This is a genomic window from Ferrovibrio sp. GW821-FHT12D07, assembly GCF_058807275.1.
Window position 1 is genome coordinate 1065919 of record NZ_JBXAQN010000002.1, and the last position, 46582, is coordinate 1112500.

Below are 46582 nucleotides of genomic sequence, written 5' to 3' on the forward strand. Positions count from 1 at the left end.
TGACGACGTTGATCGCGCATCGCGGCCCCGATGATGAAGGCGTCTACATCGATGGCCCCGTCGCTCTCGGGCACCGGCGACTGTCGATCCTCGACCTGTCCTCGGCTGGCCACCAGCCGATGCAGAGCGAGGATGGACGCTATGTCCTCACTTACAACGGTGAAATTTATAACTACCAGGAATTGCGCGCCGAACTGCAGGCCAAAGGCGTGCAGTTCAAGTCACGCTCCGATACGGAAGTCCTACTGAACGGCTTTACGGTCTGGGGTCGCGGCATTCTCGACCGCCTGAATGGCATGTTCGCCTTTGCCGTCTGGGATGCGAAGGAACGGCGACTCTTCCTGGCACGTGACCGCTATGGCATCAAGCCGCTGTATACGGCCCGCCTTGGCAACACCTTCCTGTTCGCCTCCGAGATCAAGGCTTTTCTCCATCATCCGGACTTCAAGCCGGCAATCGATGAGGAAGGTCTGATCGAATATTTCAGTTTCCAGAATTTTTTCACGGAACGGACGCTGTTCCGCAAGGCCGAATGCCTGCCGGCCGGCCACTGGCTGGAAATCGACTGCAAGCGCGGCACCGCCCCCCAGCCGTCGCCCGTGATGTACTGGGACTATCACTTCGAACAGCCCCAGACGCCTGTCGACGAGAATGCCTATCTGGAAGAGCTGGACTCCCTGTTCGTCCAGGCCGTCACCCGGCAGCTGGTCAGCGACGTCGAAGTGGGCAGCTATCTGTCCGGAGGCATGGATTCCGGATCGATTACCGCCGTGGCGGCCCGCAATCTCGGCTCCCTGAAGACCTTCACCATCGGCTTCGACTTGCACTCCGCCTCGGGCCTAGAACTGGCCTATGACGAGCGTGAGCGCGCCGAGCATATGTCATATCTCTCTGGCACCCAGCATTACGAGATGGTCCTGAAGGCCGGCGACATGGAGCGTTGCATGCGCGACCTTGTCTGGCACCTGGAAGAACCCCGCGTCGGCCAGAGCTATCCCAATTTCTATGCCTCGCATCTCGCCAGCAAGTTCTGCAGTGTTGTCCTGTCCGGTGCCGGCGGCGATGAACTGTTCGGCGGGTATCCCTGGCGTTACTACCGCGCCGTCGTCAATGACGACTTCGACCATTACATAGACAAGTATTTCAGCTATTGGCAGCGCCTCTTGCCGAACGGATCGGCACAGAAGGTCTTTGCGCCTCTAGGCAAGGTCTACGACAATGTGAATCCGCGCGACATTTTTGCCGGCGTATTCAAGTCGCATGCCGATCAGTTCACCAGTCCGGAAGATTACGTCAATCACTCCCTGTATCTGGAAGCGAAAACCTTCCTGCATGGCCTGTTGATCGTCGAAGACAAGCTTTCGATGGCGCATTCCCTGGAATCGCGGGTTCCCTTCCTCGACAACGATCTCGTGGATTTCGCCCAGCGTATTCCCGTCAATCTCAAGCTCGGCAATCTGGGAGCCGTCAGCAAGCTCAATGAGAATACGCCCGGTTCGAAACGGAACATCTATTTCGAGAAAACCCGGGACGGCAAGCTGATCCTGCGCAAGGCGATGGCCCGACATCTTCCCGAAACCATCGTCGATGGCGTCAAGCAAGGCTTCTCGGCACCGGATGCCAGCTGGTTCAAGGGCGAATCAATCGACTATGTTCGGGAACGCATCCTGCCCAAGGACGCCCTGATCTATGACTACATGGACCGGGCGACGGTCCAGGCGCTGATCGAAGACCATTTGTCCGGCCGGGAAAACCGCCGCCTGCTGATCTGGTCCCTGCTCAACGTCGAAGAATGGCTCTCGGTCTTCACGCGCGGCGGCTGGCAAGCCATCGCCGCCAAGCCCGCCCTGTGAATTCATCCCTCAATCCTATTGTGTTTCGGCAATGACCCAAAAGATCGCAACCTGGCTAAAAGACATCATCGGCGCCCCGCTGCCTGCAGAGGGCGAGACAGTTACCGCCGGTAAACATCGCCTCACCATGGTGGGCGGTGTATTGCGTTCGGAAGAATATGTGTCCGCTGCGCAGGGACAGACACGCGAGGCTTTCGGCTTCAAATGGGCGAAGCGCGACACCTTTGAAGGTGAAGTGGCGCGCAACATGCGGCGCTGGCTTATCGAGAAGTACGGCGACGTGACGGTTGCACCATGGCTGGCCGATCACGGTCCGAATCCAGTGCTGCTGGATGCTGGCTGCGGCGCCGCCATGTCGGGTATCGCGCTGTTCGAACCGATTCTCGACCGCATCCGCTATCTTGGCGTCGATGTTTCAACCGCCGTCGACGTGGCCCGCACACGCTTCGAGGAACGCGGTCTTTCGGCAGGGTTCATCCAGGCTGACCTGCAGCAGCTGCCGCTGCCGGAGGAGAGCGTCGACCTGATCTTTTCCGAAGGCGTCCTGCATCACACAGACAATACCCGCGCCGCCCTGCAGGCTGTCCTTCGCCACCTCAAGAAGGGCGGGCGCGCCCTCTTCTATGTGTATCGCAAGAAGGGTCCGATCCGTGAATTCACCGACGACCTGATCCGCGACAAGCTCCAGCCCATGACGCCGGAGCAGGGTTGGGAAGCGATGATGCCGCTGTCGAAACTAGGAAAACTGCTCGGCGATCTTGATATCGAGATCGACATTCCCGAGAACATCGACGTTCTTGAAATTCCGGCTGGCAAGATCAACCTGCAACGGCTGTTCTACTGGCACATTTTCAAGGCGTTCCATCGCCCGGAAATGACGCTGGACGAAATGAACCATATAAATTTCGACTGGTATGCACCCAAGAACGCCCACCGCCACACGCCGGAAGAGGTGCGCAGCTGGTGCGCCGAATTCGACCTGACCATCGAACATGAGCGCATCGAGGAAGCGGGCATCACCATCATTGCCCGCAAAAACCGATAGACATTCGCCAGGGAGGATGCAGTGAGCGATGAATCAGACCGGAAGCTCGACCCGGCCGTGCTGGGCGAGGCTCTCGTCGCCCTTCGGCTGCAGAACGAGCAACGCCTGAAGGAAAAGTTCAATCGCAGCCTACCCTTCTCCGATGGTATGTTCGATCGCTGGGAACGCAGTAACCGGCTGGGTTTCGGTGAACGGACCAGCATTTACGACAGCGCCCTGGTGTATGGCGACGTGACGGTCGGCTCAGACACCTGGATCGGCCCCTACACCATCCTTGATGGTTCGGGCGGCAGCCTGCGCATCGGCTCCTGGTGCTCCATCTCAGCCGGCGTTCACATCTACACCCATGACACCGTGCTGTCGGCCCTGTCGGGCGGCAAGCTGCCTCTGCGGCGGAAGTCCGTGACCATCGGCGACAATGTCTATATCGGCGGCCAGTGCCTGATTATCGCCGGGGTTACCATCCATTCCCGCTCCGTGGTGGCCGCCCATTCGCTGGTGACCAAGGATGTGCCGTCGAATGCCATCGTCGGCGGCACGCCGGCGCGACCGATCGGTCGGGTCGAAGGTGAAGGCGAAGACATCCGGCTGGTGTATTTCCGCGACAAGCCCGCCTCCAATCCGTGAACAGTCCCGTCATTGACGTTCTGGGCCCCGACAGCGATGCGGAGCTTGATGCGTTGCTCGGCCGCATCCCGGATGCGCTGATCTATTATTCACCGGCTTACCGGCGGTTTTTGTCCGCGATCCTGGAAAATACTCGCCCGCTGATCCTCGGCGCCCGCGTCGAGGGCAGACTGACAGGCGTCCTGCCGAGCTTCATCCGCAGCGGCACCCATGGCGACGTCCTGAACTCGCTGCCATTCTTCGGTGGCCATGGCGGACCGCTGATCGATCCGTCGCTGCCTGGTGCCGCCGGCGTTGCCGACGGGCTCTGCAAGGCGGTTTCCGAGGAAATCGCCGCGATGAAGCTTGCCAGCATCACCATCGTTGAGAATCCCTTCCAGCCCATGACGGATGCACAATACGGACAGCTTGGCTGCCGGATGGTGGACGACCGTATCGGCCAGATGACGCCACTGCCTGCCGGCAGCCGCGATCCGGCGACCGATCTTTTCAGGATTCTGCACCAGAAGACCCGCAATGCGATTCGCAAGGGACAGCAGCTGGATCTCGCGATCAGCGAACGCACTGACATGCAGGCCCTCCTGTGGCTGCAGTCGGTGCATGAGGAATCAATCCGCTCTCTGGGCGGCGTCGCCAAGCCGCTTTCCGTCTTCACAGCGCTGCGGGATACCTTTGCGCCGGATCGGATGCGGATTTTCATCGCGTCATCCGAAGGCCAGCCCGTCGCCGGCATCCTGCTGCTGATGCATGGTCGCACGGTTGAATATTTCACGCCCGTGGTTACCCCCGACTTCCGGGACCGGCAGGCGCTTTCCGCCCTGATCTTCCATTGCATGACCCAGCTGTCCACGGAGGGCTTCACCCTCTGGAACTGGGGTGGTACCTGGCGGTCACAGGACGGCGTTTACCGCTTCAAGGATCGCTGGGGTGCCCAGAACCGGATTTACCGGTACTTCAACCGCATCACCAACCCCGATATCACCAGCAGCGAACCGGCCCGCATCCTAGCTGAATATCCCTGGTTCTATGTCTACAAATTCGCCTGATACACCCGTGCGCCGGCTGCTGAATTTCTCGATCACCTCGCTCGACGACATGGAGCGCAAGGGGAATATCCGTTACGTCTACCATTACCTCACCTACTTCGACGAATATGTCGGCGTATATGTTCGCGGCAGTCATCCGCGCGCAATCGTCGATGGCGCCATGACCTTCGTTTGCGTGGCCAGGGGCCGGTGGCTGTGGGACATCGTTCTGTCACCGCTGCGCATCTGTCGCGAGGCGCGCAAGCACAAAGCGACGCACTTCCTCACCGCCGACCTAGCCTACGGCTGGTGGCATGCCCTGCTGCTGTGGCCGTTCCTACGCGCCAGGATCGTGGCGATGCCGGTCTGCACGCCGCCGGAGATCATCCGCAATACGGGCCGCACCTATACTGGCCTGCCGGAATGGCTGGAGAAGTTTTTCATCACCCTGACCTTCCTGGTATCTGAACGCATCCTGGTCACCAGCAACAGCCTGCCGGACCAGCGCTGGGTCAGCAGCCTGTGGTGTCGCGACAAAATGGTAGTGGCGCACGCGACGCCAGAAGAGTTGCCGACGCCGGAATTCACCGAGACCCTGGATGCGCTTGGCGCATCGACTGGCGTCTTCCGCGACGACGGTAATGGCCGCCCCCTGCGCCTGATCTATGTCGGCCGTCTGGAGCGTGAGAAACTGGTGGGAGACCTAATCGAGGCGGCGCGCGACCTGGCGGCGGCCGGCATCGATTTCCAACTGGTCCTTGCCGGGGACGGCACCAAGCGGAGCTGGCTGGAGCAGGAAGCGAAATCAGCCGGCCTGGCTGGGCGCATTGTCTTTCTCGGCTTCTGCGATGCACGCAAGGTGGCCCGCGAACTGGCGGCAAGCGATATCTTCGTCTCGACCCTTACCGGCACTGCCCTGAAAGAGGCCGCCTTCGCGCGCCTGGCGATCGCCGCGTATGCCATCGACTATGTTCCAGACATTTTCATTCACGAAGAGCACTGCCTGCTCGCCACCGGCAATAATCCGGCAGATCTCGCGCAACAACTGATCAGGCTTGCAAATGACCGAGATCTGCGCATCCGGCTTGCCGGCAATGTCCATCAGTTTGCGCATCAGCAATGGTCGCCGGCGGCAGTCCGTATCGGACTCGAACAGGGATTTGGAGGGTTATAATGGAAGAGTTCAACCGGATTATCGCGCTCTATACCAAGGAATTTCAGTCGCATGGCGACTCTCCGGCTGCCATCCTATCGCCCAAGGGCCGCCAGCATCTGCGCTTCCGGGCCATCGAACCCTTGCTGAACCGCGATGGCCTGCGCATCCTTGATTATGGCTGCGGCCTTGGGCACCTGCTCGAGCATATCGTCAAACTCGGCCGCAAGGTCAATTATCATGGCGTCGACATTGTGCCGGCCTTCGTCGAGGCAAACCGGAAAAAATACAGAAGCGGCGCCAGCTTCGATCTGATCCAGCCCAGCCAGATACCCGCCGGAGCTTATGACATTGTCTTTTCTTCCGGTGTCTTCAACATCAAGACCGATGCCGACGAGGTCGTTTCGCGTCAATACGCCTTCGACCGCATCAAGGCGTTGTACAATCTGGCTGAAGGTGCACTGGTCTGCGATTTTGCGTCCGGCTTCGTCGATTTCGAGCAGGACGATGCGCAGCATTTCGACTGCGGTGATATTGCACGGCTCTGCGTAAACGAGATGACCCGTCGCTTCGTGCTGCGCCATGATCTCCTGCCCTATGAATTCACGTTGGTCGCATTCCGCAACAGCGAAATTGTGAGACCGGCGAATGTCTATGCGACGGATGCCGGCGAAGCCCTGCCGCGGACGTCATAGCCAATAGAAACCCCGTCAATCCCGACAGATCATCTGATGCTGACTCCCGCCCGCCGCATTGCCCGCATCCTGCTGCGCAACGCTGCCATCCGCAGGGCCGTCGACCAAAGCGGCCTGCGCCAGTGGCACGACCGGCGCAGCATCCTGCGCAACCTGCCCGGACCGGCACTCTCAGCCACCCCGCTCTACGATGCCGGACGGGGACTTTTAACGCTGCGGGGCACATGGACGGAGATCGGCGCGACCCTGGCAGTCATTTCCCCCCTGGGCGGACAGGCCAGTGAAGCGCGCGAATACCGGGAATCGCTGGATCAGGCGACACAGATATCGCTGCAGCGCATGCTGGACGAAGCCGTTGATTATCTTGCCGCTAGCAATCCCGCCATCATCGCCATGCTGCGGGGCGTCGCCAAGGCACTACCCGGCCACTATTTCCGCGACATCGTGCTTGCCAATGTCTGGCCATCCCTCGTTGCCTGGCGCGACTATGCCCGCTCCTGCGCCGCCATCGCTATCAGCAGCGAGAAAGCCCGCGTTCTTGGCCAGAATCTCGATCTCGGCCCTAGCAACAATGTTGTGGTGGCGTATCTTATCCCCGAGGATGGGCCAAGCAGGCTGTGCCACTTCTGTCCGGGCAATCTGTGGTTCGGCATGGGCGTCAATGAATCCGGGCTGACATTTGGAGGTGGCTCGGTGAATGTGGCCGCCGACTTCATACCGTCGCCACGCAGCCTGCCGACCAGTTTCTCCGATTTCGCCATTCTTGGCGCTGCGCACACCGCACAGGAAGCAGCCGGGATGTTCAAGTCCTTCACGCCCTACGGTCCGATCCACGACGGGCTGTCGCTGGTGGCGCTGGATCGCGGGGGCGGCCTCATGCGTATCGAGGCAACGGGGGCATCCGTCACGTCCACTACCGTTGCAGGGCTCATCGCGGCAGCCGCCAATCATTTTACGCTTGCCGACCTGTCCAACCGGAACCGTCGGGGTGGCGAACTGGAAGACAAGCTGCTTGCCAATTCGACGGCCCGCCTTGCCAAGCTCAATGATACCGCCCCAGCTATGACTGGCGCAGAGGATGTAAAACGCTTCCTGCGGCAGAAGGGTGGGCCCGGGGCCTGGAATCGCGACGCCACGCCTCCGGATATCGGCTGGACCACAGCCAGCTACGTTATCGATCTGGTGAACGGCACATACGATTACTGGCTTGGCACACAACCATCCAAAGCCGGATGGCGGCGGATCGACCTATCCGCCATGCATGCGCGACGCCCCATTTAAGCCATTGGCGTCCGTCGCCGGAGACCCCATGTCACTACTGGACCGATTGGACAAGACACTGTCGGAGAGCTTCTCCGAACCATGGGGGCGGCAGTATACCCTGCGCGCCCAGGTGGCTGACGTCACGCTGGACCCGGTCACCGGTGCGCTATCGGGTGTATTGCACATCCATGCAGCGAAGGATGGCATGAAGCCGGCGCTGGTTCTGACCTATCCGCTTGGGCACCTGACGACCCCGCAGGAAGTTGACGCGGCCCTCGCCGAGGCCTTGAGTCAGCTACTGTCCGAGCATTCGACCTGGCTGCGCTAAGCCCGGAATTACTGTAGGATTTGACATGGGCATCCTTTCCAAATTCCAGACCGCCTACCGAATCAGCAAGGGCCGCCCCAAGGGCTGGCAATCCCTGCTGTGGAACACTTCTATGGCACGCATGGGACAGGTCGGCCCGCTGCTGCCGCCGGTGCATGTCGCGATCGAACCCACCAATGCCTGCAATGCGCAATGCCCGGTCTGCGAGACGGGCAACCTGACGATGCCGCGCAGCAAGGGCCTGCTCGACTTCAAGGCCTACAAGACATTGGTCGACCAGATCGCACCCACAACCTCGACCCTGATGTATTATTTCATGGGCGAGCCGTTCCTGAACAAGCACTCCTACGACATGATCCGCTATGCACGCGAGCGCGGCATCTATGTCGAAACCTGCACGAACGGCGACCTGGCCGAGGCGAAGGGCATTATCTATTCCGACATCAACAAGGTGAGCTTCCAGCTCGGTGGAATGGATGAAGCGACCCATCAGCGCTACCGGGTACGCTCCAGTCTGGCCAAGGCCCATGCCAATCTTTACGAGCTGATCGAAGAACGCCGGCGCAACCCCGCTTCCAACGTTGAAATCAACGTCGGCCTGATCGTCATGCGTCACAACGAGCACCAGGTCCCCGCCTTTCTCAAGTGGGCACAGGAAATCGGGGTCGACAAGGCGCATGTGATCGACCCCTGCGCCCGCAACATGCTGGAGGCACATGCCTACCTGCCAGCAGATCGCAAATACTGGTTCTACGACGAGGACGCCTTCGCGAAAGGTGTCCTGAAGCCCAAATCCATCCCGCATAATGAATGCCAATGGATATGGAACTCCATTCAGATCAATTGGGATGGAGAGGCGGTACCCTGTTGCCGCGATCCTAATGGCCTTCACCCCTTGGGAAATGTCTTCGAAAAAGGGTTGGGACGCATATTCAACGGCAAGCCTGCACGTGCCTTTCGCCGCAGTATTCTGCTGAAACAGGGAGAGGTCGATATCTGCAAGCTCTGCTCAGGATACGGCCTTCCCATACTTGACCAGCAGCGCCCAATATCCTTCGAGATCAAGCGCCACTCCTTCAATGCCGACGACTTGAATCTACCAACCCACGTCGGATAGAAAACATGCTGTCAGCATGTATTGTCGCACTGGCGCTCGCAGGCTTCCTCATTATCCGGCTCATCCCCATGTGGCCGACCAGACAACGAGGCTGCGATGCATACTATTTCCTGATGTGCGCAGAATCTTTGCGAACTGAATTCCGGATGCCTCCGCGATTACCGCAACGCTATCTCGCTGAGCCGGAAGAACAATGGTATCCGCCAGCCTTCCCCCTCCTTCTTTCACTTATTCCGGCTCGCTGGCTGCGCAGTGGTCACTGGACCCTGAATCATCTACTTGACGCGGTTGCGGCAGTCCTTCTGTTCCTCGCCGTACAGCACATTGCAGATGACATCACCGCAGCGGTAGCTGTCCTGCTCTATGGATTGCAACCGGCAATTATTCAGGAATTTGTGAGCCTGACCAGCCGTCCATTAGGCATCGTCGTGCATATGGTTGCAATTGCAGCCGGTTATGTCGGCATCCAGCATTCATCCTGGAGCGCCATTGCAATCGCTGTTCTGGCCACAGCACTTCTCGTATACAGCCACAAGATGGCGATTCAGTTGTTCTGGTGGCTCACGCCATTTCTGACCATTGCGACAGGAGACTGGGAATGGGTGACCATCCTGGCTGGCGGATACGCAGTCGCACTCCTCATGTCGCCTCGCCTATTTATCATGATTCAACGCGCCCATTGGGACATTGTCACTTTCTGGCACCGCAACGGAAGACTCCTCGGTGCGCATCCCGTCCGCCAGTCGCCGCTCCTCGGAGATGGGGTGACGGAAATGCACTATTATCGAGCCAGCAGGATGGGAAAACTCAAGTATTTCCTCGGGTACATTGCCCGTATGAATGTCTTTGCAGTTTTCATCCCGGTCGCCCTACTCACCGAGGTCCATCCGCTCGTCACTTTTTACGCTTGGTTAGTGACCGGCATCTATGCGTGGGTAATACTCACCTATGTCATTCAGAATCTACGCTGCTTCGGATTGTCTCAGCAGTATGTGAAGTATTCTCACGCTCCAACCTTGATTGTTGTCGCAGGATGCCTACACGAAGCCTCTCCCTTGATATGGGCGATCTTCGCATTGTGCTGCATTGTTTTGCTTCGTTCTTATATTCTGACTGTCCGTGATCTGTATCGGCATAAGGAAGTCGAGGCACTTGATTCCCTCTTTGCGGCAATCCGGGCCATGCCTAACCCACGCCTCATTATATTTCCCTATCACCTGTATGACGAAACAGTGTATCGGACGGGCGCCCAGGTCGTGTGGGGAACGCATGGCTATGGTTTCCGCCAGGTCGAGCCATTCTTCCCGGTCATGAGGATATCGCTCGACGCGCTTGTCGAGGCCTTCGCAGCCACGCATGTCATCGTCGACACCAGCTTTGTGTCGCCCGCCGAATTGCGGCTTGATGAAAGCCAGGCCACGCAGCAGATTGGCCACTACCTTATTTTCCAGACGGGCCGATGAGCATTCGCCTTCTCATCGTCACGCAGCGACTGCCCTATCTGAATCCGACATGGAGCCGGTTACTCGGCGAGCTGTCCCGTCGCCGCGACGTGGTGATAACCGGGGCCGGTTTTCCGCAGCAGTTCTCCAAATACCGGCAACTTGAGGCGAAGCTGGGACGATTCGACGCAGCGCTTGTGGATCCATGGGTGGTGGGACCGAGCCGTCCCTATCTCGACTCCGCCAAACCGGTGGGCATTCTCGATGCCGGGCTGCCGCTAATCATGAACATGATCGTTCAGGATCTGCACACCCTGACGGCAGAATTCCTCCAGACCTATGTCAGCCATTGCAAGTTCGTCATTTCCACCGTCGCCAGCCCTCAGTTCTGGAAACCATCATTTACCGACGCTTATCAGCGCGAAGTCTGGCTACATCCCAGTCACGTCACAGAGCATCCCGGTGTCATCGATCGGCGCTTTCTCATGATGCCCCATGCCGTGGGGGAGGATGAATTCTGCGCTCCGGGAAACCGCCCCATCGACATCAGCATTCCGGGAACGCCGTATCATTTCCGGATGGAGGCGGCTCACCGCTTGGCCGAGACTGAAGGAGTGCGAAAAAAACTCCGCGCATCCCTGCCCGAGCGCGCCGCCGCCCGGCTTGCGGTTCACAGCCGTGCTGCCCGCAAGCTGGGCGCCATCCCGGTTTCGCAATATCTGTTTCGCCGAGGCCTACAACAGTCCAATATTGCCCTGACCTGCGACGGATCGGTCGGATATGCCTTGCGTAAATTCTTTGAAATACCCGCGGCCGGATGCTTGCTGATGGCTCACTTCTTCAATCATCCGGAAGCGCTCGGATTCAGACATGGAGAAACAGCCATTTCTCTTCATGATTCAGACCTACCGCATGTCGGAGATATCATCCGGCAACTATGCAGCGATAGCGTGGGGATGCGGGCGCTGGCCAAAAGGGGAATGGAAATGGTGCGCGAGAATCACACCATATCACGCCGCGCCGGCCAGATTCTTGATGCGGCAACGGCCGTGGCCGCAGGCACACTTGCCGGCATGCACTGGCATGACGCAAGACCCGTATTCGAACAATCAGAAGTCCGATTGGCACATACCGCTCCTCGAGAATCCACCTCATGAGCATCAAACGCTTCCGCTTTGGGAAAAACTGGTCCCGGTTCATCAGCATCGTCGATGAGTCGCGCATCGAAACAGCCCGCCGCGCTGTCGCCGGGGCACTGGGGCTGGAGCGTCTCGATGGCCTGAAGTTTCTCGATATCGGTTCGGGAAGCGGCCTCTCTTCCCTTGCTGCGCACCGCCTCGGCGCATCGGTCCACTCTTTCGATTACGACGCAGAATCCGTCGCCGCCACGAAGAACCTGCACCAGTCCTTCGGACAGGCCGCCGCCACCTGGACTGTCGAGCAGGGATCCGCCCTCGACAAGGACTACCTGGAAAGCCTCGGGCGATTCGACATCGTGTATTCCTGGGGCGTATTGCACCATACAGGTGATATGTGGACGGCCATTGATCTGGCCTGCGAACGTGTGGCCGATGGGGGCAGGCTTCTGCTTTCAATCTACAACGATCAAGGCATCACTTCAAAACGCTGGCTGAAGATCAAGCGCCTCTATGTGAACGGAGGCCCACTCGGCCAGCTTGCGGCCCTTGGCGTCACCTTCATCCGATGCTGGGGCTGGCAGCTCGTCCGCGATCTTATCAAGCTTCGGGGATTTTCCACTTGGCGCTCTTATTCAGAGCGCGGAATGTCGCCATGGCACGACCTGATCGACTGGGCCGGCGGATATCCGTTCGAGGTCGCAAAACCCGAAGATATTTTTTCCTTCGTTCGCCAGCGTGGCTTCGAGCTGGAAGTCCTGAAAACCTGTGGCGGCGGACTGGGCTGCAACGAGTTCGTTTTCCAGCGAATTCCCTCATGAATCTGCGGAAGCAATCTCGATGAACAGACCTGATGTAAGAGCGTTACTCCATGACCTCTGGCAGCAGTTCGGCTGGCGCTGCCCGCTTCTCATCGCCCTGATCGTCGCCGGCAGCTTCTTTGAAGGACTGGCCATATCCCTTTTGCTACCGCTTCTTCCAGCTCTTGGCATCACCGAAGGAACGGAAGCGCAGACATCCCTGTTCCGCGACGCCTTCGCCCGCATCGGCCTCGAGGCCACTCTCCTCCCCGTCGCCCTGCTGATGGGCAGCCTCGTGGTATTCCAGTATACCATCTTGCTGCTGCAGGCGTGGTTGGCGGCGAAAGTACAAAGCGACTACCTGCTGTCCCTGCGCAAACACCTGTTCGCGCAGTTTATGCGGGCTGGATGGCCATACCTGATGAAGCAGTCAGTCGGCGATCTGATCAATACCGTCACCAGTGAGACCAGCCGGGCGGCATCCGGCGTATACATCCTGGTGCAACTGGCGAGCGCGGTTATTGCCACGTTGATTTTCATGGCCGTGGCCCTGACGCTGTCATGGCGGCTCACCCTCTTCCTACTGGGCTGCGCCCTGCTGGTCGGGCTGGTTCTGCACCCCATCGTCCGGCAGGCCCGCGCCCTGGGCATGGAAGGCAGCCGTCGCAACGCGCAGTCCCTGAGCTGGCTGGGAGAGGTTTTCAACGGCGCCAAACTCATCAAGGCAACGGCTGCGGAAGATTATGTCGCCCACCGTCATGATGACGTAGAACGGTCGCTTGCTGGCGTCCAGCGCGCATTGCTGTTCCAGCCGCACCTGCTGCGCGCCGCTTTCGAGGCCACCGGCATCCTGCTGTTGCTGACGACACTGGCACTGGCATCCACGATCTTTGGCCTGAGTGGCGGCATTGTCATCACTATTGTGGTGCTGTTCCTCAGGCTGTATCCGCGCCTCGGCAATATCCAGCACCTGATACAGCAGCTGTTCATCAACCTGCCGGCCATCAATGCTATCAAGCGCCTGGAAACCAGCCTGCGTGACGTCGCCGAACCGGCAACCGATGGCGACATCGTTGTTGCCGGTGGCGACATACGCATTTCAAACCTGCATATGCGTTACGATGAACGCCCCATTCTTCAGGGAATAGACCTGACGCTGCAACAGGGCGGGCTATACGCATTCGTCGGCCCGTCAGGGGCCGGCAAGACTAGCCTAGTGGACTGCCTGCTCGGTCTCATTTCCCCCACCCAGGGCGAAATCCGCATGGGAATCCGGACAATGGCGGAGATCGGCCCCGTCGCCTGGCGCCGAGCCATCGGCTATGTCGCCCAGGAAACCGTGCTGTTCAACATGTCCATTCGCAACAACATTGCATGGAGCAATACGCGAGCCACCGATACCGAGATCGAGGCGGCGGCGCGCGCAGCAAATGCACACGGCTTCATCACTGCCGCACCAAATGGCTATCAGTCGGCCGCGGGGGATCGCGGCGTGATGCTGTCCGGTGGACAGCGCCAGCGCCTGGGCCTGGCCCGCGCTCTTTTAGGAAAGCATCCGCTTCTGATCCTTGATGAGGCGACCAGCGCACTTGATTCGGAAGCCGAGCGGAAAATCCTGAAAGCCATCCGCTCCCTCCGCGGTGACCGGACCATCATCATGATTGCCCACCGGCTATCCACCGTCCGAGATTGCGATACGATATTCGTGCTGGATGGCGGCCGGATAGTGGAAAGTGGATCCTGGTCAGAACTGATCGCCCGCAAGGGGCATTTCAGCCGCCTGTGGGAACAGCAAAGCACTGCGTCGTGACTGCCGCCGCGCCAGCACCCCAACGCATCCTCTATTTCGTCGGCGGCTTTCAGGTTGGCGGCACCGAGCGCCACCTGTCCCTTGTCCTGCCACGTCTCTCCACCCAGGGCCGGATCATGCAGGTCTGTTGTCTCGGCCCGGATGGCCCGCTCAGCGCCCCGCTGCGCGACGCCGGCATTCCCATCTCCGGGATACCGCTCGATACTGCCCTTCCCATTCCAAAACTGCGTGGCCTGTTCGTCCTGCTGCGCAAGCTCGTCGGAGCCCTGCGGGCGATCCGCCGCTTCAGGCCCGATGTCGTGCACGCCTACCTGCCCGAGCCCTCGATCATCGCCTGGATCGCGCTGCGCCTCTCCGGCACCCAGGCCCAGCTGGTCCTCAGCAAGCGGAGCCAGCTAGTCCGGCCGGCGCATTTCCCGGGTGACCGCCGGCTGGAACTGGCAGCGCTGCGCGCGGCCGACTTTGTGCATGCCCATTCGGCTGCGGTCATGGACGAACTGGTGTCCGCTGGCGTTGATCACAATCGCATCCGCCTGATTCACAATGGCATCGACCTGGAACCATTTGCGGCCGCAACCGCAGAGCGGACGGGGGGACAATCCGATCGCCCGATTGTCTTCGGCGTGGTGGCAAACCTGATCCCCTACAAAGGCCATGAAGACCTGCTGCGCGCCGCCGCCACGCTCAGCGAGACCGGTCGCCCCTGGAGGCTAGTCCTCGCGGGTAAAGGCAGTCAGGAAACGTATCTCCGCAGGCTGGCAACGGAACTGGGCATCGACCAGCAGGTCGTCTTTGCTGGTTCACAATCTGGTGTAGAAAGGTTGCTGGAAACCGTAGATGTGGGCGTGCTAGCTTCCCACCAGGAAGGCTTCTCGAATGCTGTGCTTGAATATATGGCCGCCGGCCTTCCGGTCATCGCGACGGCCGTAGGGGGAAATATGGACGCCGTTCTGGATGGCAAGACAGGCCTTCTTGTCGCGCCGCGCGATCCAGGCCAACTTGGCCATGCATTGAGAACGCTGCTGCTGGATCATGACCGCCGCCGCGAAATGGGCGAAGCCGGTCGCCAGCGCGTCGAAGCATTTTTCAGCCTATCCACTTGCGTCGCCGCCTACGAGACCTTGTACCGCGCAACACCGGGTCCCGACGCCACACGCTGACGGCCGACGCTCCTTACACCAACATCTAACAGATCAGAAGCTGCTATCCGCGATGAGTGCCAAGCCGCCCGCCAGAATTATTGTTGTTGCAGGTAGCCTGAATCGCGGCGGATGCGAAACCCATCTGCTTCAGATATTGCCGCGTCTGGATCGTCGCCGTTTTGAGATCGAAGTATTCACCCTGTCGATGCGCGGGCAGATGGCCCACCAGATGGAACAGGGCGGCATCCGAGTCATTGCCCCCTGGCTTCCTGCCGGTGATGAGCCCCGATCCGCATTGTTCAGACTGTTTCGTCTACTGACAACAGCGATCCAGCTCTGGCTGCATCTTATGCTGCGCCGACCGGCCTTCGTTCATTTCTTTCTGCCCGCCGCCTATCTGGTCGGGAATCCGGTTTCCCTCGTGGCCGGCATCCGCAAAAGACTGATGAGCCGCCGCAGCCTGAATCTCTATCAGAGGAACGGCCGGATCAAAGCTGCCATCGAGCATCTGTTCCATTACACCATGACCGCCATTGCCGGAAATTCGCGCGAGGTGATCAGGGAGCTCGTCGAAGACGAAAAGGTGCCGGCCGACCGCGTGCTCCTTATCTACAATGGCATGGAAGAGCGCCTGCCGGCACGGCAGCGCTCCGAGGTTCGCGCCGAGCTGGGCCTGTCTCACACCGCCGTTGTCATGACGATCGTTGCCAATCTCTTTTCCTATAAGGGCCATGCCGATCTGATCGACGCCTGCGCTAGGCTCGCCGACACCCTGGATTGGCGTCTTCTCGTGGTCGGCAAGGACACCGGCGTTGGCGCCGCGCTCCGGCAGCAGGTGGAAAAGCTTGACCTCGCCGCACGCGTCTCGTTTCTAGGCAGCCGGTCCGATATTCCCGATCTGCTGGCCGCTTCGGATATCGGCATCCTGTCCTCCCATGAAGAAGGCTTCTCCAACTCCATTCTGGAAGGCATGGCAGCGGGACTGCCGATGGTCGTCACGAATGTCGGGGGCAATGCCGAGGCAGTGATCGACGGCGAGACGGGTCTTGTTGTTCCTGCGCGCGCGCCGGAAGCCCTGGCTGCAGCTCTTGCCGCACTCATCGAGGATCCGGACAGGCGCAGCCGGATGGGTGTCGCAGCACTACGCCGCGTCCAGGAAAAGTTCGGCATCTCTGCCTGTGTCGAGGCTTACGAGGCTCTGTATCAGGCCGTCCTGGATGACCGCAGCGTAGACAGTCTGACCGGCCTGCGGGCACGCGACTTCGGCTTCTAAAGCCGCCTCAGGGCAGCCAGCGTCGCTTCCAGGCCTGGAATGTCAGGATATCCCAGAGCAGATACTGCCAGTTCTGCGTCCCGGACAGATGTTCGGCCCACTTAGCCCGGATCGGGGCCGGATCGAATATCCCATCTGCCTGGAGCTGCTTTTCCGACAGCAGATCCTCGGCCCAATCCCGTAGCCCACCACGCAGCCAGTCTCCGAGGGGAATGCCGAAACCCATTTTCGGCCGATCAATGAGCGGTTGCGGCAGATAGCGGGACAGAATCTTCCGCAAAATCCACTTCCCGTTTCCATCCCTAACTTTCATATGCCGCGGTAGCGACCAGGCGAAAGCAACCACGCGATGATCGAGCAGTGGTGTCCGGGCCTCCAATCCCACGGCCATCGAGCAACGATCGACCTTGGTCAGGATGTCATTGGGTAGATATGTCAGCGTGTCGATAAACTGCATCCGCGACACCTCGTCGGACAATGCCGCAGGATATCGCTGATCCCATCCCACGCGATAATCGCCATCGTAGTTTCGCAAAACCTCTCCTGGTGCCGGCCAGTGCGAGACGAACTGGCGATAAAACTCCTCCGATCCGCCGCGCAGCAGCTTGGCTAGCTTGTGCGCCCTTACGCCGGCATTGCGGGGGCGCCAACGAGCCGGAACAGCCTGAGCCACCTGCGACCATCGGTCGGTCGACACTGCCTCCAGCATCCCTGCAAGGCCATGCCCCAGCCCTTCAGGCACATGGCGCAGAAGCGAGGTAATTCGCGAGGCGGCAAAGTATCGGGCATATCCGGCGAAAAGCTCGTCACCGCCATCCCCTGACAACGCAACGGTGACGTAATTGCGGGTCAGCTTGGACACCAGATAAGTCGGTATCTGAGAGGAATCCGAAAACGGCTCGTCAAATATCTCGGGCAGGGTTGGGATGACATCCTGCGCATCCCGCTCCGTTACGTAGAGTTCCATATGACGGGTGCCGAGATGCCGGGCAACGGCAGCGGCATAGGGGGCCTCGTCGAAACCGGACTCATGGAAGCCGATCGAGAAGGTATTGACGGAATCGCGACTGGCTTGCTGCATCAGGGCAACGACCAGCGATGAATCTATGCCGCCCGACAAAAAAGCTCCCAGTGGCACATCCGACACCAGCCTGCGCCCGACAGCATCCAGCAGCAGGGCATTCAACTGATCTATAGCCTCCGCATCACTACCGCGAAAAGGCGCCTCCAAACCATGCTGCGCAATATCGGCCAGGGACCAGAACGGCAATATCTGCGGTTCTTTCCCGCTTTTCCATGTCAGGATGGAAGCTGGCGGAAGCTGCTGGACGCCCTGATAGATCGTCTTCGACCCGGCGATGTAATTATGCCGCACAAAGGTCGCCAGAGCATCCTTGTCGATCCGTGGTTCCCAGCCCGGCAGAGAGCGCAGCGACTTCAGTTCCGAAGCAAACATAAGCCCCGAACCGAAACGGCCCCAATAAACCGGTTTGACGCCGAGACGGTCGCGAACCAGATAAAGAGTGTTCTCCTGTCGGTCCCAGGCAGCGAGCGCAAACATTCCGATCAGCTTGCCAACCGTGCGCTCGACACCCCACAGCGCACATCCTTCGACGATTGCCTCCGTATCGGAATGACCGCGAAAAGCGACCTGGCGCTCGCGCGAGATTTCGGCCTTGATGTCGGCGGTGTTGTAAATCTCTCCGTTGTATACGAGAACAAAGCGACCATCGGCTGAATGCATCGGTTGCTTGCCGGCATCCGATAAATCTATGATCGCCAGCCGGCGCTGACCCAGGGTGATGCCGCGCGAGGCATCGCACCAGTAGCCCTCGCCATCAGGTCCACGGTGGCGCACGGCGTCGGTCATGGCCAGGATGAGCCCCTTTAGCCGATCCTCGGTGGCCACCCCTGTTTCACCGACAAAGCCGGCAATGCCACACATAGTCAGTCCCTTGCTTCTGATGATGCAGCGCGCCCCACCCGCTGCGGCAGGCAAGCCTCGTGGGCAGGGCCCGCTCTTTCGCTAAAAAAACGTGCCGACCTGCTTAAACTATATCGCCTGCCCGCACAACTTTGGGGTAATGAAGTAGGCAAGATGCTTTTCGACAATATCCCGATCAGAACTGCTCCCGCCTTCACCACCGGCTCAGAGGCTTTCCCGGTATGCAGTTCAAGGACGGCCGCGCCGGGCTCTTGGAACAGCCTCCATTCCCCGAGCATTTCCTCGTTCCAGTTGCCTCCCCGGCACAAAGGGGCCTGAGGCATGTGCGGTATTGCCGGCATCGTCAGCACCAAACCAATCCTGCAGCTGCAGCGGATGTTGCAGATTCTTTCAGATACGCAGCAGCATCGCGGACCAGACGACTGGGGCTTCCTGCTTTGGAATGAGGATGCACCGGTACAGGTCGGGCGGGACGCCCACGCTTTCTCGTCAGGCGGGCGGGTAGCCCTAGTACACCGGCGCCTGTCAATTGTTGACCTGACCACCGGCGGCTGGCAGCCAATGCTCGATAACAGCGGCCGGTACGCCCTCGTCTACAATGGAGAGATATACAACTATCAGAGCCTCCGGGCCGAACTGGAAGCTCAAGGGTGCAGATTCAGATCCACGTCGGACAGCGAAGTCCTGCTGCAGCTCCTGATCCGGACAGGGACCGATTGCCTCACTCGGCTTGTCGGAATGTTCGCGTTTGCATTCCTTGATCTGAAGACCCGGAATCTTGTACTGGCGCGCGACCCCTTCGGCATCAAGCCGCTGCATTTCACGCAAAAAACTGGCCACTTCACCTTCGCTTCCGAAATTCGCCCCCTGCTCGCTATTGGTGCCGGATCACGGAACGTCAATCCCGTCGCCCTGTACCGCTACCTTCGTTATTCAACAACAAATGAAGCCGGAGCCACCTTATTTCGCGACATTCACGAATTAGAGCCGGCTCATTATCTTGCCGTTTCCCTTGATAGACCCGAAGCAGCGCACCCGATCCGCTACTGGCGCCCCGACAGACGCCAGCGGCAGCTCACCATGCCTCAAGCTGCAGAGGAATTACGCGCGCTGCTCACCAAGAGTGTACGCCTGCACATGATTGCGGACGTGCCGTCCGCCGCCACTCTTTCCGGTGGCATTGACTCGAGTGGAATCGTCGGCCTGATGCACCGGCTTTCCCCCGGCACCGATAATCTACCCCTGTTCAGTTATTATGCCAGCGCAGGTGGCGTGGATGAGAGCCGCTGGATCGAGATCGCCGCAAAGCCTCGCGGCCGCATTCACAAGATTACCCTGCAAGCCGACGACATGGCGGATGAACTGGATGGCCTTATCCAGACCCAGGAGCAGCCGTTCAGCACCAGCAGTGCCTGGGCGCAGGCAAATGTTTTTCGTGCCGTCCACCAGCACGGCTACAAGGTCGTCTTGGACGGCCAGGGTGCCGATGAACTTCTCGCTGGCTACCCGGTTTTCCGTGCCGCACGTCTGGAGGGTCTGATCCGCAGCGGCAACTGGAAAGCCGCCGTCCAATTTCTGACCGCTCTACCATCCGGCCAGGCGACATATTTGATGCGGGCCCTGCTGCCCTTCATTCCTGCTGACTGGAGACGCCGCATGCGCCTCTTGAGTCGCCCCTTGGCCGCCGGCTGGATGAACGCCGCATGGTTCGGCACTCCACCCGGCTCTCCCGACCTCAGGGAGCCCTCCAGTCAGGGCGCACTGCAGACGGCGCTCCACGCCGCAACCTTCGGTTCAAGCCTACCCATGCTGCTGCGTTATGCCGATCGCAACGCAATGGCTGTATCGGTAGAAAACCGCGTCCCATTTCTGACCACGGCGCTGGCCGATTTCGCAGGCAGCCTGCCGGACAATATCCTGATTACGCCCGACGGAACCATGAAGGCAGTATTGCGCCAAGCCTTGCGGGGCATTGTGGCGGATGAAGTTCTGGATCGCCGCGAAAAAATCGGTTTTGCCACACCCGAGGCACAGTGGTTCAGTCAGAACGGTCGTATTTCCGATTATATAAGAAATGCGCTATCTACGCGGCTGCCGCCCTGCTTCAACCCTGCAGTTGCCGATCGCCTGCACGCGCTGGCCGCCGGAACAACCACCTACGATCCGGCTCTATGGCGCTGCCTCAACGTACTGCGCTGGAGCAGCCTATTCCAGGTCGAGTACCCGGACCACGCATGAATGACGTATGAGCGGACTGACATGATGAAAAGAAAATCAAGGCGAGGCGTAACCGTTGTCGGCGCAAGGCCGCAATTCATAAAAGCCGCAGCCATTAGCCGCGCGCTTCAGAATTGCGACGGCCTGTCGGAAGTTCTACTTCACACGGGCCAGCATTACGATTTCCAGATGTCGCAGGTTTTCTTCGAGGAACTCAACATTCCGGCGCCGAAGCATCATCTCGGAATTCACGGTGGTAGGCATGGCGAGATGACTGGCCGCATGCTGGTCGAAATCGAGCGTGCTTTTATCCTGGAAAAGCCGGACTGGGTTTTGGTCTACGGCGATACGAATTCCACGCTCGCGGCTGCGCTGGCCGCTGCAAAACTGCACATTCCGATTGTGCATGTGGAAGCCGGATTACGCTCATTCAATCGCGCGATGCCAGAGGAGATAAACCGCGTCCTGACAGATCACGTCAGCGAGCTTTTGTTCTGTCCCACACAGCACGCCGTGGAGAATCTGAAATCAGAAGGCCTCGCGCGCGGCGTTCACGCTGTTGGCGATGTCATGTATGATACGGTTCTCCTGACGCGTGAGATTGCGCGCAAGCAATCCAATATCCTTCGGCAGATCGGTCTGAAACCCGATGGCTATCATGTCGCGACAATTCACCGCGAGGATAACACCCAGGAGGCCGGTAAGCTTGAAGCGGCCCTGAACTATCTGCGCGATCATGCGGCAGGCATGCCCGTCGTCCTGCCTCTTCACCCTCGCACAAAAGCGGCCGCCGAACGCTTCAACCTGTCACTGCACGGCCTACAGGTGATCGATCCGGTCGGCTACCTGGACATGACCAGTCTGCTGGACAATTGCCGGTCCGTGTTCACCGATTCAGGGGGGGTGCAGAAGGAAGCATATTTCCATCGCAAGCCATGCATTACGTTGCGTTCCGAAACCGAATGGGTTGAGACAGTGAATTTCGGCTGGAATCGCCTATGGAGCGTGCCGGGCTATCGCCCGCAGCGCGACATTATTGAATACGGTACAGGCGATACGGCAGACCGAATCGTCGCCACCATCGCGAAATGTTTCTGACCACGCAGGCCGTGGAGCCGCTTCGATTGCAGCCGCCGAAGTGATATATGCTTGGCTCCGTCCGGCAAACGGGCAGAATTAGAGCCCTGAATGACTCCGCACCCACACCATGCTGCTTTCTGACCTGATCCTGCATCCTGCCGCCGCTTTCGCCGTTTGCGCTATGGGAATTTATCTAGGCATTCGCCTTGCTTTCCGGTTTGGCATTTTGGCTGAGGCCCGCCCCGACCGCTGGCATACCGCGGGGCTGGTACCAAAACTGGCAGGTCCCGGACTGGCTGCAGGACTGTTCTTCGCTCTACCGCATGAGCAATGGCTGATAGCGGTCTGCGCCGGCGCCATCGGCATCTACGATGATTACCGCCGCCTGAGCCCTGTCGTTAAAGCGCTGCTGCTGCTGATGCCAGCCGCAGCCGGCAGTCTGGTCATGGGCTTGTGGTGGGTGGCGCCTGCCATCTGGATCGCGGCCAACGCTTTCAACCTCCTGGATCATGCCGATGGCGTTGCAGCAGCGACCGCCATGGCGGTCTGCCTGTTTGGCGGCCACCCCGATGGGATTGTGGCCGCCGCCGCCATCGCCGGTTTCCTGATCTTCAATCTGACCCCGGCGCGCAGCTTCATGGGCGATGGCGGCAGCCTGCTACTGGGGACGGCCCTTGTTCTGCTGTCGGCCGGCCAAGGACCGGTGGTGACCGGCGGCTGGCTGGCTGTACCGCTGGCCGATTCCGCGCTGGTAGTGATCAGTCGTCTGCGCGAGGGCCGCAGGCCCTGGATCGGCGGCACCGATCACAGCGGCCATCGCCTGCTGCGCGCGGGCCTGTCGCCGCACCTGCTGCCCTGGCTTTATTTCATCGTTGCCGCGATGGCAGTCGTCGCCGCCAGCCGCCTCTAAGCCTGACGCCGCCGTAACCAGCGCCGCACCGTCTGCGGCAAATCCGCCGGCAGGTTGCGCAGCGCGATTAGACCGAAACGGACCCATAGCAGGGCCGATATTCCCGACAAGGCCCAGCGCGGATACATGCGCTGGAAATGCTTGACGAAATAATAGCTGGTGCTGCGCGTCTTGTGCCACTCGATGAAGGTGCGCGAGGCATCGCTGGTACTCAGGTAGTGCGTGATCGGCACGTGGCCAGCATACCAGACCTGTCCACCCTGCTGCCGGACGCGGATGCAGATATCCGCATCATCGAAATGCAGAAACATATTGTCGTCCATGCCGCCCAGGCGCTCGTAATGGCTGCGCGCAATCATCATGAACGCGCCACTGACCGTGGAAACCTCCATGGCCGCATGGATCGGCTCGCCTTCATGGCTGTGCAAACGGGCAAAATAGGGATGGTTGGGAAAAACATGATCCAACCGTGTCAGCTCGATGAAGGCGCGCCAGGGGGAAAGGATTTCACGCCGGCCACCGCGCTGTTCGCTGCCATCAGGATGCTGCAGACGACCGCCCACCAGCCATGCCTGGGGATGCGCACTGAAGACATCCAGAATCGCGTCGAAGGTTGCCGGTGCCAGCACGCAATCCGGATTGACGAAAGCCAGGCGATCCGCCGTCGCGATTGCGGCTCCCCGGTTGCAGCCCGCGGCGAAGCCTATATTGCGACCGGTTTCGACCAAGCGGATGCGTGGCTCCTGCGCAGCCCGCTCACGCAGACGTGTCAGCACCGCCGCCTCCGCGCCATTCACCACCAGGACCAGTTCGGCAAGTTCGGCCTGGGCCAGTTGGCTGTCGATGCACTGCCACAGAACCGGGCCGGTATAATAGACCACGGTAACGGCCGAGACCCGCCGTCCCGTCGTTGCAGCCCCTGATTCCGGAGAAACCTTTTGCATGAAACTCAATAACCGATAGCCATGGAAAAGTCGATTTACGCTCAGCCGGCCGGGGCGCGAACTGCCGCCTTGAAGGCGTCATCCAGCGGAATATAGCGCTCGATGCCACGATCAAGGGCGCGACGCAGCAAGAGAAGGCCCTGCTGTCGCTGCCGCGGATCGGCGCGCAGCGCATAAACACCGCCTTCGAAATACAGGCCCACGGGATCATCCGGATCGCGCAGGCGCAGACGCCGGGCCCAGATCAAAACCTCGTCATGATTGCCTGCACTAAACTGCCAGGACAGGTAGGCGACCGGCAGGTCGCTGCGGGCCGGCGCCAGTACCAGGCCACGATCGACCCAGCGGCTCCATAGAACCAGATGCTGAGCTGACGCATCGCGTATGGGGACATGCAGCGGATTGAGCGCCAGATCGGAGAGCAGATTGTTACCGGTAATCGCCAGGGCCGGATTGCGCGTCTGCGGAATCGCCGGCTGCAGCGCGGTAATCAGACCGGAAAGACGGCGGACTTCCAGGTCGGGCATAAGCCGACCCTCAATCCCCCTGTCATTCATCATGCCGAGCGCCTTGGCCGTCACAGCCGACAGGATCCCATCATCGCCACGAATATCCATCAGGTGCGGCGCATCACTCGTCGGTGTGTCCAGCCATGCCATGAAGCGATCCACCCGCGCCGCCTGCATGGCCAGCAGTACGGCGGCCGACATCAGAAGCAAGGCCACGATCACGCCACCGGCCGCCAATATGTATCGCGGCAATTTCCCCATCGGGGCACACGGCGCAACTGCGTCGGCATGACTGAGTGCGACAATAGCCAGCGCGAAGACCGGCAGCACAAATATCAATTCAAACCACACCCCGAGCGTCAGCAGCCAGCAGCAGGCAAAGAGCGTTGCATAGGGTCGCCTAGCCGGTGGCGCGAGCCATACCGGCACGGCCACCAGTGCAACCGCCAACACCACGCCGGGCAGGCCGGCGGCCAGCGCCGCCTCGATCACGAGATTATGGCTGTGGAAATAGTCGCGATTGAGAAAATCCCAACCCTCATAATCCCAGAGCGCGGCCTTGGCCACATCCAGATGCAGAGCGAAAGCTTCGCCAGTGCGCCCCCAGCCCAGGCCGAACAACCAGACATCCCAGCCTTCATTCAGCCGCGCCATCACCACTTCGGCGACCAGCACGCGAGCCCGCATCGATGCGCCGAGATGAGCAAACAGCCCCGATACATCCAGGGCGAAGGGCAACAGTACGGCCACGGCAATCGCAGCCAGCGCCAACCGGCGCGACCGGAACCAGCACAACCGATCGCCCCAACGCCAGATGATGACGCTGCCGATGATCATGACGGTAAAGACACAGGCGAAAGTGAGACTGCCCGCCGCGATGAGCAGCGCCAGCGCACCGCCCAGCACGGAAGCAACCCGCCACAGCCAGACGTGTCCGCCGGGATGCGCCAGCAGCATCACCGGCAATGCCAGTGCCGGCCAGGCGGTGGTGATGAAAAGCAACGGCAGATCGGGGCTCGGGACATCCGAGATTGTCGCCTTACCCCAGAGTGTGACCAGTGCGAATATCCAGCAGGCAACCGCGCCAAGATCGGTCAGCCGCCGCCACAAGGTCGGCATTTCCACGACAAGGCTAGCCAGAATCAACCAGATGGCAAGGTCGAGATACCACAGCACGCCGAGTCCCGACTGCGGCACGCCGAACAGGCCCGTCAACGGCACACCCCGGCATGCGGCAACGATCATCGACCACAGGGCGAGCGCCAGAGCCGGACCGGCCATGCGCAAGGCGATGCGTCCCGGAAGACGGCCGGCCAGCGCACAAACGGCAATCGTCAGCGCGGCGAGGGCTGCGACGCCATGTGCAGCGATGATGATCGGTTCGGCCCGCTCCGAAACGCCGGTCCTGAATAGGGCCAGCGTCGCAAAGGGCAAAAGCAAAGCCGGTGCAAAGGCGGCGGCAGGCAGGCCACGTAACAACGGGCGCTCACTCACTGTCATGATCAGGACCCGGGCGGCGGCGCCAGCGGCTGACGGGCCAGCTCCGGCCAGAGTTCGGGCCAGCAGCAGGTATGGTCGGCGCGCGGCACGATGCTGATCGCCGCGCCGTCGAGCCGCGCGCGGCGCAGGTAGGCCTGGGTCAGCGACGCCGGCACAGTGGTGTCGCGCTGGCCCACAAAATGCCGCTGCGGCACCATCCGCAACTGGGCAGTCGCATCGACAGGATTGAGAGAATGACGCAGGGGAGAATCCCCGAAATGGCTGGTCCAGGCTTGGTGATCCAGCACGCCCGCAACCGTCACCAGGCCCGCAACATCCTTGCGGCGCACCGCCAGCAGGGCCGCCATCGTCCCGCCGCCGGAATAGCCATACAGCATCAGGCTACGCATGCCGCGGCCGATAATGAACTGGTCGATTGCCTGATCCATCGCAGCAACCACTTCGGGTGCGAAGCGGGCGCTGGTCCAGTAGATCGGCTCACAGCTGCGCCGTCGGGGCCCTTCGACATATTGGCAGGGTCGGGCGAGGTACAGGACATTGGCCGCCGGATGCCGCACGGCCATTTCCAGGGCGGTGGGATGCTCGGGCGTCGGGTCGGGAGAAATCTGGGTGTGGTTGATATATGCCAGCCCGTCGCCTTCGATGAATACGGCAAGCGACGCATCACCCGGATTGCCGATGCGGGCATAGCCGGTCAGGTCGAAGCGGTCGGTACGAAAAGCCTGCCTCTGCCAGCCCGCCGCGATCTTGTCGGCATGCGCCGCAGGACTGATAAAGGGGTTGAGCGCCGGCGTGCAGGCGGACAGCAGAAAAAGCAAGAGGGCCAAACCTTGCGGTTTGGCCCTCTCGTTACGCGAACTCTTTAGGTGCAAGCGCGCCGATCAGAACTGGGCGCGCAGGCGAGCCATGAAGCTCCACACATCGAGGTCCGAGCGGCCGAGCGAGTCGTAGCTGGTCTCAAGAGTACCCGTGAAGTTGCGACCCGACAGGAAGTCCACACCCACGCCGGCCTTACCGCCGAAATCGTCGGCATTGGTGAAGGTGCCGTTACCGATGGCGAGGCCATTCGGATGCTCGAAGTCATACTCGCCGACCAGCTTCACATAGGGCATCAAGTTGCCCATGGCGTAGCCGAGGCGGCCACCGGCAGAGAGGCGGCCGAGTTTGAACTCGGAACTCGCAACAGCACCACCGCCGGCGCCCGTTTCGGTGTATGCATCCGCCTCTTCGTTCAGGTACAGCACGCCGAACTGCGGCATGATGCGGAGATTGCCGCTGGCATAACTGCCATCCAGTGAACCGCTCACGAACCAGCGCTCGGCATCATAACTGCCGCGGATCGTGTTGTTGGTGCGGCTCACGTCATAGCTGAGGGTGCTGAAGCCGGCAGAGGCCGAAGCGGTCCACTGGTCGGTCAGCTTGAAGCCGATATACGGTGCGATACCGAAGCCGTCGCTCTTCGACGAACCGGCACCCGCCAGGGTGCTGGTGTCGAGATCGACGTTCTCATAGGTGAGGGCGGCACCGAGCACCAGGCGATCGCTCAGCTTGTAATCGAAGCCGAGTACGCCGCTGTAGGCACCACCATCGGCGCCCGCGCCGGCCTGGCTGTTATCGATGCTGCTGTAGGCGCCCTGCAGCCAGAGGCCGAACGGCTTGTCGCCGGCGCCGGCATTGCGGCCGGTATCCCGCGAAGTGTAGCCTTCAGAGGTGCGCACGCCGCCGCCGAAGCCGCCGCCGAAGCCGCCGCTGAAGCCGCCGCCGATCGCGTTGCTGATGATGCTGGCCGTCTGGCTGGCGACGACCGGCAGGGACACCGCAGCGACCGCCTGGTTCTGACCCGAACCCGAATTGCTGACGTCCGAGGCAGCCATAGCCGCGCCCGAAACCATCAAACCCATACCAACAAGGCTGAGTGCAACCTTACGCAGCATCTGTAGAGCTCCTACCTGAATACGTCCCCCCCAGGGGAGTCCTGGGTCTATCAGATGCCATTACTCTAAATTAGGCCCTGTTTTGTCAATGGGTTTGATCTTTTTTCCCTTCCCGCCTCCCACAATGATGGCAGGTGTGCCCGGGAAGCCACACCCCGCCTCCCCCTATATAGAGCCTGGGCATCTCCGTATGCCCCCCGTTTCCCGCCCCCCCTCTCTGACGGCAGTTGACCCCACCCCGCTGGCCGCCTACACCCGGCCCGGACCTAATTCCGGGATACCGACTGATGCCCCATTCCGCTCCCCTGCTGAGCCGGTTGCAGTTTGCCCTCTATGCCGGCGTGACGGACCTGCGGTCCAGCCTCCGGCGGACCGGGCTGGGGCCGCTATGGTCGACCATCGGCCTGATCATGGGCATTACCGTGCTGGGGCTCTTTTTTGGCACCGTTCTCAAGCAGCAGCTGCCCGATTACGACGCCTACATCCCCTTCCTGGCGACCGGCCTGATCGCCTGGACCTTCCTGGCCAGCTGCATCCACCAGAGCAACAGCCAAACCTGGACCTTCCTGAATACCCTCCGGCACACCCGGATGACCCTCATCGTGCCGGTACTGCGGGTGATGTTCCTTAATGGCGTCATCCTGGCCATCAACCTGGTTGTGGCCCTGCTTGCCGGCTGGCTGTATTTCGGCAATATCCCGGTTTCGTTGCCGGGCCTGGCGGTCGGCCTGGTGTTGACGGCCGCCAATGCCTTCTGGATGAGCTATGTCTCGGCCCTGTTCTGCGCACGGTTCCGCGACATGCCCCAGCTCGTCGCCTGGGGCATCCACCTGGCTTTTTTTCTCACCCCCATCCTCTGGATCGAATACAACCTCGGCCGATTCGAATATCTCGCCTGGCTGAACCCCTTCACCCATCTGATTGCCATCCTCCGCCAGCCCCTGCTGGGCCTGCCGGTGCCGCCGGAAACCTGGCTGGTCACCGGCCTGATGGCCTGCGGCGGCTGCGCCCTGTGCTGGGCGCTGAGCCGGCATTTCACCAAGCGTCTGCCCTACTGGCTCTGACCCATGGCTAGCATCGCGCTGACCCGGCTAAGGGTCGACTTCCCCCTCTTTTTCGCCGGCGAGCGCTCGGTCAAATGGAACCTGTTCGATTCCATCGGTGCCCGCGTTTCTGCTACCGCCCGCACCAACATCCGCGCCCTCGACTCGGTCAGCATCACGGTAAAGCCGGGTGCGCGGCTGGCGTTGCTGGGCGGCAATGCCGCCGGCAAGACAACCCTGCTACGGGCCATGGGGGGCATACTGGCGCCAACGCGCGGACAGGCAACGGTGCAGGGCCGCGTCACCAGCCTGCTCGGCACGGGCCTCGGCATTGATCCAGCTTTTACTGCCCGCCAGACGCTGATCGGCCATGGCCTGCTGCTGGGCTTCAGCCTAGCCGAATGCCGCAACCGCCTGCCGGAAGCCATCGCTTTCGGCGAACTGGACGACATCCTGGACATGCAGATGAACACCCTGGGTCAGGGTCAGCAGATTCGCGTCGCCCTCAGTGTCGCCGCCGCATATGCCGCCGACATCCTGCTGATCGACGAGATGCTGGAGCATCTGCCGCCGGCCTTCATCGACCGGCTGTGCCAGTTCATCGAAACCCGCCTGCCCACGGGAGCCATCACGGTCATGGCGGAACGGTCGCGCCATCTTCTCGAACGCATCTGCGATCAGGCACTCGTCCTTGATCGCGGCCGCGTTGTCGACCAGGGCGACCTGCTGCAGATGCTTGCAAAACACGGCCGGCACCTGACCTACTGAAGCAGCCGCACCTTGGTTGCTGGATCAAGGCTTTATTGTTAGATTCCCCCTTGTTTTAAGCGGGATCGCCGGCGTGCCAGAAACCTTGTCTGCATTTTCTTTCAAACCCGGCATGACGGTCATGGTCACCGGCGGCGCCGGTTTCGTCGGATCGCATCTGACCGAAGCTTTATTGGCGCAGGGCCTACGCGTCATCGTCGTCGACGACCTATCGAGCGGCCGCACGTCAAATCTTCCGCAAGCCGGGACAGATCTTCGCTTCATCCAGGCGCGCATCGGAACGCCGGGCGGCAACGCCGCCTTCGCGGCTGCGCTGAAGGATGCCGACCTGCTCTATCATCTGGCCAGTCCTATCGGCGTGCGCCAGGCGCATAGCGAACGTCACAGCATGGTGCAGGAAATGCTGGCCGCCGGCCTGGCTGTCAGTGAGCACTGCCTGCACCTGCGCAAGCCCGTCGTGGCGATTTCGAGTTCCGAGATTTACGGTCCGGGCGAGGACCGCCCGCTGCATGAAGACGACCCGACAGGCTTCGACCTCGCGCCGCGCTGGGGTTATGCCACGGCAAAATTCGCTCTTGAGCAGCTTGTGGCAGGCCTGACCGGCGAGCATGGCATTCCAAGCTGGACCGTGCGCCCCTTCAATATCGGCGGCGCACGCCAGCGACCGGAAACCGGCCTCTGCATCGCGGCCTTCGCTGCGCAAATCCACGACAACAAACCACTGACTGTGCATGGCGACGGCCAGCAGCGCCGCGCCTTTCTCCATGTGATGGATGCCGTGGAGGCCCTGCTGCTGATCCCGCAGGCGGCTTCTCTGATCGGTCGCCCCGTCAATCTCGGCAGCACCGAAGCCATTGCCATTCGCGATCTCGCCCAACGCATGACGACACTGCTTGGTCATGCGGCAGGCTACGAACTTCGCCCCTATGAGGACGTTTTTGGCGCGCGCTTTGCTGTCGCGGGAACCCGCGTGCCGAATATCGACCGCCTGACTCAGGCGACGGGCTGGCGCCCCACGCGCTCGCTCGACGCCGTCATGCAGGATTGCTTCCAGAGCCTGAAGCCGGCCTGACCTGCGGTCGCCGCTGCCAGCAAGCCAGCGGATTCCACGAGAGCGCCTGCGCGATCCGCCACCATGAAACCCTGCGCAGCGCCTGAACCTGCTGACGCCGCGACCAGGCTGCCGACAGTCCGATGATGGCATCGCGCAACGCGCGAAAGAATGGCGCCGGCCGGCCACGCAGGCAGGCCATGACGCCATAGGCCCCCAGCATCGCCAGGAAAGCCGGCACTAGAGCCCAGAACAGCAAACCCGGCATATTCTGCAGGAAGCACCAGACCAGATTGCGCACCCCGTGATAACGGGCGAAATCGGAACTGCTGCCACCACTGGAGCCACCGCCAACGTGATGCACGACGGCAGCACGCACCTGGACAGCATGATGGCCCTGCAGGCGAAGACGGAACCCGAGATCGACATCCTCGACATAGCAGAAGAAAGCCTCGCAGAAGCCGCCCCCGCGGAGGAAAACGTCGCGCCGGTACAGCGCCGCCGCGGCGCAGGGCGAGAAGACCTCGCCTTCCGGCGGCAGGGCTGAAACCGGCCAGCCATAACCGCCGCGCCAAGGCAGGCCGACTGCCAGATAGCAATCGCCCGCACCGTCCAGCCGCTGCGGGTCGACGGCATCGATCTGGGTCGACCCGAAGGATGCGGCGGCCGGATGGCGCTGCGTTGCCTGCATTAATTCCGCCAGCCAGGTCGGATCGGGTACCGCATCGGGATTGAGCAGCGCCAGCCAGGGCGCAGTCGTCATCGTGGCGGCGCGATTGTTGGCGATGGCGAAGCCAAGGTTCTCTCCGGCGGCAACAAAGCGGAAGCGCGCATCACCGGAAACTGCCTGTTCGGCAGCCGCAAGCGAGTCATCCGCTGAGGCATTATCGATGAGGATGACGTCGAAGTCGCGCCAGCTCTGCTGCGCCAAAGCCCGCAGCACGGCCGGCAGGGTGCGGCCGGCGTTATAGTTGACGATGATAACGGTTACCGCAGTCATGCCCGGCCAGATGGTTGTCATTGCAGGATATATCGGCCTGGCGCATATTCTGTAAACCCCGTTTCATTCGCACGGATCGTCGCCAGAGACCGCCATGAAGACCGAACCGTCGCGCAGCCTGCTCCAGACATTCCTGCTCATCGCCCTGCTCTGCGGGCCGACCGCTCCGGCAAATACGCTGGCGCAATCGACCAGCGGCACTGCAGCAGCCACACAGCCAATAGCCAAGCCGCCACGCAGCATCACTCGGCTCGAGGAGCTGCAGGCGCTCAATACCTGGGTCCACCAGCAGCTCAAATACGGCAACTGCCCGTTCTTTCTCAATGAAACCGAGGCAATCCAGTATGGCTACGGCCATTGCGGTACCTATGTGGAAATCCTGTCCGAAGAACTGCGGCAGCGCGCCATACGCCACACCATCATAGGCAACATCACTATGAAAGGAGCCGCGCACAGCTTTATCGAAGTCGAATGGAAAACGCGGCGCCATATCCTCGATCCCACGCTTGGCGTGATCTATCCCCACGCTTATTTCGACCTTCTGCGTCAGCCAAAACTAGCAGGGAATGTTATCGGCAAGATTCCGGCAGCCCTGGCCCTGTATGGCGGGGAAACCTTCTTCGCCGCGGTCTACATCAACAACGACTATGTGATGCATGGCTACGGTGTAGCCCCTGAGAGCATCATCAAACTGGAAGTGACCCCGGGAGGCCGGCTGGCCGTATCGTGGCCGGATGCGCTCAAGCCGGATTTCCTCAGCATCGCCACCACCAAGGACTGGCATGTCCATGCGGATGGCATCGCCTCTCCCGTGCAGCAGCGGCTCTTCGAGTTCATCATCCCGATCCGGATGCCGGAGCAGCCGTTGATGCTTGACTTGCGCGGTACCGATGGGAGCGTCCTGCGTCAAGAAGACATCCGCATCCGCGTTCACAGCAAGCGTGCAAATTTCAAATCCCTGTTCCCCGTGTTTGCGCCAGTTCCGACCTATATCGGTTTCGAAGGCGGGCAGGCATACATCAGCAGTATTTCCATCCTGGATGATGCGCGCCGCATCTTTCACATGGCGGTTGGCGACAGTGTCAGTGAAACGGCACTTGGCGCCTATCTTTACGCCAACGAACGCACCGGGAAGATTGCCAATGACTGGGGTGCGGCGGCCAGTATCGACGGCAGAACATATCGGCCTGTCGATGCCGCGATCGGCAGCGAATACAGACATGCCGTCATCCAGGCGGCCCCAGCCGTCGATGGCATTGCCGCTAAAGGAAAGTTCCAACTGGAAGTCTGTCATCTGAATCGCGAAGATTCAGCCGGCGCGACCCGCGTGAAGATTCTTGATCCGAAAAGCGCAGCCTATGTCTATCTCGGCCCACTGGCCGTTGGCGCCCAGCCACAATGCCAGCGCTTCCCGCTCACTGACGCCATCATCATGGCAACGCTGGGTCGCTGATAGCTCAGGTTTTTAAGCGCCGGCGCTTCAGACGCGCGGTCTGCATGCCGCCATCCACGAAGTTGACCTTCACCGGCACCATATAGGGTTGCAGGGCTGCACTGCAGGCCTGCCGGATGGCTTTGCGCATCGCGGGTGCGTCCCGCCCCTCTTCCAGGTGCACATCGGCACAGACGATCCGCCCCATCAGGGGATGCGCCTCGCCATAGACAATGGCATCAAGGATCCCCGGAACGGCCAGAATCACCGTCTCGACCTCGGCGGGATAAACTTTCTGGCCCCCAACATTGATCAGATCGGAATCGCGACCGAGAATCTTCATGTATTCGCCATCGACCTCGACGCGGTCGCCGGTGATGAAATAGCCATCCTTGGTAATCGGACTGGGATGATTGATGTAGCCAAGCATGGCGGCATCGGCCCTGATCTGCAGTATCCCATCGACTACGCGCAGGTCATATCCTTCGCCGCCGATTTTCACCCACAGGGAATCAGCCGAGCGCGACTTCGCACGCAGCACACCTAGTTCAATCATGCCATAAGTCTGGCGCAGGTCGACGCCCGGGAAGACGCGACGCAATCCCTCCAGCGTGCTGGCGGGCATGGGTTCGGCACCATAGGTGATCACGCGCAACGCCTTGAGATCGCGCCCTTCATAGGCGCGACTGACCAGCAGCATGTTCAGGAAGCTCGGCGTAGCGGGCAGCAGCTCGACACCATAGTCGGCGATCAGCTCGCAGATATGATCCGGCTGCCGGTTCTCCGGGAATACCAGCGCGCTGCCATTCGACAGGCTGTGCAGCAGCGTGTTCAACCCGCCCCAGTGGTCGAATAGCAGGAAATTCAATGTGACGAAAGCATGCCGGTGAGTGTGGAATTTTTCCAGCAGGCGCGAAAAGTCATGCACCACGGCCTTTGGCTTGCCGGTGGAGCCCGATGTAAACAGTACCAGGCCCGGCACCGCGCGCTCGCGCAGTATCCCATACAATGCAGGCTCGACTGCGGATGCGCAGCGCGTGATGACCGGCGCGGACCCGCTGACATCAATCTCGAAGGCGGGTGCGGTCTCCGGCAGGCTCGACTGTATGGTGCCGTAGGTGCCCGGCGTGACCGGAATAACGATGCTGTCGCGCGCGACCAGAGCCAGCAGGACAGCAGTGGCCTGCAGCGAGAAATCACCGCGCAGGATGACCGCCGCACCAGGAGATATGCCACTTGCGTCAAGCAGGGCATGGCTGTCGCGCACCGCCTGCAGCAGCGCGGCATAGGAGATCTTCGCTCCCGCATGGACCAGCGCCGTGCGATCCGCCATCGCGGTGCAACGATCCAGCAGAAAATCGATATGGCTCATGCCCGACCCGGTTCGCTGACCCGCGCCAGCACGGTACCCCAGGACAGTCCGACGCCGAAGCCGCAGATCAGGACCAGCTTGCCCGGTGCAAGACTCGTGTGGTCCAGCGCGCCCTGCAACGCCACCGGAATCGAGGCTGCCACCAGATTGCCTGTCTGTCCCATATCGAACCAGAGCCTGTCCGCCGGCAGCCCCAGGGCCCGACCGACCGCCTCCAGTGCCACCTGACTGGCCTGGTGGAAGACGAACAGCGCGATGTCTTCAATAGCCAGATTGTGGCGGGCCAGCATCTCGCGCACAGCCGCGGGCACGACATTGTTGAAGAAGGTCAACACGCCGAGGCCATCCATATGGATATGGGCTGGGCTGTTGATGCGCCCGCTGGCCGAAACATCGGCAGGCTCTTCCTTCACCGGATTACGCATGCCGCCAGCGGCCACGATGAAGCGGCTGAACTGCTGGCCGGCCGTGGCAAAGCTGGTATCGATCACTTCCAGCCGCCCACCGGCATCAGACACCAGCGTCGCCGCCGCGCCATCACCGAAGAGAGGCCGCGCGCCCCGGTCCGCCGGATGGATCAGTCGCGAATAGGTGTCCGCCGTGACCAGCAGCAGGCGGCGCACCGTACCCGCCGCGATCAGCCCGCGTGCGATGCCGATGCCATAGACGAACCCGGAGCAGGCCAGATTAATATCGAAAGCCATGACGGCCTGCGGCAAGTCCAGGCGCCCATGCAGGACTGCTGCATTGCCAGGCAAGATATAATCCGGTGTCTGAGTACAGAAAATCAGGCCGTCAATGCCATCCGCGCCGCGCGGCACCTGCGCCAGCAAACGGCGTGCGGCCGCCTCGCCCAGATCGAGCGCCGTCTGTCCGTCCGGCGCAATGGGCCTGTATTCAACGCCCGTGCGCGCCGACACGGCCTTCACGTCCCATTGCGGGTTCTCGGCCTGGAGCTGCGCATTGCTGATGCCGGTTTCCGGCAGATAGACGCCGATATCCTCAATGAACGTGCTCATGCGCCCGCCGCCTCAGCAGCCGGCCCCGGCGCTTCGCCTTTGCCGGCAAGGCCCTGCGCCAGCGGGAACGGCCGGCCATGTCCGGGATAGACCGTGAGATCGGCCGGCAAATCGCCGAGCCGCAGAATCGTCTCATCCATTTCGGCCTTCGAACCGCCGGGCAGGTCGGTACGCCCCGGCCCATTCGACATCAGGGTATCGCCGGCGATCAGCATGTCCTGCAGCCGGAAGCAGACGCTGCCCTTGGTATGCCCGGGCGCATGAATGACTTCGATGGTGAAGGCGCCGATCTTCAGTATGGCAGGGCCATCTGCCAGGTCGATGCTCACCTCTGGAATGGCCACGCTTTTGGTCGATTCAAAAATTATCTTGTAGAGATTGCACTGCCGCAGCAGACGATGGTCTTCGCGATGCAGATAGAACGGGATACCGAACCGCTGCATCAGCGGCTGAACGGCGCCGATATGATCGTAATGGGCATGGGTGTTCAGGATGGCAAGCGGCGCCCAGCCCCTCGCTTCCAGCAGCGCCGCGATATCGTCCGCTTCACTGCCGGGATCAAAAATCAGCGCCTTGGCCTTCCCGTCGGCAACGATGACGCAGTTCTGGCGCCACTTCCCATTGGTAAAAACCTCGACCTGCATCGGCTCAGGCTCCGCCGTAATACAGCGTCTGCCCGGTTATGCCCTTCGCCAGCGGCGAGGCGAGGAAATCCAGGGCATGCAGGATTTCGGCGATCTCGACGGGCTGGCGTCGCGACAGCCCTGCAAGCTTTGCCTCGACCGCAACAGGGCTCAGTCCCGCCGCCATACCTTCGCCGGCCACCAGCGAAAGCCCCAGAGTATTGAAGGTGATGTCGTCTGCACCGACTTCGCGCGCCAGACTGCGAGCCATCGTCTCGACGCCGGCCTTGGCCGCATTGTAGAGCGCGCTGCCGGCACTGGCTTGCGGCACATTGATCGACGAGAAAAACACCACACGCCCGAAACGACGGCGCTTCATAATCTTCATGGCCTCGCGCGCCACCAGGAAAGCGCCGGTCAGATTTGCACCGATGATCTGTCCCGCCGCCGCCGCGCCGGTCATGATCGCCAGGCTTTCCTGCGACAGGCCAGCATTGTTGATCACTAGGTCCAGCGACGCCCCGGCCTGCTGGATCTGCGCGAACATGGCCTTGACTGCAACCTCATCAGCAATGTCGAGAACCGCATGCGTATATAGCGGGTGGTCGATCTCGGCCACGCTGCGCGAACAGCCGAAGACATGCAGACCACGCGCCAAGTAGGCCCGCGCCAGCACCGCGCCAATGCCGCGACTGGTGCCGGTGATCAGGACAAACTTTCCGTCTCCGGTCGGCATCATCAGCTAGACGAGAAGCTTCTCGAGATGGCGCGTCAGCGTGCCGATCGTCGAGAAGGGATTCTCCGCCATTTCAAACACCGAGTCGTCCGCCAGGATAATGACCTTGCCGGTATCCTCTTCCGTCACGCGCTCGACCGCGACCAGGATATTGACCAGCGTCAGCGAATCCGCAGTGGCCGTCGGGCCAAGCAGGGCGGTATTGTCGGCGACGACGATCTTCGCGCTGCCCTGTAATTCCTCATTCACCTCGCCAATGGCGCGGGCTACGATTTTCTTTGCGATCTCGCTCATGGCCTGTTCACTACTGCAATCGATCTGGGGTCAGGCGGCCGTTTCGGAATTTTCGTAGGCAGCCATCACCTCGTCAATCTCCCCATATTTCACCAGATACCCCCGGTCAAGATAAAGCGCCTTGTTGCACAGGCTCCGGGCCAGATCGCTGGAATGCGTGGCCACCACGACGATCTGGGAGCGGCCGATCAACGAGCCAAAGCGTTCCATCGATTTCTTCAGGAAAAAGGCGTCGCCGACGGCAATGCCCTCGTCCAGCAGCAGGATATCCGGCGTGATCGAGGTGACAATGGCGAAGCTGAGTCGTGCCTGCATGCCGGCCGAATAGGTATACATCGGCATATGCAGGAATTCACCCAGTTCTGTAAAGGCGGCGATGTCATCGGCCATCGCCGTTATCTCGCTGCGCCCCATGCCCAGATGTAGGCCGCCGGCGATGATGTTGTCATAGCCGGTCAGTTCGCTATGCATCCCGATGCCTACCGTGAGCAGCGGCGCGATCCGCCCCTCGGTCTCGATCCGCCCAGCCGTGGGGGCATAAATGCCCGCCAGCGCGCGCAGCAGCGTGGTCTTGCCGGCGCCGTTGCGCCCGATCAGCGCCACCCGATCGCCATTGCGGATATCGCAGGTGATCCCGCGCAGCGCCTTGACCACGACGATCTTCATGTCGGCATTGAGGCGACCGTCCGCGGCAATATTGGCCAGCTTTTTCTTCAGGCTGAGCGTGTGGAAATTGTACACTGGCAGGTCGACGGCCAGATTATCCAGTCGAATATAGGCCATCCCCATCAACCCTTTGCTCTGGCCCGGTCAGCGATATTCCACGGCCTGAATACTGCTCGGCTTATACCATTTAAAGCCGTTGTTTTTCCATAGAATTGCGGCTATTTACGGCCGATCCGCACCTTGCGGCCTGTCTTCCGCGCTGTTCGTTAGGGCCACGCTTGCACCAGGCTATTCCGGCACAAGGACCGTCACCCAGCGATTTCCAGGCCTTCGCCCGGGAATACGCCAACTGGTCGGAACCGGCAACGATCGCCATAACCGTCGACATAGATTTTGCCCCCGATTTCATGGTGCAGAATATTCTCGACCTGCTGGCTGCCCACGACGTCACCGCGACCTTCTTCCTGACGCATGACAGCCCGCTGTTGCGCGCCATGATCGCCGAGGGACGCCACGAGATCGGGCTCCATCCGTTCAACCACCCGAGCAGCACGCAAGCCGGATCACTCCCCGAGATTCTCGCCCGCTTCAAAGCGTTGCACCCGGCCGCGACCGGCAACCGCTTCCATCGCCTCGCCCATGAGTATCGCGATTACGGAACGCTGCGCGATCACGGCCTGCGCTATGACTGCTCGACCATCCGGTTCAACAGCCCCTATCTGCTCCCTGCCTGGCACCGCGACGTCGGACTGACGCTCATGACCTATTGCTGGGAAGACGGCACCTGCGAGGGCATGGGCCTGCCACTTGGCCTGCAGAGCATGGATATCGAGAGCCCGGGGCAGAAGGTCTACAACTTCCATCCGCTCAATGTTTACCTGAACAGTGCCCAGCGCTCGCATCGTACTGATTTTCTCGGCACGGTCAGCGATCTGTCACGCAGCGAGGAAACCCAGGCTCGCCAATATCGCCAGAGCGGCACCGGCGCCGAAACCGCGCTGAAGACGGTGCTGCAGCGGATCGGACAACTCGGCATGCGTAGCCTGCGGATGGCCGATATTGATACTACCTGGCGCGCCATTGCGGCCACCTGAGGCGATGGACGACACGCTTTCAGCCTATCTCGACCAGCTTGCCGCCTCCTGGGAAACCAGCGGGCTGGGCGCCGGCGACACCGTACTTCTCCATACCTCGACGCTGCGCCAGACCATGCGCGCCCGCTATGCCGGCATAGCGTTGCAGCCGGCCGACCTGCTGGAATCCTTCCTGCGCCTGCTGGGACCGCAGGGCACCCTGATCATTCCACTGTTTTCCTTCCGCATCGAAGATGGCATGGCCTTCGACATCCGCTCTTCGCCCTCGAAAATGGGAAATCTGACGGAAGCCGCACGCCAGCATCCGGACGCACGCCGCACGCCGCATCCGATCCTGTCTTTTGCCGTGATCGGCCGGGATGCCGAAGCATTCGAGCAGTGCGAGGACTATACCGGCATCGGCGCGCATTCTGTCTTCGCGAGCCTGCATGCCATGTCAGGCCGCATCGCGGCGCTGGACGTCGAAGACAACAAATGCATGTCCTACTACCATCACGTGGAATGCATGAGTGGCGTCGACTATCGCTTCGTCATCGATTTCACGGTGCAATACACCGGCTGGAATGGCGAGACGCAAAAGCGCGATTACGGCTTCTATGCGCGCAAGGGCTATGAGGGCGTATACACGGAAGTGGAGCCGATGGGCGAACTGCTGTGGCAGAAGGGCCTCTATCGCGGCGACCGCGCCGGCAAGGGCAATGGCCTTCGCTCCATCGCGGCGACCGATATCCATCGCGAAACCGAACAGGTCATCCGCGAGGGCCGCGCCAAAGGCATGCTGTATTATTACGATGCGGCCGAAGCCCTGAAATTCTCCCCGCCCAAACCACGGGGCTGACAACTCAGTGCTTTCCTGCCGCCTCCAGGCTGGCCAGCCCCAGCAGCGCATGGGACTGGAAGCGCGGCAGCAAAACGGCATGCCCCGGTGTCACCCCGAATTTTCCCGGCGCGAAACGATAGTCGTTGAAGCGTAAGGCCGCACGGCGCGCCGTCTTGACGTCACCCGCTCGAGCCAAGGCATGTACGACCATACCGATCCCCCACAAGCGAGCAGGGTTCGCGGCCTCGTCGGGTTCGTGATGGGTCAGATCGATCAGGTTGAACTCCCCCACCTCGCCCGGTCGCACGAAACCGCGCAGGAATTTCAGTTCCCGCGACAGATCGAGGGAGGGGTCGGCATAACGGCGATACTCGACAAGCCCGCTGACGATATAGGCCGCATGCACCAGATCATTCTGCCGGTTAAACCCTTCGCCGTAATACCAGTAGCCACCCTGCGAACCCGTATCGCGATGCTTCATCAGTTCGGCAAGCGCGCGGCGCGCAAGCCCGCGATCCTGCGGACGATCAAAGGTTTTGGCGATACGGGCATATTGCCCCAATAGCATCGCCTGCACGTTATAGACGTTCTTCTCGTCCGCCTTCTGGTCGGAATACCAGAAGAAACCGCAACAGGCCGCCGTCTCGGTGAAAAAACGCCGGTAGTAATCGGCGGCGGCCAGCGCCGTATCGGCATATTTCCGGTCCTTGGTCAGGCCATGGATGTCCAGCAGCGCCTGAAGCGCCAGCGCCGTGGTGATACCGTAAACCGTCTCGATCGGATTGGTACTGCCATCGCGAAACGCATCCCAGGCGACCGGCACGCCCCAGCCCACGGCGCCCCGGGGACGCGATGCATCCGTCAGCAGCCAGTCGCCACTCTGCCTTGCCAGCGCGACATCGCGCTTCGTCGCAGCATAGGAACCAATCAACGCATGGGTCATCGCATGCTCGACCAGAGCATCGCCTGCACCATCCAGACCGCGGGCGGGCCGATGGGGATCGAGCCCGGCGAGCAGCTCCTGGCTGGCCGGAGGCTCGGCAGCATGGCCCGCAGCGGCGGCTAGCGTGATGGCAATGGCAAGCGCGGCACGGCGGAGCCGCCCGCTGCGTCGCGCCTGCCATTGCTCCACACAGACTGTACCGGCCATATAGATTGCCACCATTGCGCGAATGAGATAACCTGATTCCATCACGAAGTTATTGATATAAAAGCATGAAGGGGACTTCGTCACAATATCCCCGGCAACGCCGGGCCCGCATGCAGAGGATGTCCAACTCTCGGCACGCCATGATGTTGTCTCCCTGCCTTCACCGCGGGATTGATGCCATAATTCGACATGGACCTGTTCAATCGCGCATCCATCGGAACAGCACCGCCGCTGCATGTCGGCCCGGACGCCATTAGCCATTTCCTGTTTTCAATGACCATGCCCGATCTACCCGATACCCTGCTGTCGTTTCACAAAAGGCCGGAAGGGATTCCCCAGGCGGACCCTGCAGTACACATGCTGTACCAGCCCGGCGCGCCCCAGCCTCGCAATCCCGCCGCGCCGGAGAATTTCGACCTGTGGCAGTTCGATGCCATTGGCGAGCCAGTCCGTCCACTGACGACAAGAGCCCTACGCTTCATCGTCCGCCAGTTACGTCGCTATCTGCCCCTGCGCATCAAAATTGGCATTCGCATCCTGATCTACAGAGCTGCTATCTTCCTGAACCGCTTTCCACGGATCAAGCGACCGTTACAAGCGATCTTCCTGAGGATGCAATGAGCAAGACTGTCTGGTCGATTACGGAAGAAGGGCACGCCGACCCCCGCATCTACACCATCCTCGCTGCTTTCAGGGAGCGTGGATGGAACGTGTATTATGTAAATCCGATCCGGCCCCTGCATTCGCTGATCCAAGGCAATCATTTCATCGAGCACGAAACTCTGCCGCTGCCGGTTCCGGCATCACAGGAGATATCGCCAAGAGATCTGCCCGCCGTATTCGCTGGTTTCTTCGACGCCATCCGCAAGACCAATGCCGGTGAACGATTTGCGCGGCGCGATCAGCCGATCCGCGACAATGCCATCGTCTATCAGTTCCGCGAGAGCGTCGATCAATCGCTCTGCCTGTTCTCCGAACGCAACGGCAGGGTCAAGTTCATGTATGACTACATGACCGGACAGCTCTGGCGACAGGACAGCGAACTGACCGCCATTGAAACCGACCTGCTATCCCTGGCCGGGCAGATGCGCCGTCTCGGTACCCAGATCAACGCCGATTACATTAAGCAGTGGCTGCATAGTCGCCACACCCATACCTCGATCTCTCAATTCGAGGACCAGATCATCGTGGCGGTCCCTTCGGACTACAAGAACGGCATGCGTTACTTCCTGTCGCTGAAGGATTTCTTTGTCGATCGTCAGGTCATCCCGAGAGTCGCATCGCTGTCCGCCGATGCCCTGCACGGCCAGGCGATGGATTATCCCGGCTTCAAGACGACGGTTTACGACTACACCTTCACGCTGGAGACCGTGAATGATTACCTGACCCGCGCGCGGCCGGAATCGGCCCCGGACCTTATCCTGTGCTCAAATCTTCCGACGCTTCCCATCGCCGTCGAGCTGAAGCGGATGTTCAACGGTAAGCTTATTATCGACTGCCATGAATGGTGGAGCGTCCAGGAGGAAATCTGGCATCCGGACCGGGTGAAGAAAATCAAGGATATCGACGACTGGGAGCGCCGCCTCTATCCGCTTTGCGATGCCCGCATCACTGTTTCAAACGCCCTGGCCGTCGAGATGGAAAAGCATTTCGGCCTCAGCTTCGATTTTGTTCCCACTTGCGTCTTTTCCACAGACGCCCCCGCAAAACAGAAGACTTTCTGGGAAAGTTGCCTGGGCTTCGAGGCCGATACGACCGTCGCCCTGTTCCAGGGTAGCCTGACCACGCAGCGGAACCTGAAGTCTCTGGTTCGGGCCAGCGCTCATCTGCGCGAAAATCAGAAGCTGGTGATCGTGGGCGATGGCGCAAAGCGCAAGGAACTGGAAAAGCTCGTCGAGACCGAGGGAAATCCGGATCGCATCTGCTTCACTGGCTGGATCGATCAGGAAGAACTGGCCAGATACACTGCGAATGCCGATCTGGGTCTGATCCCATACACAAACCCGATGCATTACTATCGGGTCTCATCACCCAACAAGCTTGCCGAGTATCACGTCAGCCATCTCCCCATGCTGGTCGATCGCGAAATGATCGAGCTTCGCAACGTTGTCGAGGCCGACAATATCGGTTTGGCCATCGATTTCACCGATGCCGGCCTCGTGGGCCGCACCATCGCCGACTGCCTGTCGCACCCCGGAAAACTCGCCACCTGGCGTGAAAACTACAAGACGGAGCCCGCGCGCTATTCCTACCGCAGCCTCTGCACCACGATCGCCGCACTGGAAAGCAGCCTTTTCCCGGCCGCATCCCTGAGCCATATCGCCTCACCGGTTTCACAGTAGAACGGCATGAATTCGGCAAGCATCCGCTCCATCCTGTTGGAGCTTCGTTCAGCGCTACTGAAACCGGACATCTGGCTTTTCATGGCGCAGACCGATCTGCGACTGCACTACAAGCGCTCGATGATCGGCCCCTTCTGGATGACCATCAATATGGTCTTCCTGATCGCGGCGATGAGCTTCATCTACAGCCAGCTGTTCAAGGTCGACCTGCACCAGTACATGCCGCTGGTGACGGCGGGCTTACTGAGCTGGGGCTACCTGCATGGATTGATCACCACCGGCTGCACCGTCTTCATTGCCGGCGCCGACCTGCTGCGCAACACCAACCTCTCGCCCTTCATCCTGGTGCTGCGGGAAACCACCCGACAGACCATCGCCTTCGCCCATAACCTGCCGGTTCTCGTCCTGCTGTATGTGATCACGCCGGAAAAGCTGACCTGGGCGCTGCTGCTGCTGCTGCCGGGGATCGTGATTTATCTGCTCACATCTGTCTGGATCATGGTTTTGCTGGGCCTGATCTGCACGCGCTATCGCGACGTCAACCAGATCATCGTCAACCTCATGCAGGCCCTTCTTTTCATCACGCCGGTCTTCTGGGCGCCGCATTTCATAGAAAGCAGCCTGCTGTACGAACTGAATCCGCTTTATTATTTCATCGAGCTGATCCGCGGGCCGGTCAGCGGCACGATTCCCCCGTTGCGGATTTACCTGACCGCCATCGGCATCACCGCCGTCGGCTGGGCCGTCGCCCTCACAGCCTATCGCCGCTATCGCAGTCGCCTGGTCTTCGTGGTCTGACCGTCAGACCACGTGCGCTCTGGGCTTCGGCGCCAGGGCGTGATCCGGTAGCCTGAAATCACGCGCATTGTCCTGGAACCGGCGCGACCACAATTCGAGACTGAGCAGTCCCCAGATTTTGCGCGAGAACGAGCCCGCGCCGTCCAGGTTTTCCAGGATGGCCTTCGCGTTGATATGCGGCCGGTGCCGCGCCTGCTGTGAACTGAATACGTCGCCGATGAAGCCCCGCAGCGGCCCGGAGAACCATTCTTTCAGCGGCACCGGAAAGCCCATCTTGTCGCGCCGGTTGGCGATGCTCGGTGGCAGGATATCGGCGAAGGCCGACCGCAGCATATGCTTGAGGTGCCCGTCCTTGAACTTGATATAGGCCGGCACGGTAGCCAGGAATTCGATCAGCGGCGCATCAAGGAACGGCACACGGGTCTCGATGCCATGCGCCATGCTGACGCGATCCTCGACCTGAAGCAGGGCCGGCAGCAGACAGCGGAAATCGAAATAGGTCATGCAGTCGAAATAGCTGGCCGGGCCATGCAGCAGCCGGGAATTGAAAATCTTCAGCGCCTTGTCCTGCGAGGCATCCAGAGCGAGGCCGGTGGTATCGACCTCGTCGCCTAGATCGTTGCGGCGGCCGACCAGTCGCATGTAACGGCGGTCCAGGCTGTTGAACAGGTCCTCGCGCCAGAACTCCCGGATCAGCGGCTTGTATTCCTGCAGCGCCGAAAGGTTTGGCAGGATCGACTCCGCCGTGACGATGAAATTGCCGGACTTGTACGTGCCTTCGATAGAGGCCTTGATGCACTGCTCGAAATAGGCCAGCAGGTAGCGGGCATAGCCTCCGAAAATCTCATCGCCACCCTGCCCGCCCAGCACCACCTTCGTATGCTTGCTGGCGTATTTCGAGACCATGTACTGGGGAAACGCGCCGGGCCCTGCGACCGGAACATCCAGGTGATAGATCAGGTTTTCGATATTGTCGGTAAAATCCTGGGGCGTGATGGTGATGTGGTGCAGGTCGCTGCCGGCGACCTGAGCCGCCGTCTCGGCATGATGGCTTTCGTCATAACCAGGAAAGTCGGTAAACTTGCCAACAAAGGTCGGGAGTGACGCACCAAGATTCTGGCCAGCCATGATGGAAATCAGGCTGGAATCGATTCCGCCCGAAAGATAACTGCCCACTGCGACGTCGCTGCGCAGGTGAACCTTTACAGAGTCATGCAGCAGTTCGCGCAGGCGGCGCTCGTAATAGTCCGGCGAATGATCGACATCGAGGCTGAAATGCATATCCCAATATCGATGCGTGCTGAGCTGGCCATTCTCGAAAATCAAAATATGACCAGGTTCAAGGCGCTGGATTCCGGAAACCAGTGTCCTGTCGCCGAAATAGTACTGGAATGATAGATAATCGCTGAGTGCCTCTAAATCCGTGTCGACGTCCTTCAGGAAGGGAAGCAGCGCCTTCATTTCCGAGGCTAAAGCGATTTCACCGTTATTGACGACATAATACAGCGGCTTGATGCCAAAGCGGTCGACGGCGCAGAACAGCCGCTTCTTCGTCTCGTCCCACAGCGCGAAAGAGAACATGCCGCGCAGGTGATCAACGCAATCGACGCCATAACGGTCATAGGCGGCGAGGATCGTTTCGGTGTCGGTCGCAGACTGGAAAGTCCAGCGATCGGACAACGTCTTGCGCAGCTCGACGTAATTGTAAATTTCGCCGTTATAGGTGATGCAGGTACCGTTCGGTGCCGTCATGGGCTGCGCACCGGCATCCGAAAGATCGATGATACTGAGGCGCCGATGGGCGAAGCCGACCCTGCCATCCGCACCGGTCCAGATGCCATCGCCATCCGGCCCGCGGTGGGCGATCAGATGCGACATCCAGTACAGTTTGTCTTCCAGCCGCGAAACCGGCTGTTGATGGTTCACAAGACCGGCAATGCCGCACATGGAATGCCCCGAGCCCCTGATGGCGCAACTCATTGTTCAATACCGGATCATACTGGCTTCCGGAAGCCCCGCCGCGTCAGGACATTAACCGCGCCGCATTACGGCGATAAAGGCAGCAGCGGCCTCGTCGCTCCCCAGACCGCGCGAGCCGGCCGGCGGCAGACCTGTCGGCAGAGCCGCGAAAGCAGCAGCCAGATCCGCTGCATGGCCGACACCATGCTCGGCATGCCATTGCCCGCCACCCCAGGCCAGAATGGGTTTTCCGGCCGCCTTGTATTCGCCCAGCTTGCCCGGCGGATGGGGCGAGGTCGTTGCCGTGCCGACCAGCAGAAGGTCGGCCGCGCGCTGGTAACCCCACGCCTGCTCAAGCGATAGCGGGCCCGTCATCACGATGCGATCGGCAGCGGTGGATTCCAGAACACGCCGCCGTTCGGCCTCGGTCAGCCGGCCCACAAGATGCAGCCGCAGATCGGCGCGTTGCGCAGCCTCGAAAGCCAGGAGCAACGGATCGATCCGCCGTTCCGGATCGGACAAAGTGAAACTGCCGGTATGCACCAGGTGGAAGCCCGCCCCCAGATCCGGCGCAGACATGGCGGCCGGGTCGGCGAAATGCCCGATCACGGCCAGTGGCGTGCGACAGCCAAGCCCACGAACATCAGCGGCCACTACATCATTGACA

General features: G+C 60.7%; 42 protein-coding genes (2 of these 42 running past the window's edge). 27 read left to right on the top strand and 15 right to left on the bottom strand.

Going from position 1 to position 46582, the window contains the following annotated elements; genetic code table 11:
• The 15 genes in view from asnB (AC1RRE_RS16995) to AC1RRE_RS17065 are tightly spaced (at most 52 nt apart) and all read left to right on the top strand, a layout consistent with a single transcriptional unit that may run on beyond the window.
• Positions 1-1853: the 3' portion of an asparagine synthase (glutamine-hydrolyzing) gene (gene asnB / locus AC1RRE_RS16995; protein ID WP_492982620.1), read on the top strand. Its footprint begins 67 nt before the window's first position; 1853 of the gene's 1920 nt are visible here — the last part of the coding sequence; its start codon lies off the left edge, out of view; its stop codon occupies positions 1851-1853.
• A gap of 31 nt (positions 1854-1884) precedes the next feature.
• Positions 1885-2898 (top strand): class I SAM-dependent methyltransferase, encoded by a 1014-nt coding sequence (locus AC1RRE_RS17000; protein ID WP_492982622.1) that lies wholly within the window; start codon positions 1885-1887, stop codon positions 2896-2898.
• A 21-nt stretch (positions 2899-2919) separates the two neighbouring features.
• Positions 2920-3525 carry an acyltransferase gene (locus AC1RRE_RS17005; protein ID WP_492982624.1) on the top strand — a complete coding sequence of 202 codons (606 nt, stop codon included), beginning with the start codon at positions 2920-2922 and terminating at the stop codon, positions 3523-3525.
• Entirely contained in the window at positions 3522-4571 is a 1050-nt protein-coding gene (locus AC1RRE_RS17010; protein WP_492982626.1) for a GNAT family N-acetyltransferase, read from the top strand. The genes AC1RRE_RS17005 and AC1RRE_RS17010 overlap by 4 nt, the downstream gene beginning before the upstream one ends.
• A 7-nt stretch (positions 4572-4578) precedes the next feature.
• Positions 4579-5724 (top strand): glycosyltransferase, encoded by a 1146-nt coding sequence (locus AC1RRE_RS17015; RefSeq protein WP_492982628.1) that lies wholly within the window; start codon positions 4579-4581, stop codon positions 5722-5724.
• A complete protein-coding gene (locus AC1RRE_RS17020) occupies positions 5724-6398 on the top strand; it encodes a class I SAM-dependent methyltransferase (protein ID WP_492982630.1) in 675 nt (224 codons plus the stop codon). Before AC1RRE_RS17015 ends, AC1RRE_RS17020 begins: the two co-directional genes overlap by 1 nt.
• Before the next feature lie 36 nt (positions 6399-6434).
• A complete protein-coding gene (locus tag AC1RRE_RS17025) occupies positions 6435-7679 on the top strand; it encodes a C45 family autoproteolytic acyltransferase/hydrolase (RefSeq protein ID WP_492982632.1) in 1245 nt (414 codons plus the stop codon).
• A gap of 28 nt (positions 7680-7707) precedes the next feature.
• Complete coding sequence (locus tag AC1RRE_RS17030; RefSeq protein WP_492982634.1) at positions 7708-7989, top strand: hypothetical protein; 282 nt, start codon at positions 7708-7710, stop codon at positions 7987-7989.
• A 25-nt stretch (positions 7990-8014) separates the two neighbouring features.
• Positions 8015-9106: a radical SAM/SPASM domain-containing protein gene (locus AC1RRE_RS17035; protein ID WP_492982636.1), complete on the top strand. Its 1092-nt coding sequence runs from the start codon at positions 8015-8017 to the stop codon at positions 9104-9106.
• A 5-nt stretch (positions 9107-9111) separates the two neighbouring features.
• Entirely contained in the window at positions 9112-10569 is a 1458-nt protein-coding gene (locus tag AC1RRE_RS17040; protein ID WP_492982638.1) for a hypothetical protein, read from the top strand.
• Positions 10566-11705, top strand: a complete 1140-nt coding sequence (locus AC1RRE_RS17045) for a glycosyltransferase (protein ID WP_492982640.1) — start codon at positions 10566-10568, stop codon at positions 11703-11705. The genes AC1RRE_RS17040 and AC1RRE_RS17045 overlap by 4 nt, the downstream gene beginning before the upstream one ends.
• Complete coding sequence (locus AC1RRE_RS17050; protein ID WP_492982642.1) at positions 11702-12505, top strand: class I SAM-dependent methyltransferase; 804 nt, start codon at positions 11702-11704, stop codon at positions 12503-12505. Before AC1RRE_RS17045 ends, AC1RRE_RS17050 begins: the two co-directional genes overlap by 4 nt.
• Before the next feature lie 19 nt (positions 12506-12524).
• The gene (locus tag AC1RRE_RS17055) at positions 12525-14294 is read left to right on the top strand and encodes an ABC transporter ATP-binding protein (protein ID WP_492982644.1); all 1770 of its coding nucleotides are present in this window, start codon (positions 12525-12527) and stop codon (positions 14292-14294) included.
• Complete coding sequence (locus tag AC1RRE_RS17060) at positions 14291-15454, top strand: glycosyltransferase (protein WP_492982646.1); 1164 nt, start codon at positions 14291-14293, stop codon at positions 15452-15454. Before AC1RRE_RS17055 ends, AC1RRE_RS17060 begins: the two co-directional genes overlap by 4 nt.
• A gap of 52 nt (positions 15455-15506) precedes the next feature.
• On the top strand, positions 15507-16709 hold the full coding sequence (locus AC1RRE_RS17065; RefSeq protein ID WP_492982648.1) for a glycosyltransferase: 1203 nt from the start codon (positions 15507-15509) through the stop codon (positions 16707-16709).
• A 7-nt stretch (positions 16710-16716) separates the two neighbouring features.
• On the opposite strand, the gene asnB (AC1RRE_RS17070) is transcribed toward AC1RRE_RS17065, so the two are convergent.
• A complete protein-coding gene (asnB, locus tag AC1RRE_RS17070; protein WP_492982650.1) occupies positions 16717-18654 on the bottom strand; it encodes an asparagine synthase (glutamine-hydrolyzing) in 1938 nt (645 codons plus the stop codon).
• A 321-nt stretch (positions 18655-18975) separates the two neighbouring features.
• Between asnB (AC1RRE_RS17070) and asnB (AC1RRE_RS17075) the strand changes: the two genes are divergently transcribed.
• The 3 genes from asnB (AC1RRE_RS17075) (at position 18976) to AC1RRE_RS17085 (ending at position 22861) form a co-directional block, all read left to right on the top strand.
• The gene (gene asnB / locus AC1RRE_RS17075; RefSeq protein WP_492982652.1) at positions 18976-20892 is read left to right on the top strand and encodes an asparagine synthase (glutamine-hydrolyzing); all 1917 of its coding nucleotides are present in this window, start codon (positions 18976-18978) and stop codon (positions 20890-20892) included.
• 21 nt (positions 20893-20913) lie between these two features.
• The gene (gene wecB, locus AC1RRE_RS17080) at positions 20914-21969 is read left to right on the top strand and encodes a non-hydrolyzing UDP-N-acetylglucosamine 2-epimerase (protein WP_492982654.1); all 1056 of its coding nucleotides are present in this window, start codon (positions 20914-20916) and stop codon (positions 21967-21969) included.
• Positions 21970-22078: 109 nt separating this feature from the next.
• Entirely contained in the window at positions 22079-22861 is a 783-nt protein-coding gene (locus AC1RRE_RS17085) for an undecaprenyl/decaprenyl-phosphate alpha-N-acetylglucosaminyl 1-phosphate transferase (RefSeq protein WP_492982656.1), read from the top strand.
• On the opposite strand, the gene AC1RRE_RS17090 is transcribed toward AC1RRE_RS17085, so the two are convergent.
• The 4 genes from AC1RRE_RS17090 to AC1RRE_RS17105 all read right to left on the bottom strand — a co-directional run bounded on the left by AC1RRE_RS17090 (position 22858) and on the right by AC1RRE_RS17105 (position 27748).
• Entirely contained in the window at positions 22858-23805 is a 948-nt protein-coding gene (locus AC1RRE_RS17090; RefSeq protein WP_492982658.1) for a glycosyltransferase, read from the bottom strand. The genes AC1RRE_RS17085 and AC1RRE_RS17090 overlap by 4 nt on opposite strands.
• A gap of 41 nt (positions 23806-23846) precedes the next feature.
• Positions 23847-25814 carry a hypothetical protein gene (locus tag AC1RRE_RS17095; protein WP_492982660.1) on the bottom strand — a complete coding sequence of 656 codons (1968 nt, stop codon included), beginning with the start codon at positions 25812-25814 and terminating at the stop codon, positions 23847-23849.
• Between the two features lie 2 nt (positions 25815-25816).
• A complete protein-coding gene (locus AC1RRE_RS17100; protein WP_492982662.1) occupies positions 25817-26632 on the bottom strand; it encodes an alpha/beta hydrolase family protein in 816 nt (271 codons plus the stop codon).
• 63 nt (positions 26633-26695) lie between these two features.
• A complete protein-coding gene (locus AC1RRE_RS17105) occupies positions 26696-27748 on the bottom strand; it encodes an autotransporter outer membrane beta-barrel domain-containing protein (RefSeq protein ID WP_492982664.1) in 1053 nt (350 codons plus the stop codon).
• A gap of 287 nt (positions 27749-28035) precedes the next feature.
• Here AC1RRE_RS17105 and AC1RRE_RS17110 point away from each other — a divergent pair, with 287 nt between their 5' ends.
• The 3 genes from AC1RRE_RS17110 (at position 28036) to AC1RRE_RS17120 (ending at position 30631) form a co-directional block, all read left to right on the top strand.
• Positions 28036-28812, top strand: coding sequence for an ABC transporter permease (locus AC1RRE_RS17110; RefSeq protein ID WP_492982666.1), 777 nt, complete (start codon positions 28036-28038; stop codon positions 28810-28812).
• A gap of 3 nt (positions 28813-28815) precedes the next feature.
• Positions 28816-29559, top strand: a complete 744-nt coding sequence (locus tag AC1RRE_RS17115; RefSeq protein WP_492982668.1) for an ABC transporter ATP-binding protein — start codon at positions 28816-28818, stop codon at positions 29557-29559.
• 112 nt (positions 29560-29671) lie between these two features.
• Entirely contained in the window at positions 29672-30631 is a 960-nt protein-coding gene (locus tag AC1RRE_RS17120; RefSeq protein ID WP_492982670.1) for an NAD-dependent epimerase/dehydratase family protein, read from the top strand.
• Here the strand turns inward: AC1RRE_RS17120 and AC1RRE_RS17125 are convergent.
• A complete protein-coding gene (locus AC1RRE_RS17125; RefSeq protein WP_492982672.1) occupies positions 30594-31631 on the bottom strand; it encodes a glycosyltransferase family 2 protein in 1038 nt (345 codons plus the stop codon). The two genes, AC1RRE_RS17120 and AC1RRE_RS17125, sit on opposite strands and share 38 nt — an antisense overlap.
• Before the next feature lie 73 nt (positions 31632-31704).
• Between AC1RRE_RS17125 and AC1RRE_RS17130 the strand changes: the two genes are divergently transcribed.
• Positions 31705-33063: a hypothetical protein gene (locus AC1RRE_RS17130; RefSeq protein WP_492982674.1), complete on the top strand. Its 1359-nt coding sequence runs from the start codon at positions 31705-31707 to the stop codon at positions 33061-33063.
• 4 nt (positions 33064-33067) lie between these two features.
• On the opposite strand, the gene AC1RRE_RS17135 is transcribed toward AC1RRE_RS17130, so the two are convergent.
• The 6 genes from AC1RRE_RS17135 to AC1RRE_RS17160 are packed head-to-tail and all read right to left on the bottom strand — an operon-like array spanning position 33068 to position 37869.
• Positions 33068-34414, bottom strand: coding sequence for a class I adenylate-forming enzyme family protein (locus tag AC1RRE_RS17135; protein ID WP_492982676.1), 1347 nt, complete (start codon positions 34412-34414; stop codon positions 33068-33070).
• Entirely contained in the window at positions 34411-35433 is a 1023-nt protein-coding gene (locus AC1RRE_RS17140) for a 3-oxoacyl-ACP synthase III family protein (protein ID WP_492982678.1), read from the bottom strand. The genes AC1RRE_RS17135 and AC1RRE_RS17140 overlap by 4 nt, the downstream gene beginning before the upstream one ends.
• Entirely contained in the window at positions 35430-36077 is a 648-nt protein-coding gene (locus AC1RRE_RS17145) for an MBL fold metallo-hydrolase (RefSeq protein WP_492982680.1), read from the bottom strand. Before AC1RRE_RS17145 ends, AC1RRE_RS17140 begins: the two co-directional genes overlap by 4 nt.
• A gap of 4 nt (positions 36078-36081) precedes the next feature.
• Complete coding sequence (locus AC1RRE_RS17150) at positions 36082-36795, bottom strand: SDR family NAD(P)-dependent oxidoreductase (protein WP_492982682.1); 714 nt, start codon at positions 36793-36795, stop codon at positions 36082-36084.
• 3 nt (positions 36796-36798) lie between these two features.
• Positions 36799-37086: a hypothetical protein gene (locus AC1RRE_RS17155; RefSeq protein ID WP_492982684.1), complete on the bottom strand. Its 288-nt coding sequence runs from the start codon at positions 37084-37086 to the stop codon at positions 36799-36801.
• Between the two features lie 30 nt (positions 37087-37116).
• A complete protein-coding gene (locus AC1RRE_RS17160) occupies positions 37117-37869 on the bottom strand; it encodes an ABC transporter ATP-binding protein (protein ID WP_492982686.1) in 753 nt (250 codons plus the stop codon).
• A 161-nt stretch (positions 37870-38030) separates the two neighbouring features.
• Here AC1RRE_RS17160 and AC1RRE_RS17165 point away from each other — a divergent pair, with 161 nt between their 5' ends.
• Positions 38031-38846 (top strand): polysaccharide deacetylase WbmS family protein, encoded by an 816-nt coding sequence (locus tag AC1RRE_RS17165; RefSeq protein ID WP_492982688.1) that lies wholly within the window; start codon positions 38031-38033, stop codon positions 38844-38846.
• Positions 38847-38850: 4 nt separating this feature from the next.
• Complete coding sequence (locus tag AC1RRE_RS17170; protein ID WP_492982690.1) at positions 38851-39684, top strand: AAC(3) family N-acetyltransferase; 834 nt, start codon at positions 38851-38853, stop codon at positions 39682-39684.
• Between the two features lie 4 nt (positions 39685-39688).
• Here AC1RRE_RS17170 and AC1RRE_RS17175 read toward each other — a convergent pair whose 3' ends face one another.
• Positions 39689-40900, bottom strand: a complete 1212-nt coding sequence (locus tag AC1RRE_RS17175) for a hypothetical protein (protein ID WP_492982692.1) — start codon at positions 40898-40900, stop codon at positions 39689-39691.
• 105 nt (positions 40901-41005) lie between these two features.
• Between AC1RRE_RS17175 and AC1RRE_RS17180 the strand changes: the two genes are divergently transcribed.
• The 3 genes from AC1RRE_RS17180 to AC1RRE_RS17190 are packed head-to-tail and all read left to right on the top strand — an operon-like array spanning position 41006 to position 43956.
• Positions 41006-41437, top strand: coding sequence for a hypothetical protein (locus AC1RRE_RS17180; protein ID WP_492982694.1), 432 nt, complete (start codon positions 41006-41008; stop codon positions 41435-41437).
• Positions 41434-43158 carry a glycosyltransferase gene (locus AC1RRE_RS17185; RefSeq protein WP_492982696.1) on the top strand — a complete coding sequence of 575 codons (1725 nt, stop codon included), beginning with the start codon at positions 41434-41436 and terminating at the stop codon, positions 43156-43158. Before AC1RRE_RS17180 ends, AC1RRE_RS17185 begins: the two co-directional genes overlap by 4 nt.
• Positions 43159-43164: 6 nt before the next feature.
• Positions 43165-43956 carry an ABC transporter permease gene (locus AC1RRE_RS17190; RefSeq protein ID WP_492982698.1) on the top strand — a complete coding sequence of 264 codons (792 nt, stop codon included), beginning with the start codon at positions 43165-43167 and terminating at the stop codon, positions 43954-43956.
• Positions 43957-43959: 3 nt separating this feature from the next.
• Here AC1RRE_RS17190 and asnB (AC1RRE_RS17195) read toward each other — a convergent pair whose 3' ends face one another.
• Complete coding sequence (gene asnB, locus AC1RRE_RS17195) at positions 43960-45903, bottom strand: asparagine synthase (glutamine-hydrolyzing) (protein ID WP_492982700.1); 1944 nt, start codon at positions 45901-45903, stop codon at positions 43960-43962.
• Between the two features lie 84 nt (positions 45904-45987).
• Positions 45988-46582, bottom strand: partial view of a glycosyltransferase gene (locus tag AC1RRE_RS17200; protein WP_492982702.1) — the 3' portion only. It continues 527 nt past the right edge of the window; only the last 595 of its 1122 coding nucleotides appear in the window; its start codon lies beyond the right edge, outside the window; the stop codon is at positions 45988-45990.

Coding starts and splice junctions, on each gene's coding strand:
- AC1RRE_RS17000 (WP_492982622.1), top strand. CDS start 1,885: ATGACCCAAAAGATCGCAACCTGGCTAAAAGACATCATCGGCGCCCCG.
- AC1RRE_RS17020 (WP_492982630.1), top strand. CDS start 5,724: ATGGAAGAGTTCAACCGGATTATCGCGCTCTATACCAAGGAATTTCAG.
- AC1RRE_RS17025 (WP_492982632.1), top strand. CDS start 6,435: ATGCTGACTCCCGCCCGCCGCATTGCCCGCATCCTGCTGCGCAACGCT.
- AC1RRE_RS17030 (WP_492982634.1), top strand. CDS start 7,708: ATGTCACTACTGGACCGATTGGACAAGACACTGTCGGAGAGCTTCTCC.
- AC1RRE_RS17035 (WP_492982636.1), top strand. CDS start 8,015: ATGGGCATCCTTTCCAAATTCCAGACCGCCTACCGAATCAGCAAGGGC.
- AC1RRE_RS17040 (WP_492982638.1), top strand. CDS start 9,112: ATGCTGTCAGCATGTATTGTCGCACTGGCGCTCGCAGGCTTCCTCATT.
- AC1RRE_RS17045 (WP_492982640.1), top strand. CDS start 10,566: ATGAGCATTCGCCTTCTCATCGTCACGCAGCGACTGCCCTATCTGAAT.
- AC1RRE_RS17050 (WP_492982642.1), top strand. CDS start 11,702: ATGAGCATCAAACGCTTCCGCTTTGGGAAAAACTGGTCCCGGTTCATC.
- AC1RRE_RS17055 (WP_492982644.1), top strand. CDS start 12,525: ATGAACAGACCTGATGTAAGAGCGTTACTCCATGACCTCTGGCAGCAG.
- AC1RRE_RS17065 (WP_492982648.1), top strand. CDS start 15,507: ATGAGTGCCAAGCCGCCCGCCAGAATTATTGTTGTTGCAGGTAGCCTG.
- asnB (WP_492982650.1), bottom strand. CDS start 18,654: ATGTGTGGCATTGCCGGCTTTGTCGGTGAAACAGGGGTGGCCACCGAG.
- asnB (WP_492982652.1), top strand. CDS start 18,976: ATGTGCGGTATTGCCGGCATCGTCAGCACCAAACCAATCCTGCAGCTG.
- wecB (WP_492982654.1), top strand. CDS start 20,914: ATGATGAAAAGAAAATCAAGGCGAGGCGTAACCGTTGTCGGCGCAAGG.
- AC1RRE_RS17085 (WP_492982656.1), top strand. CDS start 22,079: ATGCTGCTTTCTGACCTGATCCTGCATCCTGCCGCCGCTTTCGCCGTT.
- AC1RRE_RS17090 (WP_492982658.1), bottom strand. CDS start 23,805: ATGCAAAAGGTTTCTCCGGAATCAGGGGCTGCAACGACGGGACGGCGG.
- AC1RRE_RS17095 (WP_492982660.1), bottom strand. CDS start 25,814: ATGACAGTGAGTGAGCGCCCGTTGTTACGTGGCCTGCCTGCCGCCGCC.
- AC1RRE_RS17105 (WP_492982664.1), bottom strand. CDS start 27,748: ATGCTGCGTAAGGTTGCACTCAGCCTTGTTGGTATGGGTTTGATGGTT.
- AC1RRE_RS17110 (WP_492982666.1), top strand. CDS start 28,036: ATGCCCCATTCCGCTCCCCTGCTGAGCCGGTTGCAGTTTGCCCTCTAT.
- AC1RRE_RS17115 (WP_492982668.1), top strand. CDS start 28,816: ATGGCTAGCATCGCGCTGACCCGGCTAAGGGTCGACTTCCCCCTCTTT.
- AC1RRE_RS17120 (WP_492982670.1), top strand. CDS start 29,672: ATGACGGTCATGGTCACCGGCGGCGCCGGTTTCGTCGGATCGCATCTG.
- AC1RRE_RS17125 (WP_492982672.1), bottom strand. CDS start 31,631: ATGACAACCATCTGGCCGGGCATGACTGCGGTAACCGTTATCATCGTC.
- AC1RRE_RS17130 (WP_492982674.1), top strand. CDS start 31,705: ATGAAGACCGAACCGTCGCGCAGCCTGCTCCAGACATTCCTGCTCATC.
- AC1RRE_RS17135 (WP_492982676.1), bottom strand. CDS start 34,414: ATGAGCCATATCGATTTTCTGCTGGATCGTTGCACCGCGATGGCGGAT.
- AC1RRE_RS17140 (WP_492982678.1), bottom strand. CDS start 35,433: ATGAGCACGTTCATTGAGGATATCGGCGTCTATCTGCCGGAAACCGGC.
- AC1RRE_RS17145 (WP_492982680.1), bottom strand. CDS start 36,077: ATGCAGGTCGAGGTTTTTACCAATGGGAAGTGGCGCCAGAACTGCGTC.
- AC1RRE_RS17150 (WP_492982682.1), bottom strand. CDS start 36,795: ATGATGCCGACCGGAGACGGAAAGTTTGTCCTGATCACCGGCACCAGT.
- AC1RRE_RS17155 (WP_492982684.1), bottom strand. CDS start 37,086: ATGAGCGAGATCGCAAAGAAAATCGTAGCCCGCGCCATTGGCGAGGTG.
- AC1RRE_RS17160 (WP_492982686.1), bottom strand. CDS start 37,869: ATGGCCTATATTCGACTGGATAATCTGGCCGTCGACCTGCCAGTGTAC.
- AC1RRE_RS17170 (WP_492982690.1), top strand. CDS start 38,851: ATGGACGACACGCTTTCAGCCTATCTCGACCAGCTTGCCGCCTCCTGG.
- AC1RRE_RS17180 (WP_492982694.1), top strand. CDS start 41,006: ATGGACCTGTTCAATCGCGCATCCATCGGAACAGCACCGCCGCTGCAT.
- AC1RRE_RS17185 (WP_492982696.1), top strand. CDS start 41,434: ATGAGCAAGACTGTCTGGTCGATTACGGAAGAAGGGCACGCCGACCCC.
- AC1RRE_RS17190 (WP_492982698.1), top strand. CDS start 43,165: ATGAATTCGGCAAGCATCCGCTCCATCCTGTTGGAGCTTCGTTCAGCG.
- asnB (WP_492982700.1), bottom strand. CDS start 45,903: ATGTGCGGCATTGCCGGTCTTGTGAACCATCAACAGCCGGTTTCGCGG.